This is a genomic window from Cupriavidus sp. GW821-FHT07C08 (assembly GCF_059419025.1).
Genome location: NZ_JBWKQZ010000024.1, coordinates 1 through 56,709, shown reverse-complemented (window position 1 = coordinate 56,709; position 56,709 = coordinate 1). Strand labels below are relative to the sequence as shown.

46 protein-coding genes and 1 tRNA gene (1 of these 47 only partly in view) are annotated in these 56,709 nt (G+C 68.2%); 26 read left to right on the top strand and 21 right to left on the bottom strand.

All coding sequences use genetic code 11. The features are described from left to right. From AC07UK_RS26225 to AC07UK_RS26215, 3 genes are all read left to right on the top strand, one after another. Positions 1 to 257: the 3' end of a chemotaxis protein CheW gene (locus AC07UK_RS26225; RefSeq protein WP_013955791.1), read on the top strand. Its footprint begins 301 nt before the window's first position; only the last 257 of its 558 coding nucleotides appear in the window; its start codon lies beyond the left edge, outside the window; the stop codon is at positions 255 to 257. Positions 258 to 362: 105 nt separating this feature from the next. Next, the gene (locus AC07UK_RS26220; protein WP_436223039.1) at positions 363 to 2,576 is read left to right on the top strand and encodes a methyl-accepting chemotaxis protein; all 2,214 of its coding nucleotides are present in this window, start codon (positions 363 to 365) and stop codon (positions 2,574 to 2,576) included. Between the two features lie 145 nt (positions 2,577 to 2,721). After that, positions 2,722 to 8,544, top strand: coding sequence for a hybrid sensor histidine kinase/response regulator (locus tag AC07UK_RS26215; protein WP_494686793.1), 5,823 nt, complete (start codon positions 2,722 to 2,724; stop codon positions 8,542 to 8,544). 133 nt (positions 8,545 to 8,677) lie between these two features. Here AC07UK_RS26215 and AC07UK_RS26210 read toward each other — a convergent pair whose 3' ends face one another. The 5 genes from AC07UK_RS26210 to AC07UK_RS26190 all read right to left on the bottom strand — a co-directional run bounded on the left by AC07UK_RS26210 (position 8,678) and on the right by AC07UK_RS26190 (position 13,579). After that, positions 8,678 to 9,061, bottom strand: a complete 384-nt coding sequence (locus AC07UK_RS26210; protein WP_436223040.1) for a hypothetical protein — start codon at positions 9,059 to 9,061, stop codon at positions 8,678 to 8,680. A gap of 638 nt (positions 9,062 to 9,699) precedes the next feature. Continuing rightward, positions 9,700 to 11,007 carry an MFS transporter gene (locus tag AC07UK_RS26205; RefSeq protein ID WP_436220998.1) on the bottom strand — a complete coding sequence of 436 codons (1,308 nt, stop codon included), beginning with the start codon at positions 11,005 to 11,007 and terminating at the stop codon, positions 9,700 to 9,702. A gap of 80 nt (positions 11,008 to 11,087) precedes the next feature. Then, positions 11,088 to 11,846: an SDR family oxidoreductase gene (locus AC07UK_RS26200; protein ID WP_153954861.1), complete on the bottom strand. Its 759-nt coding sequence runs from the start codon at positions 11,844 to 11,846 to the stop codon at positions 11,088 to 11,090. Positions 11,847 to 11,907: 61 nt separating this feature from the next. Further along, positions 11,908 to 12,150, bottom strand: a complete 243-nt coding sequence (locus tag AC07UK_RS26195; protein ID WP_013955797.1) for a hypothetical protein — start codon at positions 12,148 to 12,150, stop codon at positions 11,908 to 11,910. Beyond that, complete coding sequence (locus tag AC07UK_RS26190; protein ID WP_494686792.1) at positions 12,143 to 13,579, bottom strand: aldehyde dehydrogenase family protein; 1,437 nt, start codon at positions 13,577 to 13,579, stop codon at positions 12,143 to 12,145. Before AC07UK_RS26190 ends, AC07UK_RS26195 begins: the two co-directional genes overlap by 8 nt. A 202-nt stretch (positions 13,580 to 13,781) precedes the next feature. Here AC07UK_RS26190 and ppa point away from each other — a divergent pair, with 202 nt between their 5' ends. Both ppa and AC07UK_RS26180 read left to right on the top strand, forming a co-directional pair. Further along, positions 13,782 to 14,309 carry an inorganic diphosphatase gene (gene ppa / locus AC07UK_RS26185; protein ID WP_010813006.1) on the top strand — a complete coding sequence of 176 codons (528 nt, stop codon included), beginning with the start codon at positions 13,782 to 13,784 and terminating at the stop codon, positions 14,307 to 14,309. A gap of 124 nt (positions 14,310 to 14,433) precedes the next feature. After that, positions 14,434 to 15,006, top strand: a complete 573-nt coding sequence (locus AC07UK_RS26180; protein ID WP_494686791.1) for a cytochrome b — start codon at positions 14,434 to 14,436, stop codon at positions 15,004 to 15,006. A gap of 16 nt (positions 15,007 to 15,022) precedes the next feature. Here the strand turns inward: AC07UK_RS26180 and AC07UK_RS26175 are convergent, their stop codons facing one another. Then, positions 15,023 to 16,276 carry a GNAT family N-acetyltransferase gene (locus tag AC07UK_RS26175; RefSeq protein WP_436221001.1) on the bottom strand — a complete coding sequence of 418 codons (1,254 nt, stop codon included), beginning with the start codon at positions 16,274 to 16,276 and terminating at the stop codon, positions 15,023 to 15,025. A gap of 184 nt (positions 16,277 to 16,460) precedes the next feature. Here AC07UK_RS26175 and AC07UK_RS26170 point away from each other — a divergent pair, with 184 nt between their 5' ends. Beyond that, a complete protein-coding gene (locus tag AC07UK_RS26170) occupies positions 16,461 to 18,509 on the top strand; it encodes an NAD(+) synthase (protein ID WP_436221002.1) in 2,049 nt (682 codons plus the stop codon). Between the two features lie 67 nt (positions 18,510 to 18,576). Here AC07UK_RS26170 and AC07UK_RS26165 read toward each other — a convergent pair whose 3' ends face one another. Beyond that, the gene (locus AC07UK_RS26165) at positions 18,577 to 18,903 is read right to left on the bottom strand and encodes a DMT family transporter (RefSeq protein WP_436221003.1); all 327 of its coding nucleotides are present in this window, start codon (positions 18,901 to 18,903) and stop codon (positions 18,577 to 18,579) included. A gap of 3 nt (positions 18,904 to 18,906) precedes the next feature. Then, positions 18,907 to 19,896 carry an SLAC1 anion channel family protein gene (locus AC07UK_RS26160; protein WP_436221004.1) on the bottom strand — a complete coding sequence of 330 codons (990 nt, stop codon included), beginning with the start codon at positions 19,894 to 19,896 and terminating at the stop codon, positions 18,907 to 18,909. Positions 19,897 to 20,144: 248 nt separating this feature from the next. Here AC07UK_RS26160 and AC07UK_RS26155 point away from each other — a divergent pair, with 248 nt between their 5' ends. The 3 genes from AC07UK_RS26155 (at position 20,145) to glnK (ending at position 22,196) form a co-directional block, all read left to right on the top strand. Next, complete coding sequence (locus AC07UK_RS26155; protein WP_436221005.1) at positions 20,145 to 20,558, top strand: hypothetical protein; 414 nt, start codon at positions 20,145 to 20,147, stop codon at positions 20,556 to 20,558. Positions 20,559 to 20,650: 92 nt separating this feature from the next. Beyond that, positions 20,651 to 21,607: a GlxA family transcriptional regulator gene (locus tag AC07UK_RS26150; RefSeq protein ID WP_494686790.1), complete on the top strand. Its 957-nt coding sequence runs from the start codon at positions 20,651 to 20,653 to the stop codon at positions 21,605 to 21,607. 250 nt (positions 21,608 to 21,857) lie between these two features. After that, positions 21,858 to 22,196 carry a P-II family nitrogen regulator gene (glnK, locus tag AC07UK_RS26145; RefSeq protein ID WP_006162803.1) on the top strand — a complete coding sequence of 113 codons (339 nt, stop codon included), beginning with the start codon at positions 21,858 to 21,860 and terminating at the stop codon, positions 22,194 to 22,196. A gap of 63 nt (positions 22,197 to 22,259) precedes the next feature. Here glnK and AC07UK_RS26140 read toward each other — a convergent pair whose 3' ends face one another. The 3 genes from AC07UK_RS26140 to trxB all read right to left on the bottom strand — a co-directional run bounded on the left by AC07UK_RS26140 (position 22,260) and on the right by trxB (position 24,677). Continuing rightward, entirely contained in the window at positions 22,260 to 22,901 is a 642-nt protein-coding gene (locus AC07UK_RS26140; RefSeq protein ID WP_013955807.1) for a trimeric intracellular cation channel family protein, read from the bottom strand. A gap of 13 nt (positions 22,902 to 22,914) precedes the next feature. Continuing rightward, positions 22,915 to 23,589 (bottom strand): Smr/MutS family protein, encoded by a 675-nt coding sequence (locus AC07UK_RS26135; protein WP_436221007.1) that lies wholly within the window; start codon positions 23,587 to 23,589, stop codon positions 22,915 to 22,917. 122 nt (positions 23,590 to 23,711) lie between these two features. After that, positions 23,712 to 24,677 (bottom strand): thioredoxin-disulfide reductase, encoded by a 966-nt coding sequence (trxB, locus tag AC07UK_RS26130; RefSeq protein ID WP_436221008.1) that lies wholly within the window; start codon positions 24,675 to 24,677, stop codon positions 23,712 to 23,714. 234 nt (positions 24,678 to 24,911) lie between these two features. Here trxB and AC07UK_RS26125 point away from each other — a divergent pair, with 234 nt between their 5' ends. After that, positions 24,912 to 27,251 carry a DNA translocase FtsK gene (locus AC07UK_RS26125; protein ID WP_436221009.1) on the top strand — a complete coding sequence of 780 codons (2,340 nt, stop codon included), beginning with the start codon at positions 24,912 to 24,914 and terminating at the stop codon, positions 27,249 to 27,251. 54 nt (positions 27,252 to 27,305) lie between these two features. Here the strand turns inward: AC07UK_RS26125 and AC07UK_RS26120 are convergent, their stop codons facing one another. Next, the gene (locus AC07UK_RS26120) at positions 27,306 to 27,821 is read right to left on the bottom strand and encodes a hypothetical protein (RefSeq protein WP_494686789.1); all 516 of its coding nucleotides are present in this window, start codon (positions 27,819 to 27,821) and stop codon (positions 27,306 to 27,308) included. Between the two features lie 267 nt (positions 27,822 to 28,088). Between AC07UK_RS26120 and lolA the strand changes: the two genes are divergently transcribed. Both lolA and AC07UK_RS26110 read left to right on the top strand, forming a co-directional pair. Further along, complete coding sequence (gene lolA / locus AC07UK_RS26115; RefSeq protein ID WP_013955810.1) at positions 28,089 to 28,724, top strand: outer membrane lipoprotein chaperone LolA; 636 nt, start codon at positions 28,089 to 28,091, stop codon at positions 28,722 to 28,724. Between the two features lie 8 nt (positions 28,725 to 28,732). Beyond that, positions 28,733 to 29,170, top strand: a complete 438-nt coding sequence (locus tag AC07UK_RS26110; protein ID WP_436221012.1) for a hypothetical protein — start codon at positions 28,733 to 28,735, stop codon at positions 29,168 to 29,170. A 16-nt stretch (positions 29,171 to 29,186) separates the two neighbouring features. Here the strand turns inward: AC07UK_RS26110 and AC07UK_RS26105 are convergent, their stop codons facing one another. Beyond that, positions 29,187 to 30,287 carry an NAD(P)-dependent alcohol dehydrogenase gene (locus tag AC07UK_RS26105; protein WP_211980811.1) on the bottom strand — a complete coding sequence of 367 codons (1,101 nt, stop codon included), beginning with the start codon at positions 30,285 to 30,287 and terminating at the stop codon, positions 29,187 to 29,189. Between the two features lie 256 nt (positions 30,288 to 30,543). Here AC07UK_RS26105 and AC07UK_RS26100 point away from each other — a divergent pair, with 256 nt between their 5' ends. Both AC07UK_RS26100 and AC07UK_RS26095 read left to right on the top strand, forming a co-directional pair. Next, positions 30,544 to 30,882 carry a hypothetical protein gene (locus AC07UK_RS26100; RefSeq protein WP_436221014.1) on the top strand — a complete coding sequence of 113 codons (339 nt, stop codon included), beginning with the start codon at positions 30,544 to 30,546 and terminating at the stop codon, positions 30,880 to 30,882. 172 nt (positions 30,883 to 31,054) lie between these two features. Further along, a complete protein-coding gene (locus AC07UK_RS26095; RefSeq protein WP_436221015.1) occupies positions 31,055 to 32,092 on the top strand; it encodes a Fe(3+) ABC transporter substrate-binding protein in 1,038 nt (345 codons plus the stop codon). Positions 32,093 to 32,125: 33 nt separating this feature from the next. Here the strand turns inward: AC07UK_RS26095 and AC07UK_RS26090 are convergent, their stop codons facing one another. Together AC07UK_RS26090 and AC07UK_RS26085 are read right to left on the bottom strand one after the other, a co-directional pair. Then, positions 32,126 to 32,797, bottom strand: a complete 672-nt coding sequence (locus tag AC07UK_RS26090; protein WP_494686788.1) for a hypothetical protein — start codon at positions 32,795 to 32,797, stop codon at positions 32,126 to 32,128. A gap of 167 nt (positions 32,798 to 32,964) precedes the next feature. Beyond that, positions 32,965 to 34,608, bottom strand: a complete 1,644-nt coding sequence (locus tag AC07UK_RS26085) for an ABC transporter permease (protein ID WP_494686787.1) — start codon at positions 34,606 to 34,608, stop codon at positions 32,965 to 32,967. A gap of 121 nt (positions 34,609 to 34,729) precedes the next feature. On the opposite strand from AC07UK_RS26085, the gene AC07UK_RS26080 reads away from it, so the two are divergent. From AC07UK_RS26080 to AC07UK_RS26055, 6 genes are all read left to right on the top strand, one after another. Further along, a complete protein-coding gene (locus AC07UK_RS26080) occupies positions 34,730 to 35,863 on the top strand; it encodes an ABC transporter ATP-binding protein (protein WP_436221017.1) in 1,134 nt (377 codons plus the stop codon). A 69-nt stretch (positions 35,864 to 35,932) separates the two neighbouring features. Then, the gene (locus tag AC07UK_RS26075; RefSeq protein WP_436223041.1) at positions 35,933 to 37,300 is read left to right on the top strand and encodes a replication-associated recombination protein A; all 1,368 of its coding nucleotides are present in this window, start codon (positions 35,933 to 35,935) and stop codon (positions 37,298 to 37,300) included. 124 nt (positions 37,301 to 37,424) lie between these two features. Next, a complete protein-coding gene (gene serS / locus AC07UK_RS26070; RefSeq protein ID WP_494686786.1) occupies positions 37,425 to 38,729 on the top strand; it encodes a serine--tRNA ligase in 1,305 nt (434 codons plus the stop codon). Between the two features lie 90 nt (positions 38,730 to 38,819). Further along, a tRNA-Ser gene (locus tag AC07UK_RS26065) sits at positions 38,820 to 38,909 on the top strand. A gap of 176 nt (positions 38,910 to 39,085) precedes the next feature. Beyond that, positions 39,086 to 40,015, top strand: a complete 930-nt coding sequence (locus tag AC07UK_RS26060) for a DUF1653 domain-containing protein (protein WP_494686785.1) — start codon at positions 39,086 to 39,088, stop codon at positions 40,013 to 40,015. Then, on the top strand, positions 40,008 to 41,138 hold the full coding sequence (locus AC07UK_RS26055; RefSeq protein WP_494686811.1) for a phosphatase PAP2 family protein: 1,131 nt from the start codon (positions 40,008 to 40,010) through the stop codon (positions 41,136 to 41,138). The genes AC07UK_RS26060 and AC07UK_RS26055 overlap by 8 nt, the downstream gene beginning before the upstream one ends. Here AC07UK_RS26055 and paeA read toward each other — a convergent pair. Both paeA and AC07UK_RS26045 read right to left on the bottom strand, forming a co-directional pair. Then, positions 41,020 to 42,339, bottom strand: coding sequence for a polyamine export protein PaeA (paeA, locus tag AC07UK_RS26050; RefSeq protein WP_494686784.1), 1,320 nt, complete (start codon positions 42,337 to 42,339; stop codon positions 41,020 to 41,022). The two genes, AC07UK_RS26055 and paeA, sit on opposite strands and share 119 nt — an antisense overlap. 71 nt (positions 42,340 to 42,410) lie before the next feature. Further along, on the bottom strand, positions 42,411 to 43,391 hold the full coding sequence (locus tag AC07UK_RS26045) for a LysR family transcriptional regulator (RefSeq protein ID WP_436221021.1): 981 nt from the start codon (positions 43,389 to 43,391) through the stop codon (positions 42,411 to 42,413). A gap of 126 nt (positions 43,392 to 43,517) precedes the next feature. Between AC07UK_RS26045 and AC07UK_RS26040 the strand changes: the two genes are divergently transcribed. The 4 genes from AC07UK_RS26040 (at position 43,518) to AC07UK_RS26025 (ending at position 47,634) form a co-directional block, all read left to right on the top strand. After that, positions 43,518 to 44,801 carry a D-amino acid dehydrogenase gene (locus AC07UK_RS26040; protein ID WP_436223043.1) on the top strand — a complete coding sequence of 428 codons (1,284 nt, stop codon included), beginning with the start codon at positions 43,518 to 43,520 and terminating at the stop codon, positions 44,799 to 44,801. Positions 44,802 to 44,918: 117 nt separating this feature from the next. After that, a complete protein-coding gene (locus AC07UK_RS26035; protein ID WP_436221022.1) occupies positions 44,919 to 45,830 on the top strand; it encodes a glutamate/aspartate ABC transporter substrate-binding protein in 912 nt (303 codons plus the stop codon). Positions 45,831 to 46,030: 200 nt separating this feature from the next. Then, positions 46,031 to 46,852, top strand: a complete 822-nt coding sequence (locus AC07UK_RS26030; RefSeq protein WP_013955826.1) for a transporter substrate-binding domain-containing protein — start codon at positions 46,031 to 46,033, stop codon at positions 46,850 to 46,852. Positions 46,853 to 46,974: 122 nt separating this feature from the next. After that, entirely contained in the window at positions 46,975 to 47,634 is a 660-nt protein-coding gene (locus AC07UK_RS26025) for an amino acid ABC transporter permease (RefSeq protein WP_114131364.1), read from the top strand. Positions 47,635 to 47,694: 60 nt separating this feature from the next. On the opposite strand, the gene cphA (AC07UK_RS26020) is transcribed toward AC07UK_RS26025, so the two are convergent. Both cphA (AC07UK_RS26020) and cphA (AC07UK_RS26015) read right to left on the bottom strand, forming a co-directional pair. Next, positions 47,695 to 50,265 (bottom strand): cyanophycin synthetase, encoded by a 2,571-nt coding sequence (cphA, locus tag AC07UK_RS26020; protein WP_436221023.1) that lies wholly within the window; start codon positions 50,263 to 50,265, stop codon positions 47,695 to 47,697. 46 nt (positions 50,266 to 50,311) lie between these two features. Next, on the bottom strand, positions 50,312 to 52,945 hold the full coding sequence (gene cphA / locus AC07UK_RS26015; RefSeq protein ID WP_494686783.1) for a cyanophycin synthetase: 2,634 nt from the start codon (positions 52,943 to 52,945) through the stop codon (positions 50,312 to 50,314). A gap of 240 nt (positions 52,946 to 53,185) precedes the next feature. Between cphA (AC07UK_RS26015) and AC07UK_RS26010 the strand changes: the two genes are divergently transcribed. Both AC07UK_RS26010 and AC07UK_RS26005 read left to right on the top strand, forming a co-directional pair. Further along, positions 53,186 to 55,483, top strand: coding sequence for a cyanophycin metabolism-associated ABC transporter (locus tag AC07UK_RS26010; protein WP_494686782.1), 2,298 nt, complete (start codon positions 53,186 to 53,188; stop codon positions 55,481 to 55,483). Beyond that, the gene (locus AC07UK_RS26005; RefSeq protein ID WP_436221026.1) at positions 55,473 to 55,967 is read left to right on the top strand and encodes a cyanophycin metabolism-associated DUF1854 family protein; all 495 of its coding nucleotides are present in this window, start codon (positions 55,473 to 55,475) and stop codon (positions 55,965 to 55,967) included. The genes AC07UK_RS26010 and AC07UK_RS26005 overlap by 11 nt, the downstream gene beginning before the upstream one ends. A 57-nt stretch (positions 55,968 to 56,024) precedes the next feature. Here the strand turns inward: AC07UK_RS26005 and AC07UK_RS26000 are convergent, their stop codons facing one another. Both AC07UK_RS26000 and AC07UK_RS25995 read right to left on the bottom strand, forming a co-directional pair. After that, positions 56,025 to 56,426: a hypothetical protein gene (locus tag AC07UK_RS26000; protein ID WP_013955832.1), complete on the bottom strand. Its 402-nt coding sequence runs from the start codon at positions 56,424 to 56,426 to the stop codon at positions 56,025 to 56,027. Between the two features lie 64 nt (positions 56,427 to 56,490). After that, on the bottom strand, positions 56,491 to 56,652 hold the full coding sequence (locus tag AC07UK_RS25995) for a hypothetical protein (RefSeq protein ID WP_494686781.1): 162 nt from the start codon (positions 56,650 to 56,652) through the stop codon (positions 56,491 to 56,493). Positions 56,653 to 56,709 lie beyond the last annotated feature (57 nt).

Genomic DNA, 56,709 nt, shown 5'->3' with positions numbered 1-56,709 from the left:
TGCAGCCCGGCAGCAAGATCGTGGTGCTGTCGCGCCAGGTGGAGCGCGCCTGCGCAATCCTGGCCACGCGCGTGGCGGGTTTGCGCCATGCCGCCGACCTGAGCCTGCCGCACGGCGATGCGCCACCACCGGCCGGCACGCCGGCATGGGAAGGGCAACGCTTTGCCGACCGCGACGGGCGTGACTGGCAGGTGCTGGACGTGCGCGCGCTGCTGGACGCGCCGGCCTTCCTGCAGGTGGGACGGGTTGCGGCCTGAGGCCCGCCGCCAATTACAAGATACAAGAATGACGCGCAGGCCATGGCCTGCGGCACCCGGCACGAGCCGCCGGGCATGACAACGAAAAAAACGGAAGAGGGTGCCATGGGTTTCAAGAAATTCAGCCTGGGCCGGCGCACGCCGGCATCCGAAGCAGCCAGCGGCCTGGCGGGCGGGCCCGGCATGGCCTATGCCGGCGGCCCGGAACCCGCGCCGGCTCCCCCATCCGCCGACGGCCTGGGCGCCACGCCAATGGAGCATGTCACGCGCTGGCTTGGGCGCATGCCGTTCTCGTCGCAGCAGCGGCTGCTGACAGTGGGCGTGGTGGTGTCGCTGGTGGCACTGCTTGGCTCGGTGTACCTGGACAACCGCATCGCCAACAACGCCGCCGCGCAGATCGAGATCGCCGGCGACATGCTGATGCACTCGCAGCGCCTGGGCAAGGCGGTGCCGGTGGCGCTGCTGGGCAATGCGCAGGCCTTCACGCAGCTGCGCCAGTCGAAAGACGCGCTCGCAGGCGACCTGAAGGCGCTGCAGGAAGGCAGCGACGAGAAGCGCGTGCGCGCCACCAGCGGCGCGGCCGAACCGCTGCTCGAGACCGCGATGCAATCGTGGAAGCGCTCCGAGAAAAGCGCCGCCGACGTGCTGGCGCAGCAGCCGGTGCTGAACACCATTGGCCAGACGCTGCAGATCTTCAACGCCTCCAACCCTGAGCTGCTGGAATCCGCCGAACAGGTCGCGGCAATCAAGCTGCAGTCCGGCGCCAACGCGCGCGAGGTGGCGGCCTCGGCGCAGCTGGTGATGCTGACGCAGCGCCTGGGCAAGAACCTGAACGAGTTCCTGGCCGGCGAAGGCGTCAACCCCGAAACCGCGTTCCTGCTGGGCAAGGACACCAACACCTTCCGCGAAACGCTGGACGGCCTGCTCAACGGCAGCGAGGCGCTGCGCCTGTCGGCGGCCGCCGACGAAGAAACGCGCGGCTACCTGAAGCAGCTGTCGCAGCGCTTTGAAGCGGTGCAGAAGACCACGCAGACCATCCTGCAGAACCTGCCGGGCCTGATTGCCGCCAAGCGCGCGCAGCAGCAGATCTTCAACGACAACGAGGCGCTGCGCGGCGAGCTCTCGGCGCTGCAGCGCGCCTACGCGCAGTCGGCGCGCGTGCGCCCGGTGACGCTGGGCGCGACCGTGGTGTCGGCGGCCATGACGCTGCTGTGCCTGGTGGGCCTGGCGGCAATGTACCTGCGCGATTCACGCATGCGCGCGCTGGAAGCCGAGGCGCGCGAGCGCGAGGCCGAATCCCGCCGCCTGGACGAAAAGCGCAACAACGACAACACCCAGAAGGCGATTCTGCAGCTGATGAACGAGCTGCAGGACATCGCCGACGGCGACCTGACGCGCCAGGCCACGGTGACCGAGGACATCACCGGCGCCATTGCCGACTCGGTCAACTACACCGTGGAAGAACTGCGCGAGCTGGTCGGCCGGGTGCAGCAGACCGCCGGCGAGGTGACGCAGGCGTCGGGGCAGGTGCAGTCCACCTCGACCCAGCTGGTGTCGACCACCGAAGAGCAGTCGCGCCAGATCCGCCAGACCGGCGAATCGGTGGTGGACATGGCCGACCGCATCACGCAGGTGTCGCGCGGCGCGGCCGAGTCCGCCAACGTGGCGCGCGCCTCGCTGTCTGCCGCGGAGCAGGGCCAGCAGGCGGTGCAGAACGCCATCGCCGGCATGAACGACATCCGCGAGCAGATCCAGGAAACCTCCAAGCGCATCAAGCGCCTGGGCGAGTCGTCGCAGGAGATCGGTGAAATCGTCGAGCTGATCTCGGACATTACCGAGCAGACCAACGTGCTGGCACTGAACGCCGCCATCCAGGCCGCGTCCGCGGGCGAAGCCGGGCGCGGCTTCTCGGTGGTGGCCGAAGAAGTGCAGCGGCTGGCCGAACGCTCCGGCGAGGCCACCAAGCAGATCGGCGCGCTGATCCGCACCATCCAGACCGATACCCAGGACGCGGTGCACGCCATGGAGCGCAGCACGCAGGGCGTGGTGGAGGGGGCGCGGCTGTCGGACAACGCCGGTGCCGCACTTGTCGAGATCGGGCGCGTGTCGCGCCAGCTGGCCGAGCTGATCGAGCAGATCTCGCAGTCCACCTCGCACGAGGCTGACCTGGCCACCACCGTGGCCCGCCATATCGAGCGCATCCTGCAGGTCACCGAGCAGACCACCACCGGCACGCGCCAGACCGCGCAGTCGGTGCGCCAGCTGACGCTGCTGACCGAAGAGCTGCGCAACTCCGTGTCGCGATTCAAGATCGCCTGAGTGGCCGGATGACGCCTGCGACCGCTTCCGCGCACCGCGGCCTTACCAGGCTTAGCGGCCACGCGTTCCATGCCAACTCCGCGCCTGCCGCCTGTTGCGGCAGGTTGCCCGCGGCCGCCCTCCGGGCGCCGCACTGGAAGCCGTCATGTCCCTGAATTTCCCTGTCCCGCGCGATGGCGCCGCAGCCGGCGCACCGGCTGAAGCCAGCGCCGTGCCCGAGCCGGCTCCGGCGCCGCCGTCCGCCAGCGCGCCAGTTGTCCCCGATCCAGGCGCCCCCGCGCGCGACCTGTCCGGCCTGGCGTGGCTTGCGCCCAGCCTGCGCAGCGCGCTGGAAGACGCCGCCGCCGAGCTTGGCCACTATGTCGACGAGGTCCGCCAGGCGCCCGAAGCGCTGGGCGCGCGCGATACCACCTCACTGCGGCTGGCCGGCCAGCACCTGCACCAGGCCGCCGGCGCGGTGCATATCGTCGGGCTGCGCGGCACCGATCCGTATTGCCAGGCCCTGCGCCGCCTGCTCGAAGCCATCGACGCCGGCACCGTTGCCGCCGGCCCCGAGGCGCTGGCGGTATTCCGCGCCGGCGTGCAGGCGCTGGCCGAGTATGTCGACGACCTGATGGCCGGAGACGATGAAGCGCCGTTGCGCCTGTTCCAGCCCTATGCGGGCGTGCTGGCGCACCTGGGCGAAGAGCGCGTGCATCCGGCCGACCTGTGGCTCGATGAGCTGCAGATGCTGCCCGGCATGCTGCTGCCGGCGCGAGGTCCGGCGGCGGTCATGCGTGCGCGACAGCAGTTTGAGTCAGCCTTGCTCAAGGCATTGCGCCTGCCTGCGCCGTGCCCCGACGCGGCGCTGCTGCGCGAGGCCTGGCTGCCGCTGTGCGCGGCGCTGGACGAGGTGCGCGCCAATGAGCAGGAGGCGCGCCGCGCGGCGGATCATCCGGATCGCGGGGTCTGGCACGTGCTGGGGCTGGTGTTCCGCGCGCTGGGCCTTGGCCTGTTGCCTTCAGACCTGCTGGCCAAGCGCTTTGCCGGCCGCGCCAACCTGCTGCTGCGCCAGTACCTGCAGGGCCATGTGCGCGTGCCGCAGGCGCTGCTCAACGACGCGGTGTTCCTGCTGGTCTGCACTGGCCTGGCCCGCGACGGGGCCGGTGACGGCGAGGGCGTGGCTGCGCTGCGTGCTGATATTGCGCGCACGCTCGCGGCATTCCGCCTCGATCCCGCGCACGCGCTTGCCAATGCGGACTTCCGCCAGCGCTATTACGGCTGGCTCGACCCGATCGATACGCGCAACCTGCAGCAGGCCGCCGCCGGGTTGGAGCACGCCGCCGCCGGCGAACCCGCCGGCTGGGAAACCGCGCTGGCCGCGCTGGCCGAAGCCGCGCAGCCGCTTGGGCAGCCTGCGCTGCAGCGCTGCCTGGCACAGGCGGCCATGCACGGCGGGCAGCATCACCGTGGCGAGGCACTCGGCGCAGCCGGCATCGCGTTGTTCCTGGCGCGCGCGCTGGCATTGCCGTGGCGCGTGCACGGGCAATCCGCCCATCCGGCAGCGGCGCGTTTTACCGCGCAGTGCGAGGCGCTGGCGACGTGCCTGGCCGATCCCGCCGCGGGCGCGCCCGCGTGGCTTGCGCACATGGTCGACGAGGCGCGCGCCCAGGCGCTGCGCAGCGAGGCCGTGACGCAGCTGCGGGCGCAGCTGGACAGCGGCGAATCGTGGCTGGACAGCTTCGACCGCAACGCGGCCCGCGCCGAAGGCGCCGGCCACCTGCGCGATGCATGCCAGGCCTTTGTCGCGCTTGGCGCCACGCTGGCGCACTTGCAGTCGTCCGCCGCGCTGCCTGCGGCGCTGGTGGACGATGCCGCGCAGGCCGCCGCCGCGGTGCATTCCGTCAATGCGCGGCTGGCCGATCCGGGCGAACTCGCCGATGCCAGTGCGCGCGCCGCGCTGCTGGGCGAAGTTGCGGCAGAGCTGGGCGCGGTCCATGCCTTCGCCGATGCGCTGGAATTCGGCCGCGTGCGGCGGGCCGATACGCTTGCCGATGCCGGCGAGCCCGATGCGCCGCGCGCCGCGCAGCATCCGCTGGCCGCCGCGCGCGCCGCCGCGGCCGAGGCGATCCAGGCCGGCCCCGTGCCCGATGCGCCGCCAGTGCAGCGCCTGCGCGCCGCGCTGCAGGCGCTGGCCGACCAGGCCACCATCGACGACGATGCCGCGCTGCGCCGCCAGGCTGCCGAAGCCACCATGCAATGCAATGCCTGGCTGGCCGGCAGCGATGATGCCGCAGGCAGGCTGGCACTGGCACTGGCCGAGCCGGCGGGGGCTGCGGGGGCTGCGGCGGCCGCGCCGGCTGCGGCGCAAGGCCTCCCGGCTGCCGGTGACAAGGCGGCGCTGGACGCCGAACTGCTCGACATCTTCCTGAACGAAGCCGACGAGGTGCTGGGCGGCATCGCCGGCGACCTCGGCTCGGGCGTTGAGGCGCTGCACGATGCCGATACGCTCAGCCGCGTGCGGCGCGCCTTCCATACACTCAAGGGCTCCAGCCGCATGGTCGGCCTGCATCGCTATGGCGAAGCGGCCTGGGCGGTCGAGCAGGTCATGAACCTGTGGATTGCCGAAGCGCGCGAGCCGGTGCCCGCGCTGCTGTCGCTGCTGCGCCGCGCGCATGCCGAGCTGTCGGCGTGGGTGGCACAGCTGCACCGCGATGCGGCGACCTGGCACGACATCGCGCCGCTGGTGGCAGCCGCCGAGGCGGTGCGCGACCCGGCCGCCGCGCAGGCCGCGGACGAACTGCCAGTGTTGCCCGGAGCGGCTGCAGAAGCGCCACCCGAGGCGGCCGCCGAGGCCGTCGAGCACGGCGAAGACAATGTGATCCCGTTCCGCCTGTCCGGCGGCCTGTCAGACGAGGACGACCACTACAAGGTCATCGGGCCGGTGCGCATCGGGCTGGCGCTCTACAACGTCTACCTGCAGGAGGCCGACGACCTGTTGCGCCAGTTCGCCACCGACATCTCCGAATGGCGGCATGAAGGCCATCCGTGCCCGAGCGAACTGGGGCTGCGCGTCGCCCACACGCTGCAGGGCAGTGCGTCCACCGTCGGCCTGGAACCCGTGCGTGAGATCGCCGAGGCGCTGGAGGCCCTGCTGCTGCAGCTGGGCTCGCACCCGGTGGCGATGCACCCCGGCGATTTCCGCCTGCTGGAGCAGGCGGTCGAGCGCCTGCGCGGCATGCTGCACCAGTTTGCCGCGGGCGTCTGGCCGGAAGCCGATGCCGGTCTGCGCCGCAGCCTGGTTGAGTTTGGCGAGCGCGCGCTGCTGCGTCCGCGCGTGGCGGTGCCCGCGCCGCAGGCGCCGGCCGAGCCGGATGGCTCGGTGGCGCAGCTGCTGGGCCAGTTGCCGCCCGCGCAGGAAGACCAGCCGGAGCCGCCCGCATTGCCCGGACCGGAGGCCGCACAGCTGCCGGCCACACCGCATGACGCGGTCGTTATCGCGCTGCCGACCCCGCACCGGGCACCCGTTGCGCCGGTATCTGACGAGGGCGGCGCCCCGGATCCCGCCCTGGTCCAGATCTTCCTGGAAGAGGCACAAGGCACGCTGCCCGAGCTGGGCAAGTTGCTGCGCGGCTGGGAAGCAACGCCGGAAGATTCGCGCCACGGCGGCCTGGTGCTGCGCGCGCTGCATACGCTCAAGGGCAGTGCGCGCATGGCGGGTGCCATGGCGCTGGGCCAGGCCGCGCATGAAATGGAGACGCTGCTCGACGCCAGCCTGCGCGGGCAGGGGCAGCAGGCCGTCGGGCCGAAGCTGTTCGAGCGGCTCTATGCCTGGTACGACCGCATCCTGGCGCATGTCGAGGCGCTGCCGTCCGGCCGCCTGCTGCCCGCGGACGACCCGGACGTGGTCAACGGCCTGGCCGAGGTGCCGGAGGACGCGCAGGCCGATGCGCCGCTGCCGCAGGCAGATGCCGTGGTCGAGGCGGTGCCCGCCGCCAGCCTGCCCGCCATGCCGGGACCGGCAGACGTGATGGTGGCGATGCCGCCGGCCGTGCCCGCCGAGCCGCAACGCGCGCTGGTGCGTGTGCAGGCGCGCGCGCTCGACACGCTGATCAATGAAGCCGGCGAAGTCGGCGCCACGCGCGCACGCCTGGACAGCGAACTGGAGGCGATGCGCGCCTACCTGGGCGAACTGAACGACAACGTCGCGCGCCTGCGCGGGCAGTTGCGCGAAATCGAGATCCAGGCGGAATCGCAGATGGCGTCGCGCATTGCCGACGCGCAGCACAAGCAGGAATTCGATCCGCTCGAGTTCGACCGCTTCACGCGCTTCCAGGAGCTGACGCGGATGATGGCCGAGTCGGTCAACGACGTGGCCACCGTCGAGCAGAACCTGCAGCGCGGCTTTGACCGCGCCGCCGGCGACCTGGCCGCGCAGGCGCGCCTGACGCGCGGCATGCAGCGCGGGCTGATGCAGGCGCGCATGGTGCAGTTCGACGCGCTGGCCGAGCGCCTCTATCGCGTGGCACGCCAGGCCGCGGCTGAGACCGGCAAGGAAGTGCGCCTGCTGATCAAGGGCGGCACCGTGGAAATCGACCGCTCGGTGCTGGACCGCATGGCCGGCCCGATCGAGCACCTGATCCGCAATGCAGTGGTGCACGGCATCGAAGCCGCCGCGCCGCGCCGTGCCGCGGGCAAGGCCGCCACCGGCGCGCTGACGCTGGAGGTGCAGCAGGAAGGCAACGAGGTGGTGCTGCATTTCGTCGATGACGGCGGTGGGCTGGACCTGGCGCGCATCCGCGCGCGCGCGGTCGAGCGCCGCCTGCTGGCGCCGGACGACGAGGCCAGCGAAGCGCGCCTGACCGAGCTGATCTTTGCGCCGGGCTTCTCCACCGCCGACGCGGTGTCGGAGCTGGCCGGCCGCGGCGTGGGCATGGACGTGGTGCGCGCCGAGACCGTGGCGCTGGGCGGACGCATCACGCTGGAGTCGAAGCCCGGGCAGGGCACCACCTTCACCGTGCACCTGCCGCTGACCACGGCGATCACGCAGGTGCTGGTGATCTCGCTGGGCGCGCGGCGCTATGCCGTGCCTAGCGGCATGATCGACCAGGTGCAGCAACTGCGCGCCCCGGCGCTGCTGGATGCCTACAACCAGGGCCGCCTAACTGTGGCTGGCGCCGAGGTGCCGTTCTTCTACTTCGGCGCGCTGCTGGAAGAAGGCAACGCGGTCGCGGCCGGGCGCAAGTATTCGCCGGTGGTGCTGGTGCGCAGCGGCGCCGAGCGCGTGGCGGTGCATGTGGACGATGTGGTCGGCAACCGCGAAGTGGTGGTCAAGCATATCGGCCCGCACCTGGCACGGCTGGAAGGCATTGCCGGCGCGACCACGCTGGGCGATGGCGAGATCGTGCTGATCTACAACCCGGTGGTGCTGGCGCAGCGCTTTGTTCGCGAACGCGGCCAGCCGGTGCCGCAGACGCCGGCGCTACCTGCCGTGCAGGCGCAGATGGGCGCGGTCGCGGAACTGGCGAGCGACGGCACCACCGAGCCGGTGCGTGGCCTGGCCGTGCAGCCGACCGTGATGGTGGTGGATGACTCGCTGACCGTGCGCAAGGCCACCCAGCGCCTGCTGGGCCGCGCCGGCTACCAGGTGGTGCTGGCGCGCGACGGTGTGGATGCGCTCAAGCAACTGCAGGATGTCATGCCGGACGCCATGCTGGTCGACATCGAGATGCCGCACATGGACGGCTTCGACCTGACGCGCAACGTGCGCTCCGACGCGCGCACCGCGCATATGCCGCTGGTGATGATCACCTCGCGCACGGCCGACAAGCACCGCCGCTATGCCGAGGAGATCGGCGTCAACGTGTACCTGGGCAAGCCTTATAACGAGGATGAGCTGCTGGGCACGCTGCATCGGTTGCTGGGTGAGCGGGCGGCCGGTACGGCGGGGTCGGTGGCGCAGATGCTGGGGGACGGACCCACAGGCTGAGGAAGCACGCAGTCGGCATGCAAAGGGCAGTGGCTCTCTCAAGGGCCTGCCATGCAAAAGGCTCGGCATCGCAAGATGCCGAGCCTTTTTTCCTCCTCCACGGGCGCGCCGCACGGCGCGCCTTCCCAGCCGATTACCAGCGCATCTGCGCGTTCTTGCCGCCGGTGCTGACCGTCGCGGTCTTGGTCCGGCCCTGGTAAGTCGCCTGCACGTTGTACGTGCCCGACGGCGCCTTCAGCAAGCAGCGCGGACCGTCGGCGACAAAGCTGGCGACCTCCTTGCCGCCGCGCATCAGCTTGACGTCCACGTCGGATAGGTACTCGCCGCGCGCGCCCTGCGTGAACAGCAAGCTCATGTTGTACTTGCGCGCCTGCGATTGCAGCGCGACCTGCTCGTCTTCGGCGACACCGCCGCAGATATAGGCGACCGAGCCGGCCGTACGCTGCACCATGGCATCACGCGGCGGCGGCGGGGGCGGCGTGGTCAGCGGCGGGCGTGGCTGCGCGGGCGCTGCCATCGGCGCTGGCGCCGGCGCAGCTGGTGGCGTGCTGGTGGGCGCGGGTGCCGGGGATGCCATCGGCGGCGGTGCTGCCGTGGCAGGCGCCGCTATGCCCGGTGCGGGCTGTGTGGCAGGGGGCATGGTGTCGGCCGGCGGCGCGGCCGGCGTCGTGGCACCCGGGGTCGGGGCCATGGTGCTGCCCGGGGCAACTGGCGCCAGGGCGGCAGGCGCTGGGTTGGTGTCCACCACCGGCGCCTGCGCATGGCTGGCAGCCGGCATCAGGGCCAGCAGCGCGACCACGCCGGCGCCGAGCGCGATCACCAGGCGCTTGACACGCGAGCGGCGTGCCAGGCGCGCTTCGACAATTTCCAGCGAACGGGTAGGGGCAAACGGGGACAGTTGCGGCATCGTGGCCTCCTTGGGCGAGCTTCGGAATCAGATGCCCCGGAGGACCCCGTGGGATCACTCCGGGTGTCTCTTTTCCATCCTAGGGCTCAAGGGTGGGCGACAGTGCCGGGCTTGGTCCTACATCCGCGTCAGCCGACGGCGCATTGTGGCCCGCAGGCGGCGTGCAAGCGACTTCGCGGGTGCCGGAAGAACAACGGCCCGTCCCGCAGGGGAAGGGCCGTTGACGGCGCGTGATCCTGGCGGACGGGTTATTTCTGGCTCACCAGCCGCTTGGGCACCGACAGCGTCAGCGCCGCGCCCACCACCAGGCATGCGGCCAGCAGGTACATGCCCGAATCGGTACTGTGGGTCAGGTCCTTGAGCCAGCCCACCGCATAGGGGCTGAGGAAGCCCGCAAGATTGCCCAGCGAGTTGATCAGCGCGATCCCCGCGGCCGCGCCAGTACCGGCTAGAAAGGAAGTCGGCAGGCTCCAGAACAGCGGCAGCGTGGTCAGGATGCCGATGGTGGCCAGCGTCAGCGCCACCATTGCCAGCGTGGTGTCGTTATGCCATTGCACCGACAGCAGCAGGCCCAGCGAACCGGCCAGCGCGGGCAGCGCGATATGCCAGCGGCGCTCGCCGCTGCGGTCTGCGCTGTAGGCCACCAGCACCATGCCGACCACCGCGCAGCCATAGGGGATGGCGGTCAGCAGGCCGATATCGAGCGCGCCCTTGACGCCGGTCTGCTTGATGATGGTCGGCAGCCAGAAGCTGACGCCGTACAGGCCCATGACGAAGCAGAAGTAGATCGCGCTCATCAGCCAGACGCGCGGGCTGGACATCACGGTGCGGATCGGCGGGTCTTCCTTGTGCGCATCCTCGCTGGCGATATTGCGCTCCAGCAGCGCCTTCTCTTGCGGCGACAGCCACTTGGCGTGGGTGATGCGGTCGTCCAGGTAGGCCAGCACCCACAGGCCCACCAGGATCGACGGAATGCCCTCGAGCAGGAACATCCACTGCCAGCCGGACCAGCCGTTGTGGCCATGGAAGGACTGCATGACCCAGCCCGACAGCGGCCCGCCGATCACGCCCGAGAGTGCGATCGCGGTCATGAAGAAGGTGGTGGTGCGCCCGCGCCGGTTGGCCGGGTACCAGTAGGTCAGGTACAGGATGATGCCGGGGAAGAAGCCCGCCTCGGCAATGCCCAGCAGGAAGCGCAGCACGTAGAACATGGTCGGCGTGGTGACGAACATCATCGCCGCCGAGATCGCGCCCCAGGTGATCATGATGCGCGCGATCCAGATGCGCGCGCCCACCTTGTGCAGGATCACGTTGCTGGGTACTTCGAACAGGAAGTAGCCGATAAAGAAGATGCCGGCGCCCAAGCCATAGATGGTCTCGCTGAACTGCAGGTCGTTGAGCATCTGCAGCTTGGCAAAGCCCACGTTGACGCGGTCCAGGTAGGCCACCACGTAGCACAGCAAGAGGAAGGGCACCAGGCGCCAGCTGACCTTGCGGTAGGTGGCGTCTTCAAAGGCGGCGTCGCTGACGCCGGGGTTCACTGCGGTCGTTGTCATGCTGTCTCCTGAGGATATGGCGCTTCTGTGTGACGCGTTTTACAGCTACGGTACGACTAAGGGGGAAGGCCGGCACCGGCTCAGACGCAGCGGCCGCCGTCCACTTCGATGCAGGTACCGGTGATGAAGGCCGCTTCGTCCGAGGCCAGGTACAGGCAGGCGTTGGCCACGTCCTGCGGGGTCGACATGCGGCCCATCGGGATGGTGGCAAGGAACCTGGCGCGGTTCTCGGGCGTATCGGGCATGCCCATGAATTCTTCGAGCAGTGCGGTGGCGCCGATCACCGGGTTGACGCAGTTGACGCGGATATTGTCCTTGCCGAGTTCCGCGGCCATGGCCTTGCTGGCGGTGATCACCGCGCCCTTGCTGCCGTTGTACCAGACCAGGCCCGGGCGCGGCCGGATGCCGGCGGTGGAGGCGATATTGACGAACACGCCGCCGCCGCGCTGGCGGAAGTGCGGGATAAACGCGCGCGCCGACCAGTAGATGCTCTTGAGGTTGACGGCGTAGACACGGTCGAACTCTTCCTCGGTGACTTCGAGGATGGGCTTGTTGCGATGGGTCGTGCCGGCGTTGTTGACCACGATATGCACGTCGCCGAAGGTGGCCAGCGCGGCTTCGCGCATGGCCTCGGTGTCGGCTTCGCGCGAGACGTCGGCGCGCACCGCGCGGGCCCGGCCGCCGGCGTCGCGGATCGCGGCGGCGACGCGTTCGGCGGCTTCTTCGCGCAGGTCGGCCACCACCACGTTGGCGCCTTCGCGCGCAAAGGTGTGGGCAATGCCTTCGCCGAACCCGGAACCGCCGCCGGTGACGATCGCTACCTTGTTGGCCAGTCTCATGGCTTGTCTCCTGGAGTTGTGCTTATGTTCTGGTGATCCGTGCTGCGAGGGTGCTCAATGTCTAATGCGAGAACGGCCCCTGGCCGCGCAGTGCATTGGCAACCATCATCAGTGCCAGCAGGAAGGGCAGTGCCACATACAGGCACCAGTGCACGCGGTCGCCGACGACGTCGCCCCACTTGCGCTTGAAGACCTGCAGCCGCGGCATGCCGGAAGGATTGGTGGCGCGCTTGTTCCGCACATGCCACGCCATCCAGAAAAAGAAGATGGCAAAGGCGACGGACAGGAAATTGATGTTACCCATGTTGGATGGCGATGGTTTTCAGGGTGGTGAATCCGTACAGGGCCTCGAAGCCCTTCTCGCGGCCGTAGCCGGACTGGCCGGTGCCGCCGAAGGGCAGCTCCACGCCGCCGCCGGCACCGTAGTTGTTGATAAAGACCTGGCCCGCGCGCAGCTTGTGCGCCAGGCGCAGCTGGCGCCCGCCGTCGCGCGTCCAGACCCCGGCAACCAGCCCGTAGGGCGTGCCGTTGGCCAGTGCGATGGCTTCGGCCTCGGTGTCGAAGGGCATGGCAGCCAGCAGCGGGCCGAAAACTTCTTCCTGCGCCAGCCGGTGCGCGGGTGGCACGTCGCGGAACAGCATCGGCACCTGGTAGTAGCCGGCCTCCGGCGCCTCGGCCACGATCTGGCCCTGCGCCATCACCGACACGCCGGCGTGCTGCGCATCGGAAACGAAATCCCACACGCGCTGCTGCTGCTTGCGGCTGATCAGCGGGCCGCATTCCAGGTCCAGCTCCGAGGGGCCCACGCGCAGCGACTCGAACACCGACGCCAGCCGGTCGAGCAGCGCGTCGTAGACCGGGCGCTCCACCAGCAGGCGGCTGCCGGCCGAGCAGGTCTGGCCGGCATTCTGCACGATGCCGTTGACCACCACCGGCACCAGCGTATCCAGGTCGGCATCGGCAAAGACGATCTGCGGCGACTTGCCGCCCAGCTCCAGCGTGACCGGCACGTGGTTCTCGGCGGCGAGCTGGGCCACCTGCTTGCCGGTCTGGGGCGAGCCGGTGAACGAGATATGGTTGATGCCCGGGTGGCGCGCCAGCGCGGCGCCGGCTTCATGGCCGTAGCCGGTGATGATATTGAGCGCGCCTTCGGGCAGGCCGGCCTCGGCGGCGATCTCGGCCACGCGCAGCAGCGACAGGCAGGCGTCCTCGGCCGGCTTGACCACGCAGGCGTTGCCCGTGGCCAGCGCTGCGCCCACGCTGCGCCCGAAGATCTGCAGCGGGTAGTTCCACGGGATGATGTGGCCGGTCACGCCGTGCGGCTCGCGCACGGTCAGGACGGTGTAGCCGGGGTTGTAGGGGATGGTCTGGCCGTGCAGCTTGTCGACCGCGCCGGCGTAGAACTCGAAATAGCGGGCCACGGCGCGGGCATCCGCGCGCGCCTGGCGCAGCGGCTTGCCGGTGTCGCGGGCTTCGAGCGCGGCCAGTTCGTCCTCGTGGGCGATCAGCGCCACGGCGACACGGTTGAGCAGGCGCACCCGCTCGGCTGGCGCCATCTGGCCCCAGACGCCTTCGGCGGCCTGGCGGGCCGCATGGACGGCGACGTTGATATCGGTGGCGTTGCCGCGTGCGATCTCGGCGAACGGCTCGCCGTTGGACGGATCGAAGACCTTGATGCGCAGGCCGTTGTCGGGCGCGATCAGGCGGTTGGCGACGAAGTGCTGGGCGTGCATGGGTGGCTCCGGGGCAGCGGGTGCAACAGGGAGGCAGCGTGGCGGCTGCGCTTTTCAGTGACGGCTGAAGAATGCGCCATTATCGCCGACACTGGCCAGCGTGCAATGCGCCGTGCCTGGCCCAGCTGTCAGCCTGCGGTCAGGCATGAGCCGCTATAATGCCCGCCATCCAACAACACCGCGCAGGCATCTGGAGAACCGCATGAGCTTCAACCTCGTAACCCCGGGCAAGGACATCCCCAACGATTTCAACGTCATCATCGAGATCTCGGCCCAGAGCGATCCGGTGAAGTACGAGGCCGACAAGGAAACCGGCCTGCTGTTCGTCGACCGCTTTATCGGCACAGGCATGCGCTATCCGGCCAACTACGGCTATATCCCGCAGACGCTGTCGGGCGACGGCGACCCGGTGGACGTGCTGGTGCTGTCGCCGTTCCCGATCCTGGCGGGCGCCGTGGTGCGCTGCCGTGCACTCGGCATGCTGAAGATGACCGACGAGTCGGGCGTGGACGCCAAGCTGGTCGCCGTGCCGCTGGACAAGCTGTCGCCGGCCACTGCCTACATGAAGGGCCTGTCGGACGTGCCGCAGAACCAGCTGGACCAGATCAAGCACTTCTTTGAGCACTACAAGGCACTGGAAGCCGGCAAGTGGGTCAAGGTCGAAGGCTGGGCCGGCATCGAGGAAGCCCACAAGGAAATCACCGACGGCGTGGCCAACTACAAGAAGTAAGCTGAACCGCCGCTGAAGAAGCCCCGCTCCGGCGGGGTTTTTTGTTGCCGCGCGCTTGACGCACGGCAGTACCCGCACAAGTGCCTTGCGCTACGCTGTGCGGGTGCTGACAAGAGGAGTCCCCATGCATCCCATCACCGAAATCCACGCATCGCCGCGGGCCTTGTCGCCGTCGCGCCGCTATGACCGGCTGGCGGTGTGCTTCCACTGGGCGGTGTTCCTGCTGGTGGCGCTGGCCTATGCCGCGATCGAACTGAAGGGCAGTTTTGCCAAGGGCACGCCGCCACGCGCACTGGCGATGACGGTCCATGAATGGGCGGGCGCTCTGGTGCTGGTGCTGGCGGTGCCGCGCCTGCTGTGGCGCCTGGTGCGCGGTGCGCCCGCGCCGGAGCCGGGCGCGCGCTGGATGCAGCGGGCCGGCGAGGCCATGCACTGGGTGTTTTACCTGTATATCCTGGCCCAGCCGCTGCTGGGGCTGCTGGCGATGAACGCCGGCGGCCACCTGCTGGCGTTGCCTTCACTCGGGATAGAAGTGCCAGCGCTGGTGGCAGCCGACCCGGCACTGAAGGACACCGTCAAGGAGGTCCATGAGACCCTGGGCACCGCCTTCTACCTGGTGATCGGGCTGCATGCGATGGCGTCACTGTTCCACCACTACATGCTGGGCGACAACACGCTGCGGCGGATGTGGCGCTGAGCGCCGGCTTGCGTGTTCAGGTGCGGGCGAACGGGTTGCGTTCGCCCAGCTCGTCCAGGTAGGCGTCGATGCCCTGGCGCTCGCGCTCCAGGAAGCGCTCGACGGCATCGGCAAAGGCGGGATGCGCCAGCCAGTGGGCCGAGCGCGTGGCCACCGGCAGGAAGCCGCGCGCCATCTTGTGCTCGCCCTGGGCGCCGCCTTCGAAGGTGCGTATGCCTTGCTCGATGCAGAATTCCAGCGGCTGGTAGTACGCGGTTTCGAAGTGCAGGCAGGCGTGGTACTCCAGCGCGCCCCAGTAGCGCCCGTAGAGCGTGCTGACTTCAGGCGTATCGTCATAAACCAGCAGCGAGCTGGCGATGGGCTGGCCCTCGCGCTCGGCGATCACCAGCAGCAGGTGCTGCGGCATGGTGGCGCCGATGCGCCGGAAGAAATCCAGGTTCAGGTAGGGCGTGGAATGATGCTCGCGGTAGGTCTGGCGATAGCACCGGTTGAAGAACTTCCACGCGTCGTCGTCGATCTGCGCGCCACGCAGGCGCCGGAAAGTGATGCCGGCCTGCGCCACCTGGCGGCGCTCGGCGCGGATGTTCTTGCGCTTTTTCTGCGACAGCGTGGCGAGGAAGTCGTCGAAGCTGCCGTAGCCGTCGTTGGTCCAGTGGAACTGCACGCCATGCCGCATCAGCATGCCGGCCTGCTGCATCAGGGCGGCCTCGGCCTCGTCGGGGAACAGGATGTGCAGCGACGACATCTGGCTTTCGGCGGCCAGCGCCAGCGCCATCTGCAGCAGCAGGCGGCGCGCATGGGCGTCTTCGGCCAGCAGCCGCGCGCCGCGCACCGGCGTGAAGGGAATTGCCGCCAGCCATTTGGGGTAGTACTCGAGCCCGTTGCGGGCATAGGCGTCGGCCCAGGCCCAGTCGAAGACATACTCGCCATAGGAATGCGCCTTGGCGTAGAGCGGCATGGCCGCGGCCAGCCGTTCCGGGTGGCCGTCCTTGGCCGGCGCCCATAACGTCAGGTAGCGCGGGTTCCACCCGGTTTCGGCGCAGGCGCTGCCGCTGGTGTGCAGGGCGTGCAGGAACGCATGCTTCAGGAACGGCGTGGCATCGGCGTGGTGCGCCACCAGGGCGTCCCAGGCGGCGGCATCGATCTCGCCCAGGTCGGAGATGATCTCGGTACGGTATTCCTGCGCAGGGTCGCCTGCCGCCTTGCGCTTGTGCTGTGCCGGCTGGCGCTGGTCCTTGCCCTCGCCGGGCACGCATGATTCAGACTGCATTGCACCAGTTCCCGTCTGTGGATCGATCGAGTCTACCGGAAACGATGCGCCGTTGCTGCGCTGCGCGGCAGGCGCGGGGCGGCCGTCGTAAAATGGAGCATCCTCGTCACCAGTGCTTGCCGAGGCATCCCGGGATGCTTCAGGCGGCGGCATGGTCCGCATGGTTCGATAACCAAGGCCCGATATGAAGAACCCGTTTTTCAACCTGTATTCCCACGGCTTTGCGCGTGTCGCGGTGGGCGTGCCCGTCTGCCGGGTGGCCGACCCGGCCTTCAACGCCGCCGAGACCATTGCCCTGGCGGCGCAGGCGGCACAGCAGGGCGCCGTGCTGGTGGCGTTCCCGGAACTGGGCATCTCCGCCTATACCTGCGACGACCTGTTCCACCAGCGCGCGCTGCTGGACGCCTGCGAGGCGGCGCTGGCCACCATCGTCGAGGCCTCGCGCAAGCTGCCGGCGGCGCTGATCGTCGGCATGCCGCTGCGGGTCGAGCACCAGTTGTTCAACTGCGCCGTGGTGGTGGCGCGCGGGCGTATCCAGGGCGTGGTGCCCAAGTCCTACCTGCCGAACTACTGGGAGTTCTATGAGGCGCGCCAGTTCAGCGCCGCCGACAACGCCGCGGTCGAGTCCATTCAGCTGCTGGGCCAGGACGTGCCGTTCGGCGCCGGGCTGCTGTTCGATGTCGAGGACATCCCCGACTTCCGCTTCCACGCGGAAATCTGCGAAGACGTCTGGGTACCGATCCCGCCGTCGTCGTTCGCGGCGCTCGCCGGGGCCACGGTGCTGGTCAACCTGTCGGCCTCCAATATCGTGGTCGGCAAGGCCGGCTACCGGCACCAGCTGGTCTCGCAGCAGTCGGCGCGATGCCTGGCGGCCTACCTGTACACCTCGGCCGGCAAGGGCGAGTCCTCCACCGACCTGGCCTGGGACGGCCAGGCGCTGATCTGCGAGAACGGCGAGCTGCTGGCCGAATCCGAGCGCTTTGCCGATACCTCGCACCTGCTCTGCGCCGATATCGACGTCGAGCGGCTGTCGCGCGAGCGCATGCACCAGGTGACCTTCGGCCACTCGGTGCGGCGGCACAAGGCAGAAGTGGACAAGTTCCGCGTGGTGCGCTTCCCGCTCGACCTGACCCTGGAAAAGTCGCTGCCGCTGGCGCGCAACGTGGCGCGCTTCCCGTACGTGCCGGCCGATCCGCGCCAGCGCGACGAACGCTGCATGGAGGTCTACAACATCCAGGTGCAGGCGCTGGTGCAGCGCCTGTCGGCGAGCAAGATCAGCAAGGTGGTGATCGGCGTGTCGGGCGGGCTGGATTCCACCCACGCGCTGCTGGTCTGCGCCAAGGCGATGGACCGCCTGGGCCTGCCGCGCGCCAATATCCTGGCCTACACCATGCCGGGCTTTGCCACCAGCGACCGCACGCTGCTGCAGGCGCGCCAGCTGATGCAGGTGGTGGGCTGCACCGCGACCGAGATCGATATCCGCCCGTCGTGCCTGGCCATGCTGAAGGACCTGGGCCACCCGTACGCCGCCGGCGAGAAGGTCTATGACGTGACCTTCGAGAACGTGCAGGCCGGCGAGCGCACCAACCACCTGTTCCGGCTGGCCAACTTCCACCACGCCATCGTGATCGGCACCGGCGACCTGAGCGAACTGGCGCTGGGCTGGTGCACCTATGGCGTGGGCGACCATATGTCGCACTACAACGTCAACGCCAGCGTGCCCAAGACGCTGATCTCGCACCTGGTGCGCTGGGTGGCCGAGACCGGGCAGGTGGGCGAGGGCGGTTCCGACGTGCTGCTGGCCGTGCTCGACACCGACATCAGCCCCGAGCTGGTTCCGGGCGACAGCAACCACGGCCCCGAGCAGAAGACCGAGAGCACCATCGGCCCGTATGAGCTGCAGGACTTCAACCTCTACTACACGCTGCGCTTCGGCTTCACGCCGTCCAAGATTGCCTTCCTGTCGCTGCACGCCTGGGGCGACCGCGAGCGCGGCGTATGGCCCAACGGCCCGCATGTGGTGCGCAACCAGTACGGGCTGCCGGAGATCAAGCGCAACCTGGCGATTTTCCTGGACCGCTTCTTCCGCACCAGCCAGTTCAAGCGCTCATGCATCCCGAACGCGCCCAAGGTGGGCTCGGGCGGATCGCTGTCGCCGCGCGGTGACTGGCGTGCGCCGAGCGATTCAGAGTCGGTGGTGTGGCTGGCGGACCTGGAGAAGGTGCCGGATTGATGACCGTTTCTTGCCGATAAGAAAAATGGCCCGCATCGTGCGGGCCATTTTTCTGACTGCGTGATTGTCATGGCGCCGGGCCGGAGACCAGTTTCAGCCCCACCACGCCACCCAGGATCAGCGCGATGCAGCCCATGCGCGCCAGCGATGCGGGCTCGCCCAGCCAAAGCATCCCGAGCATCGCGGTGCCCGCCGCGCCGATACCGGTCCACACCGCATAGGCCGTGCCCACCGGCAGCACGCGCAGCGACATCGTCAGAAGCAGGATGCTGGCCATCCCGGTGGCGACCGCATAGACGCTGGGCCAGAACCGGCTGAAGCCGGCCGACCATTTCATGCCGAAGGCGAAGGCGATTTCAAGCAGGCCGGCAACGGCCAACAGGGTCCAGGACATCTCTCAGGCGGCCAGCAGGCGATGCGTGAACAGGCTGTGCAGCGTGCGCACGAACAGCACCACGATCGCGGCCGTCAGCACCAGCAGGATCAGTCCCGCCAGCCAGGCCAGCACGGCGGACTGCTCGTGCCCGGCGTACTTCAGCGCCGCGTTCGACAGCGCCGCCATCGGGAAGCTGATGGCCCACCACGACGGCGCGAACGGCGCCGGGCGGCGGAACACGCGCCACGACAACAGCAGGAACAGGAACAGGCCGAAGTAGAACAGCATGCCGGCGAACATGTCGACGCTGCCGGTCATATTGACGTAAGCCAGGAAGCCCACTTCGAACGGCGCGATCAGGATGATCAGCGACGGCACCATGCCGGCCGGTAGCGGATCGTGGTGGATCAGGCGCGAGATGATCATGGTGAAGAACACCAGCGCGATCACGGTGCCGACGCCGACGGCGAGCAGGTTGACTTCATGCGCCCAGGCCATCGGCATGGTGCCGCCGGCCACGGCGATGTCCAGCGTGGCCACGCCGGGGATCAGCCACGCCGGCACCACGTTCGCCGCCTCGGTCCGGCCGTGCAGCAGCCGCCCGGCGATGACAAAAGTCAGCCCCACGGTGATCACGGTGCCGAGCGTCCAGATCGTCTGGCCCAGAGTCTCGTGATGCGCGCCGACCACCGACGACAGCAGCAGGATCGCAATCGCGATGGTGCCGAAGAAGTTGCCGCCGACGGGGTGGCTGAACTCGGCCCTGACCGCGTCCGGGTAGCGCAGCCACTTGGCCAGGTAGCCGGCGGCCAGCGCCAGGAAGGCGAGCACCGCGACCACGCCAACCGCGTTGCCAATGACGGGGCTGACGCCGAATGCGGAGCCGGCGCCGCGCCATGCCATGGACAGGCCAGACAGGCCCATGACGGCGCCGAACAGGTTGACCGGAAGGTGTTTCACCGAGCTGCGCGGCGCCGGCAGGGTGGCCGCGGGATGGGCTGCAAGAGTCATAGGGGTGGATCTGCTTTTTAGTGGGGGCGCCGGCTTGGCGTGCCTGGCGGGTGGGTTGCCGGGGCCGCGCCCTGGATCGGACGGGGCCTGGTGAAAGGAATTATGGTTGCCGCTCTTGCTGGCCGAAAGGCGCTAGACGCGTCAAATCCAGCCAAACCAATCGCGATGTCTGCCAGTGCCCGCGCAGCGCCGGAATTCCTGCCTAGACTGCGCCCCGGTTCTGATCCGGAGTGAGAGGAAAGACAGGAATGACTAGACGCAACATGAAAAGAGCCAGCGTGGCTGGATTGCTGCTGGCGTGCTGCCTGGGCCTCGCGGCCTGCATCCAGGCGCCGATCCGGCGCCACGAAGGCGAACCCGTGCTGCGGCACGGGCAGGGCGGCGCACGCGAGCATGTCGACGGGGTCGATATCTGGATGCGCGGCGAACCGCCGCGGCCCTACGAGGTGCTGGCCTACACCAGCGTGGAAACGCCGGAAGGCTGGATCGGCGAACACTTCCTGCTGAAGCGGGTGGCCAGCCGCGTGCGCGAAGCGGGCGGCGATGCTGCGCTGCTCGGCGACCAGCGCAGCCGAGTGGTCGCGCTGCAGCGTGCCGGCAGTCACACCGCGCTGGCGGAGTCGCAGCGCATCGTCGAGATCACCATCGTGCGTTACCGCTGACCCTCCGCGCTGGCGGAATCTGCCTAGACTGCCAATATCAGCCACGCGCCAGCCAACCGCCAGCCACCGCCCCGGTCCCCTGCCTTGCTGCCATGAAGATTGCCGTCGTTGCCTTCCCCGGCTTCCAGATGCTGGACCTCGCCGGCCCCATTGACGTGTTCCACGAAGGTGCCCGCCAGGCCGGGCAGCCTGACGCCTACCAGTTCGAGATCATCGCGCCGGTCCCGGGCCTGCTGACTGCCTCCAACGGCATGCGCATCGAGCCGGACGCGACGCTCGATACTTGCAGTGACGATATCGACACGCTGCTGGTCGCAGGCGGCCCGGGGTTGCGGCAGCAGCAGGACGAGACCGTCAGCGCCTGGCTGGCACGGCAGGCCCGGACCGTGCGGCGGATGGGGTCGGTCTGCTCCGGCGCGATGGTGCTGGCGCATGCGGGCCTGCTTGACGGGCGCAGCGTCACCACGCACTGGAACACCACCGACCGCCTGGCGCGCTTGTTTCCGGGCGTCCAGGTCGAACCGGATCGGATCTATGTCAAGGACGGCAACCTGTACACCTCGGCCGGCGTGACCGCGGGCCTGGACCTGGCGCTGGCGCTGGTCGAGGAGGATTTCGGCCGCGCCGTGGCGCTGCGCGTGGCGCGCGAGCTGGTGATGTTCCTCAAGCGTCCGGGCGGGCAGTCGCAGTTCAGTGCCCACCTGGCGGCACAGACCGCCGAGCGCAACGCGATCCGCGAGGTGCAGGGCTGGGTGGTCGAGAACCTGGCGGGCAACCTGTCGGTGGAGGCGCTGGCAGCGCATGCCGGCATGAGCGCGCGCAATTTTGCCCGCATCTTCAAGCAGGAATGCAAGGTGACGCCGGCGGATTTTGTCGAGGCCGCGCGCATCGATGCCGCGCGTCGGCTGCTGGAGGGCTCGCGCCATCCGCTCAAGCGCGTGGCGGCGCTGGCCGGCTTCAGCGATCCGAACAACCTGCGCCGCGCCTTTTTGCGCCGGGTCGGGGTGGCACCGTCGGACTACCGGCGCCGCTTTCGCGGCGAGGCCTGAGCAAGTGCTGTGCACAGGGCTTGCACAGGCTTTGCACAGGTTTTCCGGTCTGGTATCCACAGGGTTGTCCACAGCCTTGGGCGCCGGCGGGCCGCCACGCGGTGCGCGCTGGCGAACGTTCTGGCCGCGCCGGGCGAGGGATAGCGGGGAATACGTGGCGCCAATGACTGGTAAAATGCCAGCCGGAGAGCGCCGCGACCGCGGCGATGCGCCGCCAGGCGTGTGAACAAACGATAAACAGGGGCCAGTCATGAAGCAGATTACCGCCATCATCAAACCGTTCAAGCTCGACGAGGTGCGTGAAGCCCTGGCCGACGTCGGCGTGACCGGGCTGACGGTGACCGAAGTGAAGGGATTTGGCCGCCAGAAAGGGCATACCGAGCTCTACCGTGGCGCCGAGTACGTGGTCGACTTCCTGCCCAAGATCAAGATCGAAGTGGTGGTGGCCGAGAACCAGCTGGACACCGTGCTGGACGCCATCGTCAAGGCCGCCCACACCGGCAAGATCGGCGACGGCAAGATCTTCGTCACCGAGATCGAGCGCGTGATCCGCATCCGCACCGGCGAGCAGGACGAAGCCGCGGTCTGAGCCACGGGCCAGGACAGAAAGACGCCGCCTTGCAAGGCGGCGTTTTTGTTGGCGGGGTGGCGTTCAGCTGGGCAGCTTCCACCCGTAGCGCACCGACACCAGCCGCATGGCGATGATCGCCACTGCCCCGGTCAGCAGCGCCGCTTCCTGCTGCACCGCCAGCCAGCTCATGCCGACATAGATCCAGCAGCCGATAAAGGAGCAGGTGGCGTAGGGCGAGCGGTCGCGCAGGATCATCGGCACCTCATTGCACAGCACGTCGCGCACCACGCCGCCGAATACGGCCGAGATGATGCCCATCATCACCGCCACGGTGGGCGTCATCTGCGCCACCAGCGCCAGCGAGGCGCCGGTCACCGAGAACAGCCCCAGCCCGATCGCGTCGGCCACGATCATGGCCCGGTCCGAGGCCACGCGGCTGACCACGCGCAGCACGAACGAGGCGCCGAACGACATCACGAAGATCAGCAGCACGTAGCCTTCGTGGTCGACCCAGTAGAACGGGCGCCGGTCCAGCAGCACGTCGCGCACGGTGCCGCCGCCAAAGGCGGTGGCAAACGCCACCACGAAGGTGCCGACCACGTCCAGGCGCTGCTTGCGCGCATCGACCACGCCCGAAACCGCGAAGGCGAGCACGCCGATCACCTCCATGATGTGGAGGATCAGGGGCAGCCGCCCCATCAGCAAATCAAGCGGAACGTGCATCCGTGGCGAGGCGTCAGGTGCGCGGCTGGCGCAGCAGCACCATCAGTGCGCCGGCGCCGCCTTCGGCCTCGCGCGCCTGCACGAAGGCGAGCACTTCTTCCTTCTGCACCAGCCAGCTGCGCACCTTGCCCTTGAGCACCGGCTGCTTGTAGGGCGAGCCCAGGCCCTTGCCGTGGATCACGCGCACGCAGCGCACGCCGTTGCGCACCGAGCGGCGCAGGAACTCGGCCAGCGCCTCGCGCGCCTCGTCGCTGCGCAGGCCGTGCAGGTCGACCTTGTCCTGCGGCACCCATTCGCCGCGGCGCAGCTTGCGGATCACGTCCATGCCGATGCCGGGCCGGCGGAACGACAGGGTCTCGTCGGTTTCCAGCAGGCTTTCCACGTCGAAATCATCGGACAGCGAGGCCGCCAGCACCGCTTCGTCGTTGCGGCGCGACTGCACCGGCACCGGGGCGGGCTTGCTGGCGGGCACGGGGGCGCGGTTGCGGTCGCGCAGCTGGCTGACCTGGCCCACGCTGGTGCGGAAGACTTCGGCCTCTTCGCGGGCGCGCTGGGCGGCCTGCTCGGCGGCCACGCGCTCGGCTTCGCGGCGCTCGGTATCGGCCTTGAGGGTGTCGCGCAGCCTGGCAAGGTCGTTCAGGCCGAAACGTTGGGGCGGTCGGTCGGGTTTGCGGGCGCCGTGCGTCATCGAGAATCTCCGGGGGCTCGGCGCCGATTATATCGACTGGCTGGGCGGCAGGAGGGCGGCACGAGGTGCCGGGGGGACGCGCCGGCGGGCCGTGGCGGCCCGGCCGGCGGAGGGAGCTGTGCTTACTTCAGGGCTTCGACAAAGCGCTGGGCGTCCAGCGCGGCCATGCAGCCCGTGCCGGCGCTGGTGATGGCCTGGCGGTAGACATGGTCCTGCACGTCGCCGGCGGCAAACACGCCCGGCACGCTGGTGGCGGTGGCATCGCCTTGCAGGCCCGACTTGGTCACCAGGTAGCCGTTTTCCATGGCCAGCTGGCCTTCGAACAGGTCGGTGTTGGGCTTGTGGCCGATGGCGATGAACACGCCGGCCAGCTTCAGGTCCTCGGCCTGGCCGGTCTTGGTGCCGCGGACGCGGATGCCGGTCACGCCGGATTCATCGCCCAGCACCTCGTCCAGCACGCTGTCGTAGCGGATCACCACGCGGCCTTCTTTTTCACGCTGCAGCAGGCGGTCGACCAGGATCGGCTCGGCGCGGAAGCTGTCGCGGCGGTGGATCACGGTGACCTTGCTGGCGATATGCGACAGGTACAGCGCCTCTTCCACGGCGGTGTTGCCGCCGCCGACCACGGCCACTTCCTGGTTCTTGTAGAAGAAGCCGTCGCAGGTGGCGCAGGCCGACACGCCGCGGCCCATGAAGGACTCTTCGGACGGCAGGCCCAGGTACTGCGCCGAGGCGCCGGTGGCGATGATCAGCGCGTCGCACGTATATTCACCGGCGTCGCCGATCAGGCGGAAGGGGCGGGCCGGCTGGCCGTTGTCGTCCACCAGCTTGGCGGTGTGGATGTGATCGAAGATGATTTCGGTCTTGAATTCCTCGGCGTGCGCCAGCATGCGCTGCATCAATTCAGGACCCTGGACGCCCTTGGCATCGCCCGGCCAGTTCTCGACGTCCGTGGTGGTCATCAGCTGGCCGCCCTGTGCCAGGCCGGTGATCAGCACCGGTTCCAGGTTGGCGCGGGCCGCGTAGACCGCGGCGGAATAGCCGGCGGGACCAGAACCGAGAATCAGCACTTTTGCGTGTTTTGCCATGATGCGTTCCTGTGGCCGGTGCGGCATGCTGCCCACCGGCATTGCTCGAAAACGACATTATAAGAGGAGCCGCATTTGCTCACTGTTGCAAATTCCAATGAGTGCGATAGTCTCGGGCCACGTTAAAATGGCCGCCACGATGACCGTCAGTCACCCGGTGAGTGACCACTGACCGATGTCGGCATCGGCCCGAAACGCATCCGGAATCACCTTACACGCGAGTCTTAACCAGGCATGGCCCGAGCTACCACGACCACCCGCACCGATCCCTCAGCCTTGCCATCCCGCATCGGCAAACTGCTGGGCGAGGTCCGCTGGTTCCTGCTGCTGGCCGTCACGCTGGGCTTCCTGTGCGTGCTGGCCAGCTACAGCAAGACCGATCCCGGCTGGTCACATGCCAACCAGGTTGCCGATATCCACAACCTGGGCGGCCGCGTCGGCGCCTGGGTGGCCGACGTGCTGTTCTTTATCTTCGGCTTTTCCGCCTACTGGCTGGCGGTGCTGCTGGTGCGCCGCTGCTGGCGCGGCTGGCGCACGCTGACCGCCGAGCTGCCCGAGCGCGCGGACCACAGCCTGCACCGCCAGGGCGTGACCGTCAGCTGGATCGGCTTCGGGCTGACCCTGTTCTCCAGCATGGGCCTGGAGGCGATCCGCATGTACCCGCTGCGCGCCGCGCTGCCGCGCGCGCCGGGCGGGGTGCTGGGCGACCTGCTGGGCGGCTGGCTGCAGGTGGCGCTGGGTTTCACCGGCGCGACCCTGCTGCTGTTGCTGCTGCTGGCGATCGGGCTGTCACTGTTCTTCCATTTCTCCTGGCTGACCGTGGCCGAGCACGTCGGCGGCTTTGTCGAGACCCTGTTCCTGGGCTTCAAGGCCCGCCGCGAGAGCAAGCAGGACCGCATCATCGGCGAGGCCGCCAAGACCGAGCGCAAGGAAACCGTCGAGGTGCAGCGCGTGCGCATCGAAGAAGCGGCGCCGGTGCAGATCGTGCGCCCGCAGGCGGTGCCCAAGCACGAGCGCGTCGAGCGCGAGAAGCAGCAGCCGCTGTTTGCCGATATCCAGGACTCGGACCTGCCGCCGCTGTCGCTGCTGGACCCGATCCCGCCGCACCAGGAAACCGTCAGTGCCGAGACCCTGGAATTCACCTCGCGCCTGATCGAGAAGAAGCTCAAGGACTTCGGCGTCGAGGTCAAGGTGGTGGCGGCTTATCCGGGCCCGGTCATCACGCGGTATGAGATCGAGCCGGCCACCGGCGTCAAGGGCAGCCAGGTGGTGAACCTGGCGCGCGACCTGGCGCGCTCGCTGTCGCTGGTGTCGATCCGTGTGGTCGAGACCATCCCGGGCAAGAACTACATGGGGCTGGAGCTGCCCAACCCGAAGCGCCAGACCGTGCGCCTGTCGGAAATCCTTGGCTCGCAGGTCTACAACGAGAGTTCGTCCAGCCTGACCATGGCGCTGGGCAAGGACATCGCCGGCAAGCCGATGGTGGCCGACCTGGCCCGCATGCCGCACTGCATGGTGGCCGGCACCACCGGCTCGGGCAAGTCGGTCGGCATCAACGCGATGATCCTGTCGCTGCTGTACAAGTCCAAGGCGGAAAGCGTACGCCTGATCCTGATCGACCCGAAGATGCTCGAAATGAGCGTCTACGAGGGCATCCCGCACCTGCTGTGCCCGGTGGTGACCGACATGCGCCAGGCCGGCAATGCCCTGAACTGGGCGGTCGGCGAGATGGAGCGCCGCTACAAGCTGATGAGCAAGCTGGGCGTGCGCAACCTGGCCGGCTACAACAAGAAGATCGACGAGGCCGCGGCCCGCGAAGAGAAGATTCCCAACCCGTTCAGCCTGACTCCGGACGCCCCGGAGCCGCTGGACCGGCTGCCCACCATCGTCATCGTCATCGACGAGCTGGCCGACCTGATGATGGTGGTCGGCAAGAAGGTGGAAGAGCTGATCGCCCGCATCGCGCAGAAGGCGCGCGCGGCCGGCCTGCACCTGGTGCTGGCCACGCAGCGCCCGTCGGTGGACGTGATCACGGGCCTGATCAAGGCCAACGTGCCGACCCGGATCGCGTTCCAGGTCAGCAGCAAGATCGACTCGCGCACCATCCTCGACCAGCAGGGTGCCGAAGCGCTGCTGGGCATGGGCGACATGCTCTACCTGGCGCCGGGCACCGGCCTGCCGGTGCGCGTGCACGGCGCCTTTGTCTCGGACGAGGAAGTCCACCGCGTGGTGGAAAAGCTTAAGGAATCCGGCGAGGCCAACTACATCGAGGGCATCCTCGAAGGCGGCCTGACCGATGACGCCGGCGGCGGCGACGGGTTTGGCGGCGGTGCCGGCATTGGCGGTGGCGGCGGCGAGGCCGATCCGCTTTACGACCAGGCGGTCGAGGTGGTGCTGAAGAACCGGCGCGCGTCGATTTCGCTGGTGCAGCGCCACCTGCGCATCGGCTACAACCGTGCCGCGCGGCTGCTGGAGGATATGGAGAAGGCCGGGCTGGTGTCGGCGATGTCGGGCAACGGCAATCGTGACATTCTGGCGCAGGGTGGTGGTGCGGCCGCGCGTGACGAGGACTGAGCGCTGCCAGCACTCATCCCAGCCGGCCTGGGATTGCCCGGCCTGTGATGTGTGCTAGCGGCGCTTGAGCAGCAGGTCGAGCTTCGTGTTGACGGTTTCAAATTGCTTGTCGACGCGCACTTCCAGGCGCTCAATGCGCGCGTCGACCGCATCAAGGCGATCCGTGAGGCGGCGGTCCATCTCGGTCATCCGGGTGGCGAGCGGCGCGGTGGCCTTGTCGACCTTGTCTTGCGTGGTCTCATTCAGCCATGTCATCACGGAAAAGACAAAGGCCACGCCCGCCAGGATGCCTGTGCCGACCATGGCGGGGCTAAGAGGCTTGGTAGCGGCAGTCTTTCCCCGTCGAGCTTCGAGTTCGATCCTGACCCTGCGCGCCGCGATCCTGTCGATCTCGTCGCGATCGAGGCGCCGGGAACCGTGCCGGAACGGCAGGCGGCCATCGGTACGCTTGTCCTCGGAGGCATTGGATGCGGTCGTTGTCATATTGCAGGCCCGGTCGGAATGGCCGCCTTGCAGTGAAGCAGCATGCATGAGGCGACGTGGCGATTGCTCTACGTACATGCCTTGCATTGTGACCCGCGGCGGGTAAGGAAGTGTTTCGCCTGGATACGAGATATCGCCACAGGCTGCTCTTTTCCGCCAATTCAGGGTTTTCGCCGCCGAACAGGCGCGGTTCCGTCGGTGTCTGCCGTAATATCCGGTTACCCGCGAGCGCGGGCCGTGTGGAATCCTCCGGCTGCCGCCTGCTCTAAACAGACAAGTTGCCCGTGCAGCGGCCTACAGCGTTGGGCGCAGCACATGCGGCAACGCTCCCTCATAACAACCAGGACCCGAACCATGCGAAACCGCATCCTCGTGTCGGCTTGCGCCGCGCTGGCGATGTTTGCCCTCCAGGCGCCGGCCCATGCCGCCGCCACCGACCAGTTGCAGAGTTTTGTCACCGGCGTGAAGAGCGCGCGCGGCGAGTTCACGCAGCGCCAGGTCAAGGGGCAGGGCGCCAACGGCAAGGTGACCGGCACCTCCAGCGGCACCTTTGTGTTCTCGCGCCCGGGCAAGTTCACCTGGCGCTATACCAAGCCTTACGACCAGCTGCTGCAGGCCGACGGCCAGACCCTGTATATCTACGACAAGGACCTGAACCAGGTCACCGAGCGCAAGCTCGACGGCGCGCTCGGCTCCAGCCCGGCGGCGATCCTGTTCGGCAGCAATGACCTGGAAAAGAACTTCGTGGTCAAGAACGGCCCGACGCGCGATGGCGTAGAGTGGCTGGAGCTGACGCCCAAGGCCAAGGACACGCAGTTCGAGCGCATCGGCATCGGCTTCAAGGCCGGCAATCTTGAGGCCATGGAGCTGCGCGACGCGTTCGGCAACACCACCCTGCTGACCTTCACGGGCATGCAGAAAAACCCGCCGCTGGCGGCCGATGCATTCCGGTTCACGGTGCCCAAGGGCGCCGATGTGATGAAGCAGTGAGGCCCGCCATGAACGATCCGCAGGAAGGTCCCGCAGTCACCATCCGTTCCCGGCGCCGCCAGCGCGCCATGCTGCTGGCCAGTGCCGGCGCGCTGCTGTTGGCGGCATGCGCCAGCAGCGGCGGCGGCGCCAGCAAGTTCGATGTCGATTCCTTCCTGCGCGCATCGGACTCGGCATTGCCCGAAGTACTGGGCAATGGGGCCTTCCTCAAGGCCACGCGCGTGCCTGCCACCGACTGCGCGGTGATGCTGCAATCGGCCAGCACCGGGGTACTGGAAGACCTGCCGCCGAGCAGCAGTGCGCGCGGCCCGGCCTGGCTGTTGCACCCGAAGGACAAGCCCGGCGAGGTATGGCTGGTGGTCAGCGAGTCCGGCGGCGAGCGTACCTGCCACGGCCCGTTGCCGGCCGACGCCATGCAGGCGCTGGCCGCCCGGGCCAAGGGCTGAACCTGAGGCGCCGCCGTCAGTGCGGCTTGATGGCGATCTTCAGCACGCCGTCGCGCTGGTTGGCGAACAGGTCGTAGGCCGCGACGATGTCGTCCAGCTTGTACTGGTGCGTCACCAGCGCGCCCAGGTCGACGCGGCCCGACTCGATCACATTGATCAGCCGCCGCATGCGTTCCTTGCCGCCGGGGCACAGCGCGGTATTGATCTTGTGGTCGCCCAGCCCCGCGGCGAAGGCCGACAGCGGAATGGTCAGGTCGCTTGAATAGACCCCCAGGCTGGACAGCGTGCCGCCGGGCTTGAGCACGCGCAGCGACTGCTCGAAGGTTGCCTGCGTGCCCAGCGCCTCGATCGAGGCATCCACGCCGCGCCCGCCGGTCAGCTTCATGACCTCATCCACCACGTCGCAGTTGCGGAAGTTCAGGACCACGTCCGCGCCCATCTTGCGCGCGATCTCCAGCCGGTGGTCGTTGCCGTCGATGGCGATGATGGTGGTGGCGCCGCACAGCCGCGCGCCGGCGGTCGCGCATAGCCCGATCGGGCCCTGCGCGAACACGGCCACGGTGTCGCCGATGCGGATATTGGCGTTTTCAGCGCCCTTGAAGCCGGTGGACATGATGTCAGGGCACATCAGCACCTGCTCGTCGGTGAGGCCATCGGGGATCGGTGCCAGGTTGGCCTGGGCGTCGGGCACCAGCACGTATTCCGCCTGGGTACCGTCGATCATGTTGCCGAAGCGCCAGCCGGCGGTCGCCTTGTAGCCGTGGCAGCCGCACTGCCCGCTGGCCATCAGGTAGCTGCCATCCTGCGAGGCCACGCCGTCCTGCGCTGCGTAGGAGTTGAAGTTGGGGCAGATTGCGCCGGCGATGACGCGCTGGCCTTCGCGGTATCCCGTCACCGCGCTGCCGAGCTTTTCGATGATGCCGACGGGTTCATGGCCCACGGTCAGGCCCTTTGCCACCGGGTACTCACCCTTGAGGATGTGCACGTCGGTGCCGCAGATGGTGGTGGTGGTGATACGCACCAGGGCATCGTTGGGGCCGATATCCGGGATGGGCTTGTCTGCCAGTTCGATCCGGCCAGGCTCGACAAAAACGGCGGCTTTCATCATTGCGGTCATGCGTTGCTCCCAGGGAAGGCGCAAGGGGATGCGCGGTGGGTGGGGTGGTGCGGGACGTTGCCGGCCCGCTTACTCACTGATAGCACGCATGGGTTATAGCCCGGTTTATCCAGATCAAGCCGAGGCCACGCGGAAGATGTGCACAATACATGGCAAGCCGGCAACAGCTTCATATCGGTGTGCAAGGAAGCTGAACGCCGCGGGGTGCCGCATGTCCCAGCATCCTCATACTCGCCATACCCATCAGGAGAACGACATGATTGCGATGCGAACTATCCTCTGCTGGACGCGCCAGGCCGCCACGCTGGTGGCGGGCGGGGCCCTGCTGGCAGCTTGCGCGGCGCAGCCGCCGGCGCCCGCGCCGACCGGCCCGCAAGGCGCGCGCGGCACGCCCGAGGGCTGTGCCGCCGACAAGCTGGCCGACGATGCCCTGGTCGGCAAGACCGAGGCCGAGGTCATCGGCCTGCTGCAGGGCTGCGCGTGGCGCCTGGGCGAGCGCGACGGCCAGCAGTTCCCCGGCACCATGGACTACAATCCGCAGCGCCGCACCCTGGGCGTCAAGACCGGCAAGGTAGTCTGGGTGCGCCGCGGCTGAGGCCGGGCGCGCTTCCTGCGGGCACTGATCTGTCAACGGCCGCCAACATGACGGAATTGTAATTTGACGGTCTGAACAAGAATCAATATTGTTTCCCGCTGACCGGAATCCAATAACCGGGCGGCCCCGGGGTGCCCGGCGGCTGCCCAAACCATGCTGGGGAGCCATCCGCGTGAAGACCACTATCCGAACCTTGCTGCCGCGCGCTGCGGCGCTGGCCATGCTGACCCTGCCGCTCGCCGCGGCGGCGCAGGAAAAGGTGCTCAACCTCTACACCGCGCGGCACTACCAGACGGACGAAGCGCTGTACACCAACTTCACCAAGCAGACCGGCATCAAGATCAACCGCATCGAAGGCCAGGAAGACCCGCTGCTGGAGCGCATCCGCAATGAAGGCGCCAACAGCCCGGCGGACGTGTTCATCACGGTGGATATCGGCCGCCTGTGGCGCGCCCAGCAGGCTGGCGTGTTTGCGCCGGTAAAGTCGAAGGTGCTGGAATCGCGCATCCCGGCGAACTACCGGGACGCCAATGGCGAATGGTTCGGCTTCTCGGCGCGCGGCCGCGTGATCGCCTACAACAAGACCGCGGTCAAGGCCGGCGATATCGCCAGCTATGAAGACCTGGCCGATCCCAAGTGGAAAGGCAAGGTCTGCACGCGTTCCAGCGGCCATGTCTACAACCTGTCGCTGGTTTCCAGCCTGATCGCCCACGATGGCGAGGCACGCACCGAGCAATGGGCGCGCGGCGTGGCCGCCAACCTGGCGCGCGTGCCCAAGGGCGGCGATACCGACCAGCTCAAGGCGGTTGCCGCCGGCGAATGCGACGTGGCCATTGCCAACACCTACTACATCGCGCGCCTGCTGAGGTCGACCAAGCCGGAAGACAAGGCCGTGGCCGACAAGCTGGGCGTGCTGTGGCCGAACCAGTCGAGCCAGGGCGTGCACATGAATGTCTCGGGCGGCGGCATGCTCAAGCATGCGCCCAACAAGGAAGCGGCGGTCAAGTTCCTGGAGTACCTGGCCAGCGACGAGGCCCAGCGCTACTTTGCCGACGGCAATAACGAATGGCCGGTGGTGCAGGGCGTGAAGGTCAGCAACCCGGCGCTGGAAGCGCTGGGCACGTTCAAGTCCGACACCATCAACGTGGCCGAACTGGGCAAGTACCAGCCGCAGGCACAGAAGCTGGTGGACCGCGCCGGCTTCAAGTAAGCCGCCACGGCCTTTGCAGCAGGGCGGTTCCTGCTACAGCAGGAACCGCTTGTTCCCCGTCACCTGCGTCGGCTCCAGCTTGCGGAACGTCAGCTTCACGCTGCTGTTGAGCCGCCGCCCCGCCTGGCGCCGCACCAGTGCCCGGTGCAGCAGGCCCTTGTGGCCGACCGTGCCTTCGGCATAGGGCTGGTCCGAGGTCCCGCCCAGCGCCATCGCGGCCAGTGCCTGGTTGCGTTCGGCCGCACTCTTTTCCAGCAGCTTGTCCAATGCCATGCGTGCGCGCACCTGCGCCGCCAGCGCGGTGTCGCCGGGATTGGCGCGGGCGCGCTCGGCATCCCACGGCAGCTGCACCTTGCCGGCAAGGCGGCGCAGCGCGGCGCGCAGTTCGGCGCCATCCATCCGGGTTTCCTGCACGATCCAGACGGCGTCATGGCGCAGCACCGCTTCGGCATCGGCCATGCGGCGCACCAGCGCGGGCTGCAGTTCGGGCGACGAGAACTGCCGCGCGCGGCGGATCGCGTTGAGCGCGATGCGGCGCACCTGCGGGTTGGCGTGATCGAACAGGTCAGTGATCACGCGCGCGGCCGTGTCGGCCGAATCGACCATCTCCGCCAGCTGGCCGGCCAGCGAGACTTCTTCCACGCCGCTCAGCTTGTTGCGGCTGAGCCGGTTCAACTTGAACAGCAGGATGTGATATCGCAGCATAGGTTCTTGCGCGGCAGGCATGCCGCTGTTCGCTCCCGGGCGAATGCCGGGCCATAAGAACCCGTTTCAGAATGAAAAAGGGGACCTTTTTCATTCTGAAACGGGTTCTTATGGCTATCGGCGCGCGGCGGCGCGACTTTAGCGCAGGAACGGCAAGGGGCGTAAGTTCAGTGCTGCGCTTCGCGCCGGATCGTGCGCGACAGCACGATCACCGGCAGCAGGCCCACGGCCACGATCACCAGCGAGGCGGTGGCGGCCTCGGCCAGGCGCTCATCGGCAGCGAGGTTGTAGGCCTGCACGGCCAGCGTGTCGAAATTGAACGGGCGCATCACGAAGGTGGCCGGCAACTCCTTCATCACGTCGACAAAGACGATCAGTGCCGCGGTCAGCAGGCTGCCGCGCAGCATCGGGAAATGCACACGCCGCAGCGTGGCGCCGGGGCCGTGGCCCAGGCTGCGCGCGGCGGCGTCCATGCTGGGCGTGATCTTGCCCAGGCCGGCATTGACGGTCTGCAGCGCCACGCCCAGGAAGCGCACCAGCAACGCATAGACCAGCGCGGCGATGCCGCCGGTCAGCAGCAGCCCCACCGAGAGCCCGAACTGCTGCTGCAGCCAGGCCGACAGCGCGTTGTCGAGCCGCGCCACCGGCACCAGCACGCCCACGGCAATGACCGAACCCGGCAGCGCATAACCCATGCCGCACAGCCGCGTCAGGCCGCGCATCAGCCAGCTGCGCTTGCCGTTGACCGCGCGCGCGGCATAGCCCACCGCCAGCGCGACCGCCACCGCGGCCAGCGCGGTGGCGCTGGCCAGCAGGAAGCTGTTGCGCACCAGCCCGACAAAGCGCGGGCCGAACTGCGCATCGCCGTCGGTGAAGGCCATGCGGCACAACATCAGCGCGGGAATCAGGAAGCCCAGCAGCACCGGCACCATGCATACGGCCAGCGCCAGCCAGCCGCGCGCGCCGTCCAGCGTCCAGGCCACGGCGCGGCGCTGGTTGCCGTAGACCTGCGCGCGGCCGCGGCTGGCGCGCTCCATCAGCAGGATGGCGGCGACGAACAGCAGCATGCATGCCGACAGCTGCGCCGCGGCGTTCTTGTCGCCAAGGGAAAACCAGGCGCGGAAGATGCCGGTGGAGAAAGTCGGGATGGCAAAGTAGGCGACGGTGCCGAAGTCGGCCAGCGTTTCCATCATCGCCAGCGCGGTGCCGGCAACGATGCCGGGGCGCGCCAGCGGCAGCACCACGCGCCAGAGCCGGCTCCAGGTGCCGTGGCCGAGCAGGCGCGCGGCCTCCAGCGTGTTCTGGGTCTGCTGCAGGAAGGCGGCGCGCGCGGTCAGGTAGACGTAGGGGTACAGCACCAGCGAGAACAGCGCGATGGCGCCGCCCAGCGAGCGGATATCGGGGAACCAGTACTCGCGCGCCTTCCAGCCGGTCAGCTCGCGCAGCCAGCCCTGCACCGGCCCGGCAAACTGCAGCGCATCGGTGTAGGCATAGGCGATGACGTAGGCGGGCATCGCCATCGGCAAGACCAGCGCCCATTCCATCACGGTGTGGCCCGGGAAACGGTAGGTCGATACCAGCCAGGCGGTGGTCACCCCCAGAAGCAATACCCCCACGGCGACGCCGCACAGCAGCCAGACGGTATTGAGCACGTATTCCGCCAGCACAGTGTCGATCAGGTGGCGCCAGGTGTCGCCGGCGGGCAGCAGCACGGCCGAGGCGATCACCAGCACCGGCACGGCGATCAGCAGCGCCATCACCAGGGTGGCCAGGGTCAGGGGATGGAAGCGGCGGCGGCTGGACAGGAGCATGCGTCGGAAAGTGGGCGGAAGTGCCGCGCACAGCGTGCGGGCTGCCGCATTCTAGCAATGGGGGCACGCTTTCGCCCCAAAAGGCGGTCCCGGCCCCCGGCTGCGTCTTTATAATGCGCACATGCGAACCGATTCCTATTCACGCTTGCCCGGCGCCCAGGCCCGCAGCCGGCCGGCGACCCGCGCAGGCGTTGCTGACGTCACTGGCGCCGGCGCGGCTGTCATCGAGGTGGACCATATCCGCCACGCCTTCGGCCGCCATGCGGTAGTCAAGGGACTGTCGTTCTCGGTGGCGCGCGGCAATATCGCCTGCCTGCTGGGGCCCAGCGGCTGCGGCAAGACCACGGTGCTGCGCGCCATCGCCGGTTTCGAGCCGCTGCAGGACGGCCGCATCGTGCTGGACGGGCAGATCGTGTCGTCTTCCGGGGCGATGCTGGCGCCGGAGCAGCGCCGCATCGGCATGGTGTTCCAGGACTATGCGCTGTTCCCGCACCTGGACGTGGCGGCCAACGTGGGTTTCGGCCTGGTGCGGGCCAGCCGCGCCGGGCGCGCGGCGCGCGTGGACGAGGTGCTGCAGCTGGTCGGCCTGGCCGGCGCGGGCCGCAAGTATCCGCATGAGCTGTCCGGCGGCCAGCAGCAGCGCGTGGCGCTGGCGCGCGCGCTGGCACCGCGCCCGGAACTGCTGCTGCTGGACGAGCCGTTCTCCAACCTCGACGTCGACCTGCGCGAACGCCTGAGCCTGGAGGTGCGCGCGATCCTGAAGGCGCAGGGCACCACCGCGATCCTGGTCACGCACGACCAGCACGAGGCCTTTGCCATGGCCGACGAGATCGGCGTCATGCACGACGGGGTGATCGAGCAGTGGGGCAGCGCGCACGACCTGTACCACCGGCCGACATCGCGCTTTGTCGCGGGCTTTATCGGGCAGGGCGTGCTGATGGCGGGACGGCTGCGCGGGACTGCTGAGATTGAACTGGAACTGGGCCTGCTGCGCCCCGCGGCGCCGCTGGCGCTGCCCGCGGGCGCCGCCGTCGACGTGCTGGTGCGCCCCGACGACATCATCCACGACGACGCCAGCCCGATGCGCGCCGAGGTGGTCCACAAGGCCTTCCGCGGCGCCGAGATCCTGTACACGCTGCGCCTGGCCAGCGGCGGCCGCGTGCTGGCGCTGGTGCCGTCCCACCACAACCATGCGGTGGGCGAGCGCATCGGCATCCGTGTCGAGATCGAGGACGTGGTCGCATTTGCCGCCTAGCGTGCCACGCAAGGGCAGGGCGCCGATGGTCTACACTGTGGCGTTCTGCATTCACAAGGCTTGAATACCGTGGCGGACACGCTGTTTTCCGATACTCCCGACCGTTCCCGGCAACCGCTGGCCGAGCGTCTGCGCCCGCGCACCATCGACGAGGTGATTGGGCAACAGCACCTGCTGGGTGCGGGCAAGCCGCTGCGCGTGGCGTTCGAGTCCGGCGAGCCACATTCGATGATCCTGTGGGGCCCGCCGGGCGTGGGCAAGACCACGCTGGCGCGGCTGATGGCCAGTGCCTTCGACGCCGAGTTCATCGCGCTGTCGGCGGTGCTGTCGGGGGTCAAGGACATCCGCGAGGCGGTCGAGCGCGCCGAGCAGTTCCGCGCGCACGGGCGGCGCACGCTGGTGTTCGTCGACGAAGTCCACCGCTTCAACAAGAGCCAGCAGGATGCCTTCCTGCCGCATGTGGAAAGCGGGCTCTTCACCTTTATCGGCGCCACCACCGAGAATCCCTCGTTCGAAGTCAACGGCGCCTTGCTGTCGCGCGCGGCGGTCTATGTGCTCAAGAGCCTGGACGATGCCGAGCTGACGCAGCTGGCGCTGCGCGCCAGCGAAGAACTCGGCGCACAGGCGGGCGGCCTGAGCTGGCAGGACGAAGCGCTGCAGCTGATCGTGGCCTCGGCCGATGGCGACGGGCGCAAGCTGCTGAACAATATCGAGATCGTGGCGCGCGCCGCGCGCACCGCCGGCGCCGCGCAGATCGATACCGCGCTGCTGGGCAGCGCGCTGTCGGAAAACCTGCGCCGCTTCGACAAGGGCGGCGACGCTTTCTACGACCAGATCAGCGCGCTGCACAAGTCCGTGCGCGGCTCGGACCCGGACGCGGCGCTGTACTGGTTCTGCCGCATGATCGACGGCGGTGCCGACCCGCGCTACCTGGCGCGGCGCATCGTGCGCATGGCGTGGGAGGATATCGGCCTGGCCGATCCCCGTGCCGCCCGCATCACGCTGGACGCGGCCGAGACCTATGAGCGCCTTGGCTCGCCCGAGGGCGAACTGGCGCTGGGCCAGGCCCTGATCTACCTGGCCGTGGCGCCCAAGTCCAACGCCGGCTACAACGCCTACAACGCGGCGCGCGCCTTCGTCGGCAAGGACAAGTCGCGCGCGGTGCCGGTGCATCTGCGCAACGCGCCGACCAAGCTGATGAAGGAGCTTGGCCACGGCCACGCCTACCGCTACGCGCACGACGAGCCCGAGGCCTACGCCGCCGGCGAGCACTACTTCCCGGACGACCTGAAGGCCCAGGGCTGGTACCAGCCGGTGCCGCGCGGGCTGGAGGGCAAGATCGCCGAGAAGCTGCGCCACCTGCGCGAGCTGGATGCCGCCTGGCATCGCGAGCAGCGCGTGGCCAAGGCAAAGGACGGCGGCAAGGGCGGGGAGTGAGCGGTGGCGTGAGCCGGTAACACCGCGGCGGCCTGGTATCGCCCGGTTCGCGCCGGACGGGGCCGGTGCAGTAAAATGGCGGGTCCGCCGGCATGTCGCTGGCCCTGCACTTCACCAAAGCAACATGCTCGACATCCAGCTGTTCCGCAAAGACATCGACGCCGTGGCGCAACGCCTTGCCACGCGCGGCTACCAACTCGACGTTGCGGCGTTCCAGGCACTTGAGGCCGAACGCAAGCAACTGCAGACCCAGACCGAGGAACTGCAGGCGCGCCGCAACAGCCTGTCCAAGCAGATCGGCATGCTCAAGGGCAAGGGCGAGGACGCCTCGGCCGTGATGGCGGAAGTGGGCGGCATCGGCGACACGCTCAAGGCCTCGGCCGCGCGGCTGGACGAGATCCAGGCGCACCTGGCTGAACTGATGCTGGCTATCCCCAACCTGCCGCATGAAAGCGTGCCGGTGGGCAATGACGAAACCCAGAACGTCGAAGTGCGCCGCGTGGGCGAGCCGCGCCAGTTCGACTTTGCCGTGCGCGACCACGTCGACGTGGGCGAGAAGCTGGGCCTGGACTTCGACACCGCGGTCAAGGTCACCGGTTCGCGCTTCTCAATGCTGCGCGGTGGCCTGGCGCGCATGAACCGCGCGCTGGTGCAGCTGATGCTCGACACCCATACGCAGGAACACGGCTACACCGAGATGTATGTGCCGTACATGGTCAACGCCGCCTCGATGCGCGGCACCGGCCAGCTGCCCAAGTTCGAGGAAGACCTGTTCAAGGTGCCGCGCAAGGTCGGCAGCGAGGAAGGCGAGCGCATCGAGAACTTCTACCTGATCCCGACCGCCGAGGTGCCGCTGACCAATATCGTGCGCGACGCCATCGTCGCGGGCGAGAAGTTGCCGCTGCGCTTTGTCGCGCATACGCCGTGCTTCCGCTCGGAAGCCGGCTCGTACGGCAAGGACACGCGCGGCATGATCCGCCAGCACCAGTTCGACAAGGTCGAGCTGGTGCAGGTGGTGCCGGCCGCGCAGTCGTTCGAGGCGCTGGAGCAACTGACCGGCCACGCCGAGGCGATCCTGAAGAAGCTCGAACTGCCGTTCCGCACCATCGTGCTGTGCACCGGCGACATGGGCTTCGGCAGCACCAAGACCTACGACCTGGAAGTGTGGATCCCCGCGCAGAACACCTACCGCGAGATCAGCTCGTGCTCGAACATGGGCGACTTCCAGGCGCGCCGCATGCAGGCGCGCATGCGCACGGGGCAGGGCAAGCCGGAGCTGGTGCACACCCTCAACGGCTCCGGCCTGGCCGTCGGCCGCACGCTGGTGGCGATCCTTGAGAACTATCAGAACGCTGACGGCTCGGTCACGGTGCCGGCCGCGCTGCAGCCGTACATGGGCGGCATCACCCGCCTGGACCCGGAGCTGTAAAGCGAACGGAAAAAATCCGCAGCCAGCCTCTTGCATCGGCTGGCTGGACATGGCTATAATCTCGGTTTCGCCACACGGCAACAAGTTACCGGAGAGGTGGCAGAGTGGTCGAATGTACCTGACTCGAAATCAGGCGTACCGGCGACGGTACCGTGGGTTCGAATCCCACCCTCTCCGCCAAAACAAGAAGCTGCCCGGCTCGACCACCGGACAGGCAAAAACAGTGTAGTAAAACTCAGGCCGACGCCCACGAAAGTGCGCGTCGGTTTTGTTTTTTTCCGCGGCCGGTTTTTCATGCGGCGGGCATGGGCCGCCGCACTGGCCCGCGTACCGGACGCGCTGCCGGGTGCACTATCATGGCGGTCCGCAACGCAGGATGCCGCACCATGACACAGCCACCCGCCAGCCAACCCCCAGCACCGGTCTTCCACGGCGATCCGGCCGAACTGCCGGCCGACCCCAACCTGGTCGCCGGCATGCCGTACCGGCACTACAAGGGCGGCGCCTACGCGGCAGTTGGCATCGGCCGCTTCGAGGCCGATCTCGCGCCCGTGGTGGTCTACCGCGCGATGCGCGATCCCTCATTGCTGTGGGTGCGCCGCGCCGATGTGTTCAGCGAACCGGTGGCCACGCCGCAGGGCGAGGTGCCGCGCTTTGCGCCCGCCTGGCCCGCGGCGCTGGCCTGCCTGGACTTCCTGCCGCGCCAGGCGGTGCTCGATGTGCTGGCGCTGCACGACACGCCTTACCGGCACTACCACGACCGCCGCCATATCCTGGAGATGTTCGAGACCGCCCACGCGCGCGGCATTGCGCTGGACCGCGCGCAGGCGCTGGCGGTGCTGTGCCACGACGCGGTCTATGTGGCGGGGTGCGAGCACAACGAAGCCGCATCAGCGGCGCTGATCGAAACGGTGGCGCCCGGCGAGGACCGCGCGGTGCTGGACCGTGCCGTGCAGATCGTGCTCGATACGCGCGGCCATGGCCCAAGCATTGCCGGCGCCGACACCGTGCTCGATCTCGACCTGCTCAGGCTGGCCGCGGCGCCGGAAATTTTCGATGCCCATAGCCTGGACGTATTCGCCGAGAACCGCGCCTTGCTGGCCGCGCGCACCGGTCTACAGGGCGAGGCGCTGGAGACGGAATTCATGCGCCGCCGCGCGGCGTTCCTGGGCAAGCTGGCGCAGCGCCCGCAACTTTTCCTGACCGACGCCTTTGCCGACTGCGAGGCGCCGGCGCGTGCCAATATCGCCCGCATCGTCGGCGCGGCGGGCGCGTCCCGTGATTGACGTGCCGGCACGCGCGAGCGCCTTCGCCGAGGCCTGGCTCACGCCGGGCACGGCGCTGGGGCTGCTGGCGCTGTTCACGCTGGTGACGGTGCTGCTGCTGAGCCTGGTGCCGCTGCTGGTCGCGCTGTTGCGGCCGGTGGTGCGCTGGCTGGACCGGTGGCGCGTGTGGGGGGCCGGCGCACTGTCCGGGCGCGTGGCCGCACAGCCGCGCCGGCTGAGCACGCTCACGCTGCGCGTGCTCGAGCGCGACATGGCCGAGCTGCTGGTGGTGCTGCTGGCCGGCGCCGTGCTGCTGGCCTGCGGCAGCGCCCTGTTCTGGCTGGCCGGCGAGGTCGCCGAAAGAGGGGGCGTGGTGCGCATCGACCAGATCGTGTTTGCTTGGCTGCGTGCCTTGCGCACCGACTGGCTCGATATCGCGATGGTGGCCGTGACCGAACTGGGCGGCGCGCGCATTTCCGTGGCGGTGGGCGTGGCGGTGTTCGCTTGGCTGTGCTGGCGCCGCGCCTGGACGGTGGCGCTGTACTGGGCCGCCGCGCTGCTGGGTGCGCGCGCCTGCGTGATGGCGCTCAAGCTGGGCATGGCGCGCGTGCGCCCGGCCAGCATCTACAGCGGCCTGGAATCGTATTCCTTCCCCAGCGGCCACGCCACCAGCAGCATGGTCACCTATGGCTTCCTGGCCTTCCTGATGTGCCTGCGCCAGCCGTGGCGCGTGCGCATCCCGGTGCTGGCGCTGACCGTGGTGGCGGTGGCGGCGATAGGGGTGTCGCGGCTGTACCTGGGCATGCACTGGCTGTCGGATGTCGCCGCAGGCTATGCGCTGGGGCTGGCATGGATCGCGCTGCTCGGCACGGCCTACCGCACGCTGCATGTGCCGGCGCCGAAGGAATCGGTGGCGCCATGGCGGCTGGGCGTGGTGGTGGCGGCAGCGGTGGTGGTGGCGTTCAGCTATGTGGCGTGGTTCCGGCTGCCGGATACGCTGGAGCGCTACCGCCAGGCCGTCACGCCTACGCCAGCGGCGCTGGCGCTTCAGTCTCCGGCACTTGTGGCAGGCGCGACACCAGCAGCTGGTCGATCTTGTGATGGTCGATGTCCAGCACTTCGAAGCGATAGCCCGCCACGGTGATCGACTCGGATTTCTTCGGGATGCGCTTGAGCGCGTAGATCACCAGCCCGGCCGCGGTGTCGACATAGTCCTCGCCGGGCAGGGTGTCGAGATCGAGCGCCTTCTTCAGGTCCACCAGCGGGGTGAGGCCGTCGACCAGCCAGGAGCAGTCGTCGCGCCGCACGATCTGCTCGTCCTCGCTGGAATACAGGATGTCTCCCATCAGCGCGCCGACGATATCGTCCAGCGTGACGATGCCCACCACCAGCCCGTACTCGTTCATCACCACGGCAAAGTTCTGGTGCATCTCGCGGAAGCGCGTGAGTGCCTCGGACAGGGTCAGCGTGTCGGGGATCACCAGCACGTTCTTGTCGTGATGGCGGCCGATATTGCCGATCGCGGCGGCGCTTTCATCGGCCAGCAGCAACTGCAGGATGTCCTTGGAATCGATATAGCCCTGCACGTCGTCGAGGTCGTGCCCGCACACCGGGTATTGCGCGTGCGGCTGGTTGACCAGCTTGCGGCGCACGCTGTCGGCGGGTTCGTCGAGACTCAGGTAGACCACGTCGTCGCGCGGCGTCATGATCGCGGTAATGCTCTTGAACTCGAGTTCGAACACATTCTCGATCAGGTGGAGTTCATGCTTGTGCAGCACGCCGGCTTCGGCGCCGGCATCGACCATCGCGGCGATGTCCTCGGTGGTGATCTGGTCGACCGGCTTGGTCGGCAGGCGCAGCAGCCGCAGCGTGGCATCGGCGGCGGCGTTGAAGATCCACACCAGCGGCTTGAGCACGCGCAGCAGCGTCAGCATCGGGTCGATCACCGCCACCGCGCACCGCTCGGGGAAGGTCATGGCGATACGCTTGGGGATCAGGTCAGCAAACTGGATAAACAGCAGCGTCACGATCAGGAACGAGCCGATATTGGCCGCGCGCTGGGCGTGGACCACCTGCATATAGGGCGATAGCGTCTCCAGCAGCAGGTCCGACACATGCTTCTCGCCGAGGATACCGGCCAGGATTGCCACGCTGTTGACACCGATCTGCACGATCGTGAAGAAATTCCCGGGCTCCTCCTTGAGCCGCAGCACGCGCGTGGCGCGGCCATCGCCGCGCTCCGACAAGACTTGCAGCTTGGTGCGGCGGGCGGCGGTCAGCGCGATCTCGGAGACCGAGAAAAAGGCGCTGACAAGGACAAGGGCGATCAGGATCAGGACGAACATAGGCGGTTTGGCGCATGCAGCTTGTGCCTGCAGGCGGCTTGATGATGGTGCAGGGCGCGCGCGGCTGTCAATCAGGCATCAGGCAGACCTCGATTGCGGCTCCGGGACACCGCGTCAAAGCTGGCGGCCGGCGCTTCCAGCCGCTGCGGCAGCGTTGCGGCCAGTTCCCCGGCGGTCAGCGCAAACTGCGCGCGCAGGTCGTCGGCCAGGCTGGAGCCGGCGCGGTGGCTCGCGCGCAGCATCTGGATCTCGAACGGCAGCACCGGCGCCACGTCATGCAGCGCGACCCGCTCCGGGCTGGCGCTGAGCGCGGTGTACTGGTCCAGCAGGGTCACGCCCAGCCCGGCATCGACCAAGGCCAGCGCCAGCGAATAGGTCTGCACCTCCAGCGTCGAGCGCGGCTCCAGCGCGTGCCGGGCCAGGGTCTGGCGCACCAGCAGCCCGAGCGAGCTGTTGTCGTCATAGCCGATGAAGGCGCGCTCCATCAGCCGCTGCATCGGCACCACCTGGCGGCGCCCGCCGGCAGGCAGCGGCTGGCCGCGCGGCACCGCCAGCAGCATGCGGCCGCTGGCCACCGGCTCGCAGGAGATGGCCTCGTGGCCCGGCGGCGCAAAGGCAAAGCCCAGGTCGATCTGGTTGGCCAGCAGCGCCCCGACGATCTCGTCGGTATGGTGGGTCAGCACCTGCACCTGCGTGTCCGGGTGGCGCGCGCAGAAGCGCCGCACCGCCGGCACCAGCAGCGGGTTGGCCAGGCTGGGGGTGGCGGCCACGCGCAGCCGCCCGGCGCCCTTGTGGCGCAGGCTTTCCGAGACCCGGCGCACGCGCTCGATCTCGCCATATAGCCTTTCGACATCGCCATAGAGCGCATTGGCCTCGGGCGTGGCCTGCAGCCGGCCGCGCACCCGTTCGAACAGGCGGAAGCCGAGCGAGGCCTCGGCATGCTGGAGCACACGGGTGACCACCGGCTGGGACACGTGCAGCAGGCGCGCGGCCTCGCTGACGGTGCCGGTCAGCATCACGGCGCGGAAGACTTCAATCTGGCGCAAGCGCATGGCAATCCGGGAAGCGGGCAGGCATCCATAGCCTGATGACATATTCTGGCACGTATTCGCATTGGGCAATCCGCGCCGCCTGCATTACGCTTTGCCGGATCGGGACAAAGCAATCAAGGGATGGCAATGCAGGTAGTGATCGTGGGCGCCGGCGTGGTCGGCATGACGACGGCATGGCGCCTGGCCGAGGACGGCCACCAGGTGACGGTGCTGGAGCGCCACGACGGGCCGGCCGAGGAGACCAGCTTTGCCAATGGCGGGCAGCTCAGCTACAGCTATGTGGCGCCGCTGGCCGGGCCGGGCGTGATGTCCAAGGTGCCGGGCTGGCTGCTGCGGCGCGATTCGCCGATGCGTTTCCGCCCCGCGGCAGATCCGGCGCAGTGGCGCTGGCTGGCGGCCTTCATGGGGGCGTGCAACACCACCACCAGCGAGGCCACCACGCGCAAGCTGCTGCGGCTGGGGTTCTATTCGCGCGACCTGATGCAGGCGTTTGTCGAACAGCATCATCATGACAACGGCGGCGCCGGCTTCGATTTTGCGCGGCGCGGCAAGCTGGTGGTGCACCGCGACGCGCAGGCATTCGCATCGGCCTGCCGCCTGCTCGATTACCAGGCCAGCCTGGGCTGCGAGCAGCAGGCGCTGGACCGCGATGCCTGCGTGGCGCTGGAGCCCGCGCTGGCCGGCATCCGCAACGAGATTGCCGGCGCCATCTACACGCCGAGCGAGGAGGTGGGCGACTGCCACCGCTTCTGCCTGTCGCTGGCACGGTTGCTGCAAGACGGGGCGCACGCCGGCGTGTCGATGCGCTTCGGCACCGTCGTGCAAGAGCTGGTGCAGCAGGGCGGGCGCGTGACCGGCGTGCGGACCGCCAGCGGCGTGGTGCCGGCCGACGTGGTGATCGTGGCCGGAGGCATCGGCAGCGTGCCGCTGCTGCGGCCGCTGGGCGTACGGCCGATGCTGTGGCCGCTCAAGGGCTACAGCATCACGGTGCCGATCGCAAGCGGCGCGCGCGCCCCGCATATCAGCGTGACCGATTTCGCCAACAAGATCGTCTATGCGCGCATCGGCAATACACTGCGGGTGGCGGGCATGGCCGACCTGGTGCGCGGCGGCACCCGTATCGACCCGGAGCGGGTCGGCACCCTGGTGGCGCAGACGCGCGCGTTGTTCGACGGCCTCGTGCCCGACCTGCCGCTGGCGCAGTTGCAGCCGTGGGCCGGCCTGCGCCCGGCCACGCCGGACGGCCTGCCGCTGGTCGGGCCGTCGCGGGTGTCCGGCCTTTGGCTGAACCTCGGCCACGGCGCGCTGGGCTTTACGCTGGCCATGGGCAGTGCCGGCCTGCTGGCCGACCGGCTGGCGGGCCGGCGTCCTGCCATCGACGCAGGGGATTTCGAGGCCGCGCGCGCCTAGGGCCGCCGGCATGCATCGGTTTTGCAGTACCCGTGAGTTTGCAACTCATGACGCAGTAAGCGAAGCAGTCCAGGAAACGAGCCTCAACCGAACAAGCCCCACTACAAGGAGCGCGACATGAAACCACTGCATACCCGACGACCCGCCACCCGCCGCACGCTCGCGGCCGCCGCCCTGTTGCTGGCTGCCGGCGCCGCCCAGGCCGCCGATGGCGACACGCTGAAGAAGATCAAGGACAGCGGCGTGATCTCGCTGGGCTATCGCGAATCTTCGATCCCGTTCTCGTACACCGACGGCAAGGAGGTGATGGGCTATTCGCACGAGATCCTGCTGCAGATTGTCGACAAGGTGAAGAGCGAACTCAAGATGCCCGGCCTGCAGGTGCGCCTGACCCCGATCACCTCGCAGAACCGCATCCCGCTGGTGCAGAACGGCACCATCGACATCGAATGCGGCAGCACCACCAACAACCTCGAGCGCCAGAAGCAGGTGGCGTTCTCCAACAGCCTGTTCGTCTACGGCATCAAGATGCTGACCAAAAAGGATTCGGGCGTGAGGGAGTTTACCGACCTGAAGGAGCGCAACGTGGTCACCACCGCCGGCACCACCGGCGAGCGCCTGCTGGTCAAGATGAACGGCGAGAAGGCCATGAACATGAACCTGATCAGCACCAAGGACCACGGCCAGTCCTTCCTGATCCTGGAGACCGGCCGCGCCGCTGCCTTCGTCATGGACGAGCCGCTGCTGTACGGCGAGCGCACCAAGGCCAAGAGCGCGGGCGACTGGGTGGTGGTCGGCGCGCCGCTGCAGACCGAGAACTACGCCTGCATGTTCCGCAAGGACGATCCCTCGTTCAAGAAGCTGGCCGACGGCGTGATCGCAGACCTGCAGACCAGCGGCCGTGCCGAGAAGCTGTACAACAAGTGGTTCATGTCGCCGATCCCGCCGCGCGGCATCAACATGAACTACCCGCTGTCGGCCGACATGAAGGCGCTGTTCGCGGCGCCCAACGACAAGGCTTACCAGTAAGGGCAGGGCGCCACCGCCGGGACGCATCAGGCCCGGCGGTTATTTAGCCATAATGAATCAATATTTAGCGTTCGATAGTGTTTGCGCTAGTGTTGAGCCCGATATAGGCTCATAGCAGCACAACTGGCCGGCGGCCCTCACAAGCGGCATCCGGCGCTGTCTGCCCCCCACACTGCTTTTCCGCATCCACTGGAGAACATATGCGATCGATTCGTACTGGCTGGCTCAAATCCCTGCTGGCTGCCTCGCTGCTTGCCGGCGCCGGGCTGGCGTCCACCGCGGCGCAGGCCGCCGACCTGCTCGATACCGTCAAGCAGGCCGGCGTGCTCAAGATCGGCCTGGAGGGCACGTATCCGCCGTTCGGCTTCCGCGGCGCGAAGAACGAGCTGGAAGGGTTTGACGTGGACGTGGCGCGTGCGGTGGCGGGCAAGCTGGGCGTGAAGCCGGAGTTCGTCACCACCGAGTGGAGCGGCATCATTGCCGGCCTGCAGGCGGGCAAGTTCGACGTGATCGTCAACCAGGTCAACGTCACGCCTCAGCGCCAGCAAGTGCTGGACTTCTCCACGCCCTACGTCTACTCGGATGCGCAGCTGATCCAGCGCAAGGACGACAACCGCCAGTTCAAGTCGCTGGAAGACCTGAAGGGCCACAAGCTCGGCGTCAGCCTGGGCAGCAATTTCAACGACCTGGCCAAGTCGGTGCCGGGCATCGACGTCAAGACCTATCCCGGCGCGCCTGAGTACCTGCGCGACCTGGCGGCACAGCGCGTCGACGCCGCGCTGAATGACCGGCTGATGGTCGCCTACCTGGTCAAGACCGCCAACCTGCCGCTGCGGCAGGGCGCAATCGTGGCCGGTGCCACCACGCAGGTGGCCATCCCGTTCCGCAAGGACAACCCCAAGTTCGCGCAGGCCATCAACCACGCGCTGGATGACCTGGCCAAGGACGGCACGCTTGGCAAGCTCTCGGTGAAGTGGTTCGGCACCGACGTGACCAGGCCCGCCGGTAAGCCAATCAAGTAAAACAGTGAGGAAAGCCAGTCAGGTAAGCCGGCCAGCAAGCCGGGCGGTATCATGTCGCGGCGCCGCGGCCTGCATGGCTGCCGCGCCGCTTTCTTTTTCATTCTTCTGCCGCCGCCACGCCCATGTCCGCTCTCCAGCTTGTCACCGATTCCCTGCCAGTGCTGCTGCAGGGCACGCTGCTGACCATCAAGTTCGCGTTATGGTCGATGGTGTTCGGGCTGATGCTGGGCACGGTGGTGGCGCTGATGGGCATCAGCCATAGCCGCGTGCTCAAGGCGGTGGCGCGCACCTACGTCAGCATCATGCGCGGCACGCCGCTGCTGGTGCAGATCTTTGTCGTCTACTACGGGCTGCCGGGCGTCGGCATCGCGCTGGAGCCCACGCCCGCGGGCGTGCTGACGCTGAGCCTGAACGTCGGCGCCTACCTGTCCGAGAGCATGCGCGGGGCCATCCTGGGCGTGTCGCGCGGCCAATGGCTGGCAGCCTACAGCCTGGGCCTGACGCCGGTGCAGGCACTGCGCTACGTGGTCGGCCCGCAGGCGCTGCGGCTGGCGGTGCCGAGCCTGTCCAACAGCCTGATCAGCCTGATCAAGGACACCTCGCTGGTATCGGTCATCACCGTGACCGAGCTGCTGCGCACGGCGCAGGAGGTGATCGCGGCCACCTACCAGCCGTTGCCGCTGTACCTGGCAGTGGCGGCAATCTACTGGGTGCTGAGCACGGGGCTGTCGGGCGTGCAGCATATGCTGGAGCGGCGCTTGTCGCTGCCCGGGCGCCACTGATCGGCGCCACAAAGTAAAAGGCCAGCTCCGCGGAGCTGGCCATTTTTATCGCCGGGCCGGTCAGCCCTGCGCGATGCGGCTGGCGATATGCCCCAGCGCCTCTTCCACCTGGTCCACCAGGACCAGGCACAGGTCGCCCGGCTGCAGGTGCGACAGCGCGGTATCGATGGCGAGGAACTCGCCCCGGATCTCCTCGACCTGGCCGGCGCGTTGCGCGCCCTGCAGGCCTTCGCGCAGCAGCGCCAGCACCTCGCCGTCGGCGCGGCCGCGCTGGCACTGGTCCTGGTACAGGATGACTTCATCGAACACGCCGCCCAGGATCTGGGTCTGGCGGCGGATGTCGTCGTCGCGGCGGTCGCCCGCGCCGCTGATCACCACCACGCGCCGTTTGGCGGGGATGGTCTCGACAGCGCTGCACAGTGCCAGGATGGCATCCGGGTTGTGGCCGTAGTCGGCGATCAGCGTGGCGCCGCGGTAGTCGAACACGTTGAAGCGTCCCGGGGCGGTCTGCGCGTCGTTGACGAAGGTGGCCAGGCCGCGGCGGATAGTCGACCAGTCGATGCCCAGCGCCCACGCGGCGGCGATCGACGACATCGCGTTATCGACCTGGAAGCCGATGGTGCCGTTGCGCGTCAGCGGGATCTCGGCCAGTGCGATGCGCACTTCGGTATCGCCTTCGGATACGACGATGTCGGCGCCGTCCACGAACACCACGCGCTTGCCCTGCGCGCGGTGCGTGGCCATGGCTGGCTGGTTGGGGTCGTGCGCGAAGAAGGTGACGCTGCCGGGGCAGGCGTCGGCCATGCGCACCACCATCGGGTCGGCCGCGTTCAGGACCGCCATGCCGTGCGGCGCGACGTTCTGCACGATCACGCTCTTGAGCACCGCCAGGTCTTCCACCGAGTTGATGAAGGACAGGCCCAGGTGGTCGCCTTCGCCCACGTTGGTCACCACCGCCACGTCGCAGCGGTCGAATGCCAGGCCTTCGCGCAGCAGGCCGCCGCGCGCGGTTTCAAACACGGCGGCGTCCACGTCCGGGTGCAGTAGCACGTTGCGCGCGCTGCGCGGGCCGCTGCAGTCGCCGGTGTCGATGCGCTCGCCCTGGACATACACGCCGTCGGTGCCGGTCATGCCCATGCGCAGGCCGCTGGTGGCCATGATGTGGGTGATCAGCCGGACCGTGGTGGTCTTGCCGTTGGTGCCGGACACGGCCACCACCGGGATGCGGCCATCGTCGCCATCGGAGAACATGGTCGAGACAATGGCTTCGCCGACCGCGCGGCCCTTGCCGTACGACGGCTGCAGGTGCATGCGCAGGCCCGGCGCGGCGTTGACCTCGACGATGCCGCCGGCCTGTTCCTCGAACGGCTTGAGCATGGTCTCGCACACGGCGTCGACGCCGGCGATGTCCAGGCCCACCATCTGCGCCGCCGCCACGGCACGCGCGGCGATGTCCGGGTGGACGTCGTCGGTCACGTCGGTGGCGCTGCCGCCGGTGGACAGGTTGGCGTTGTTACGCAACACCACGCGCGTGCCCTTGGCCGGCACGGATTCGGCGGTCAGGTTCTGCTTGGCCAGCACGGCCAGCGCGATATCGTCGAAGCGGATCTTGGTCAGCGAGGTCGCATGGCCTTCGCCGCGGCGCGGGTCGCGGTTCACTTCCTCGACCAGCTGGCGCACGGTATGCACGCCGTCGCCGATGACCTGCGGCGGATCGCGGCGCGCGGCCGCCACCAGCTGCTTGCCGACCACCAGCAGGCGGAAGTCGTGGCCCGGGATATAGCGCTCGACGATCACGTCCGAGCTGATGTCCGAGGCGACCTCATAGGCCGTCATCACTTCGTCGCGGGTGCGGATGCGTACCGCCACGCCCTTGCCCTGGTTGCCGTCGCGCGGCTTGACCACCACCGGGGCGTCGATTTCCTGCGCGGCGGCCCAGGCCTCTTCGGCGCTGCGCACCGAGCGGCCCAGCGGCACCGGCACGCCGGCGGCGTGCAGCAGGGTCTTGGTCAGGTCCTTGTCCTGCGCGATCGATTCGGCCACGGCGCTGGTGCGGTCGGTCTCGGCGGCCTGGATGCGGCGCTGCTTGCTGCCCCAGCCAAACTGCACCATCGAGCCCTGCGTCAGGCGCCGGTAGGGAATGCCGCGCGCCACGGCGGCGTAGACGATGGAGCCGGTGCTCGGCCCCAGGCGCACGTCCTCGTCCAGCTCGCGCAGGCGGTGCAGCGCGTCGGCGAGGTCGAACGGGGTGTCGTTGCGCGCGGCGCGGCACAGGGCCTCGGCCAGCTCGAACGCAAGCCGGCCGACTTCTTCCTCGCTGTATTGCACGATCACCTGGTAGGTGCCGGGCTCGACCGTCTGCGCGGTGCGGCTGAAGGTGACCGGGCAGCCGGCGGCGGCCTGCAGGCGCAGCGCCGTCACTTCCAGCACGTGGGCCAGCGACAGCTCGCCCGATTCCTCGTCCGGGCGCAGCGGCCCGATCTCAGGGAAACGGGCGCGCAGCCGGTCTTCAAAGCCGGGCAGCGCCGACAGCATGTTGGTGGCATCCTGGCAGGCCACGATCGCCTCGATGGCGGTGTGGCGGCACCACAGGTTCGGGCCCCGCAGGGCCCGGATACGTGAGACTTCCATAGAACGGTTTCCGTGTCTTCTATGCGCGGTTGAGCTTGGGGCCGCGTCAGGCGCGGCGCGCAGGCTGGCCCATCCAGTGGTGCACCAGGTCGACGGTGGCGCCGGTGGCGGCCTCGTCGCACTGCAGTACCAGCAGGTCGCCCGGCACCAGCTGGCTCAGGGCGGTTTCAATGGCGCTGGCACGCGTGCCTTCGTCGATGATCTTGGTCACGCGCCGGCCTTCGTACAGGCCCTGCTTGAGCAGCGCGCGCGCCTCGGCATCGGGCAGGGCGCGCTTGACGCTGCGGTCCTCGCACAGGAAGACGCGGTCGAAATGCTGGCCCAGCGCCATGCCCTGGCGCACCAGGTCTTCGTCGCGGCGCTGCACGCCGGCGCCGTAGACCACCATGCGGCGCTCGGCCGGGAAGCGCTCCAGCGCGGTCGCCAGCGCTTCCAGCGCGGGCGCGTTGTGGGCGTCGTCGACCACCACGGTGGCGCCGTTGCGCTCGAACAGCGTGAAGCGGCCCGGCACGTCGACCTGGCCGACATCGAAGGTCACCACGCCGGCGCGGATCAGGTCGTTGGAAATGCCCAGCGCCCAGCCCGCGGCCACGGCCGCCAGCACGTTCTCGACCTGGAACGCGACGCGTCCGGCGTAGGTCAGCGGCACCGCGGCCACGTCCACCAGCGCGGTCTCGCTGCTGCCGGTGGCCAGCACGATCTTGCCTTCGCGCAGGTACACCGCGCGCTTGCCGGCGGCGCGGTGCGACACGATCGCGGGCAGCTCCGGCGTCAGGCCGAAGAAGATCACGTCGCCGTCGCACAGCCCGGCCATCTCTACCAGGCGTTCGTCGCGCGCGTTGAGCACGGCCGCACCGGTCTCCAGCACCACGTCGACCTGCGTGCGCAGCACGTTGTACATGCGGTCCTCGTCCTCGACATAGTAGTCGCCGAGGTGGTCGGGCTGGTCGAAATTGGTGACCACGCCGACCTGGCAGCGGTCATAGACCAGGCCTTCGGAGAGGATGCTGCCGCTGTCGTTCTCGAACACGGCGGCCTCGACCGCGCGGTTCATCAGGATGCGATGGCCCGATTGCCAGTTGGCGCGGTCGCCGCTTTCCACCTGGCGGCGGTCCAGGAACAGCCCGTCGCTGCAGGCCAGGCCGGTATGCTTGCCCGACAGCTGCAGCAGGCGCGCCACCAGGCGCGCCACCACGGTCTTGCCGTTGGTGCCGGTCACGCCCACCACCGGGATGCGGCCCTGGTCGTCATCGGACTCGGGGAACAGGTGGTTGACGATGGCGCGGCCCACCGGGCGCGGCGTGCCTTCGGCCGGCTTGATATGCATCAGCAGGCCGGGGCCGGCGTTGACTTCGACGATGGCGCCGCGTTGCTCGGCCAGCGGGCGCGAGATGTCCTCGGCCACTAGGTCCACGCCGGCGATGTCCAGCCCGACCACGCGCGCGGCCAGCGCCGCATGCGCGGCGACGCTCGGGTGCACGCGGTCGGTGACGTCGAAGGCGACGTTGCCGTTGCGCTGGATCAGCACCGAGCGGCCTTCGGGCGGGACCGTGCTGGCGTCCATGCCCTGGCGCTTCAGTTCCAGGCGCGCGGCCGAGTCCAGCCGCACACGGTTCAGCGGATGGTCCTCGGTGGTGCCGCGGCGCGGATCGGAATTGATCTGCAGCTCGATCAGCTCGTCGATGGTGGACTTGCCGTCGCCGACCACGCTCGCGGTCTCGCCCATGGCGGCGGCCACCAGGCGGCCGCCCACCACCAGCAGGCGGTGCTCGTTGCCGGGGATGAAGCGCTCGACGATGACGCCGTTGCCTTCATCGATGGCCACGCCGTAGGCGGTCTCGACTTCCTCGCGGGTCATCAGGTTGGTGAACACGCCGCGGCCGTGGTTGCCGTCATAGGGCTTGACCACCACCGGCACGCCGATGTCTTCGGCGGCGTCCCAGGCGTCGGCCGGGGAATCGACCATGCGGCCCTCAGGGACCGGCACGCCGCAGGATTCCAGCAGGCTCTTGGTCAGGTCCTTGTCGCGCGAAATGCTTTCGCCGATGGCGCTGGTGCGGTCGGTCTCGGCGGTCCAGATGCGGCGCTGGCGCGCGCCGTAGCCGAGCTGCACCAGGTTGCCGTCCGACAGGCGGATCGCCGGGATGTCGCGGTCGTCCGCGGCATCGACGATGCAGGCGGTGCTGGGGCCCAGGCAATGCTCGTCCACCAGGCGGCGCAGGTTGTCCACGGCGGCAGGGACGTCGAAGGGACGGTCCTCGATCGCGGCCATGACCAGGTCGCGGGCGGTGAACAGGGCGACGCGGGTGACTTCCTCGTGCCAGGCGCGCACGATCACCTTGTAGACACCGCGCACCGGGGTCTCGCGCGCCTTGCCAAAGCCGCCGGGCATGCCTGCCAGGTTCTGCAGCTCAAGCGTCACGTGTTCCAGGATATGGCCGGGCCAGGTGCCTTCCTTCACGCGCTGCAGGAAGCCGCCGCGCTCGCCGATGCTGCAGCGATGCTCGACCAGCGACGGCAGCCAGGCCGACAGGCGCTCGTAGAACCCCGGAATCGTGTTGGAGGGAAAGTCCTCCAGTTCCCCGATATCGACCCATGCCTCCAGTACGGGCCGATATGTCCACATATTCGGGCCGCGCAGCGACATGACATCGAAAATCTCAATGTCCTTCTTTTTCATTGAATTAGCTTGAGGCAGTGGGCGGAACCGCCCGAGAAATGGAAGCCTAACCTTTCAGTAACGTTACAGCACAGAGCGGGTTGACTTTCTTCGTGTAAAAGTGATTGTGCAGTGCATCAGGAGTACCCGCGCGTTCGTCGTTATGTATACTGCGGGCGAATTCGCGGGCCGCCAGAGCGTGCCCGGCCTAAATTTGTTTCAAGTTATGTCCGTACCCCCTGGACGCACGCCGCGCCATCCATGACCCAGTCCTCCCTGTCTGTCCCTACCGCCCCTGCTGCCGACGAGCCCTGGCGGGCTGAATCCGGATCGTGGCTCCGACCCGGCGAGACCGTCCTGGCCGGACTGGCTCTGGACCTCGACGCGAAGCTGCATTTTACCCAAGGGTGGCTGGTTGTGACCGACCAGCGCATCGTTGCCCGGGCTCCGGGTGAAAAAAATGTGCGGGAATGGAACATCGCGCCCACCCTGCGCCTGTCGCACACCGACCACGCGGGCGTGGGCGCGCTGGAATTGAGCGGTCCGGAAGGCCGGCTGGCCAGCTGGCGATATACGCTTGGTTACAATCCGGCCGCGCTGCGGCTGGCTGACCAGTTCGAAGCGCAGCGCGACGCCGCCGGCGCGCGCCCGGCCGGCGAGGCGGGCGAGGTGCTGTGCCCGACCTGCAAGGCGCCGCTGCCCCCTGACGAGGAGCAGTGCCCTCAATGCAGCCGGGAGCTGGAAACCCCGCCCTCGACCTGGGCGCTGCTGCGCCTGTGGCGCTTTGCCCGGCCCTACCAGTGGCAACTGCTGGCGGGCTTCCTGCTGACGCTGCTGTCCACTGCGGCCACGCTGGTGCCGCCGTACCTGACCATGCCGCTGATGGACAAGGTGCTGATCCCGTTCCAGAACGGCGTGCCAATCGACTACGGCCTGGTGCGCCTGTACCTGGCCGGATTGCTGGGAGCAGCGCTGGTGGCCTGGTCGCTGGGATGGGCGCGGACCTACCTGCTGGCGCGCGTATCGGAGCGCATTGGTGCCGATCTGCGTACAACAACCTATGAACACCTGCTAAAGCTGTCGCTGGAATATTTCGGCGGCAAGCGCACTGGCGACCTGATGGCGCGCATCGGCTCGGAAAGTGACCGCATCTGCGTCTTCCTGTCGCTGCACCTGCTGGACTTTGCCACCGATGTGCTGATGATCGTCATGACGGCGGTGATCCTGGTGTCGATCAACCCGTGGTTGGCATTGGTCACACTGGTGCCGCTGCCGTTCATCGCCTGGATGATCCACCTGGTGCGCGACCGCCTGCGCCACGGATTCGAGAAGATCGACCGGATCTGGTCCGAGATCACCAATGTGCTGGCCGATACCATCCCCGGCATCCGCGTGGTCAAGGCATTTGCCCAGGAAAAGCGTGAGGTGTCGCGCTTCCGCGAGGCCAATAAGCACAACCTGGCGATCAACGACCGCGTCAACGCGGTATGGTCGCTGTTCACGCCTACGGTCACGCTGCTGACCGAGATCGGCCTGCTGATCGTGTGGGTGTTCGGCATCTGGCAGGTGTCGCACAGCGCCATCACGGTGGGCGTGCTGGTGGCGTTCCTGACCTATATCAGCCGCTTCTATACCCGGCTGGATTCGATGAGCCGGATCGTCTCGGTGACGCAGAAGGCCGCCGCCGGCGCCAAGCGCATCTTCGACATCCTCGACCATGTGTCGAGCGTGCCGGAGCCGGTGCGCCCGGCGAAGCTGGACAAGGTCGAAGGCGCCATCGACATGAGCGACCTGGGCTTCCGCTACGGCAACCGCGCGGTGATCCGCGGGCTGAACCTGTCGATCGAGCCGGGCGAGATGATTGGCCTGGTGGGGCACAGTGGCTCGGGCAAGAGCACGCTGGTCAACCTGATCTGCCGTTTCTACGATGTTTCCGAGGGCGCGATCCGCGTCGACGGCGTCGATATCCGCTCGCTGCCGGTGTCGGAGTACCGCCGCCATATCGGCCTGGTGCTGCAGGAGCCGTTCCTGTTCTTCGGCACGATTGCCGACAACATTGCCTACGGCAAGCCCGACGCCACGCGCGAAGAGATCATCGCCGCCGCGCGCGCCGCGCATGCGCACGAGTTCATCCTGCGCCTGCCGCACGGCTATGACTCCCTGGTCGGTGAACGTGGCCAGGCGCTGTCGGGCGGCGAGCGCCAGCGCATCTCGATCGCGCGCGCGCTGCTGATCAACCCGCGCATCCTGATCATGGACGAGGCCACCTCGTCGGTCGACACTGCCACCGAGAAGGAAATCCAGAAGGCGCTCGACAACCTGGTGCAGGGCCGCACCACCATCGCCATCGCGCACCGCCTGTCGACACTGCGCAAGGCCGACCGGCTGGTGGTGATGGACCGCGGCCAGATCGTCGAAGTCGGCAGCCACGATGAGCTGCTGTTGCGCGAAGGCGCGTACTACAAGCTGTACCAGGCGCAGGCGCGCAATGTCGACACCGAGGACGGTGACGGCGAAGACGAAGCGATCGAAACGCCGGAGGCCGCCAATGCCCAATGACATCCCCGCCACCACGCCGACGCCCATGTTTACGCTAGATCGCAATCCTTTCGGCCGCCTGGTCCTGATCGCCGGGGACGGCACCGTCCACGAAGGCGTGGTGCCGGTGCGCGCCTTCCCGATTTCCGCGCCGCAGGGCGGCATCGGCCTGATGAGCACCGACGGGCATGAGGTGGTGTGGGTTCCGCGGCTGGAGGATGTGCCGCAGGCAGAGCGCGACATGATCGAAGCGGAACTCGCCTCGCGCGAGTTCATGCCGGAGATCGAGCGTATTGTCAGCGTGTCGACCTATGCCACGCCCAGCGTGTGGACGGTGCAGACCGATCGCGGCCAGACCGAGCTGGTGCTGCGCGGCGAAGAGGCAATCCGGCGCCTGGCCGGCAGCACGCTGCTGATATCGGACACGCACGGCATCCACTACCTGATCCGCGACCTGATGGCGTTGGACAAGCACAGCCGCAAGATCCTCGACCGCTTCCTCTGAGGCGTCGCTGGCGACGCTGAAACCCGGGCCGGCGCTCTGCCGGCCCGGTTCCTGATCCTAGTGCAGCATCTCGGACGCGTCGTCTTCGTCGTCCCAGTCATCGTGCATGACCGGCACGTCAGGGGCCATGTCGAACACCATCGAGTGGTAGCGCACGCTGAACCACTCGCGGAACATCTGCAGCGACAGTTCCTCGGGCCACATCGAGTCGTCGAACCACTCGCCCAGCATGAATTCAAAGAATTCCTGCCAGCGCTTCTCGACCCAGCGCATGGCATTGTCGTGCGTATCGGCCAGTTCTTCCGGGAGCAGGAACACGCTCTGGTCCTCGCGCACCTGTTCGAGCGTGAGGCCGGCCACCGGCTGGGGATCGACCGCCTGGATCCAGTCCAGGAACGGCTGTTCCGGGACCAGGGCGACCATGGAACGGTTGATGGTGAAGCGGGGATGGTCAGACATGGCGAAAGCCTTCAAGGACTGCAACCGCCTATTGTAGTCCTTCGCCGTGCGGCTTCCGTGCGCGCTACTGATAATCCATGGTAAAGATCATCGCGCTTGATACCGTCCCCGGCGAGGGCGTGCCGCCCAGGCCGATGTAGCGCGCGCCAAAGCGGTATGTGGCGGGGACGTTGGCCGTGATGTTGCCCATCGCATTGCGCACCTGCAGGGGCTTGAACTGCCGCAAACGTAGTTGCGCATTCCTACGCAGTTATGCACAATTTGCGCATGTCACGCACGATGG

Excerpts from the sequence above, each read along its gene's own strand:
- AC07UK_RS26220 (WP_436223039.1), top strand. The coding sequence starts at position 363 with ATGGGTTTCAAGAAATTCAGCCTGGGCCGGCGCACGCCGGCATCCGAA.
- AC07UK_RS26215 (WP_494686793.1), top strand. The coding sequence starts at position 2,722 with ATGTCCCTGAATTTCCCTGTCCCGCGCGATGGCGCCGCAGCCGGCGCA.
- AC07UK_RS26210 (WP_436223040.1), bottom strand. The coding sequence starts at position 9,061 with ATGGCAGCGCCCGCGCAGCCACGCCCGCCGCTGACCACGCCGCCCCCG.
- AC07UK_RS26205 (WP_436220998.1), bottom strand. The coding sequence starts at position 11,007 with ATGACAACGACCGCAGTGAACCCCGGCGTCAGCGACGCCGCCTTTGAA.
- AC07UK_RS26200 (WP_153954861.1), bottom strand. The coding sequence starts at position 11,846 with ATGAGACTGGCCAACAAGGTAGCGATCGTCACCGGCGGCGGTTCCGGG.
- AC07UK_RS26195 (WP_013955797.1), bottom strand. The coding sequence starts at position 12,150 with ATGGGTAACATCAATTTCCTGTCCGTCGCCTTTGCCATCTTCTTTTTC.
- AC07UK_RS26190 (WP_494686792.1), bottom strand. The coding sequence starts at position 13,579 with ATGCACGCCCAGCACTTCGTCGCCAACCGCCTGATCGCGCCCGACAAC.
- ppa (WP_010813006.1), top strand. The coding sequence starts at position 13,782 with ATGAGCTTCAACCTCGTAACCCCGGGCAAGGACATCCCCAACGATTTC.
- AC07UK_RS26180 (WP_494686791.1), top strand. The coding sequence starts at position 14,434 with ATGCATCCCATCACCGAAATCCACGCATCGCCGCGGGCCTTGTCGCCG.
- AC07UK_RS26175 (WP_436221001.1), bottom strand. The coding sequence starts at position 16,276 with ATGCAGTCTGAATCATGCGTGCCCGGCGAGGGCAAGGACCAGCGCCAG.
- AC07UK_RS26170 (WP_436221002.1), top strand. The coding sequence starts at position 16,461 with ATGAAGAACCCGTTTTTCAACCTGTATTCCCACGGCTTTGCGCGTGTC.
- AC07UK_RS26165 (WP_436221003.1), bottom strand. The coding sequence starts at position 18,903 with ATGTCCTGGACCCTGTTGGCCGTTGCCGGCCTGCTTGAAATCGCCTTC.
- AC07UK_RS26160 (WP_436221004.1), bottom strand. The coding sequence starts at position 19,896 with ATGACTCTTGCAGCCCATCCCGCGGCCACCCTGCCGGCGCCGCGCAGC.
- AC07UK_RS26155 (WP_436221005.1), top strand. The coding sequence starts at position 20,145 with ATGACTAGACGCAACATGAAAAGAGCCAGCGTGGCTGGATTGCTGCTG.
- AC07UK_RS26150 (WP_494686790.1), top strand. The coding sequence starts at position 20,651 with ATGAAGATTGCCGTCGTTGCCTTCCCCGGCTTCCAGATGCTGGACCTC.
- glnK (WP_006162803.1), top strand. The coding sequence starts at position 21,858 with ATGAAGCAGATTACCGCCATCATCAAACCGTTCAAGCTCGACGAGGTG.
- AC07UK_RS26140 (WP_013955807.1), bottom strand. The coding sequence starts at position 22,901 with ATGCACGTTCCGCTTGATTTGCTGATGGGGCGGCTGCCCCTGATCCTC.
- AC07UK_RS26135 (WP_436221007.1), bottom strand. The coding sequence starts at position 23,589 with ATGACGCACGGCGCCCGCAAACCCGACCGACCGCCCCAACGTTTCGGC.
- trxB (WP_436221008.1), bottom strand. The coding sequence starts at position 24,677 with ATGGCAAAACACGCAAAAGTGCTGATTCTCGGTTCTGGTCCCGCCGGC.
- AC07UK_RS26125 (WP_436221009.1), top strand. The coding sequence starts at position 24,912 with ATGGCCCGAGCTACCACGACCACCCGCACCGATCCCTCAGCCTTGCCA.
- AC07UK_RS26120 (WP_494686789.1), bottom strand. The coding sequence starts at position 27,821 with ATGCAAGGCATGTACGTAGAGCAATCGCCACGTCGCCTCATGCATGCT.
- lolA (WP_013955810.1), top strand. The coding sequence starts at position 28,089 with ATGCGAAACCGCATCCTCGTGTCGGCTTGCGCCGCGCTGGCGATGTTT.
- AC07UK_RS26110 (WP_436221012.1), top strand. The coding sequence starts at position 28,733 with ATGAACGATCCGCAGGAAGGTCCCGCAGTCACCATCCGTTCCCGGCGC.
- AC07UK_RS26105 (WP_211980811.1), bottom strand. The coding sequence starts at position 30,287 with ATGACCGCAATGATGAAAGCCGCCGTTTTTGTCGAGCCTGGCCGGATC.
- AC07UK_RS26100 (WP_436221014.1), top strand. The coding sequence starts at position 30,544 with ATGATTGCGATGCGAACTATCCTCTGCTGGACGCGCCAGGCCGCCACG.
- AC07UK_RS26090 (WP_494686788.1), bottom strand. The coding sequence starts at position 32,797 with ATGCTGCGATATCACATCCTGCTGTTCAAGTTGAACCGGCTCAGCCGC.
- AC07UK_RS26085 (WP_494686787.1), bottom strand. The coding sequence starts at position 34,608 with ATGCTCCTGTCCAGCCGCCGCCGCTTCCATCCCCTGACCCTGGCCACC.
- AC07UK_RS26080 (WP_436221017.1), top strand. The coding sequence starts at position 34,730 with ATGCGAACCGATTCCTATTCACGCTTGCCCGGCGCCCAGGCCCGCAGC.
- serS (WP_494686786.1), top strand. The coding sequence starts at position 37,425 with ATGCTCGACATCCAGCTGTTCCGCAAAGACATCGACGCCGTGGCGCAA.
- AC07UK_RS26060 (WP_494686785.1), top strand. The coding sequence starts at position 39,086 with ATGGCGGTCCGCAACGCAGGATGCCGCACCATGACACAGCCACCCGCC.
- paeA (WP_494686784.1), bottom strand. The coding sequence starts at position 42,339 with ATGTTCGTCCTGATCCTGATCGCCCTTGTCCTTGTCAGCGCCTTTTTC.
- AC07UK_RS26045 (WP_436221021.1), bottom strand. The coding sequence starts at position 43,391 with ATGCGCTTGCGCCAGATTGAAGTCTTCCGCGCCGTGATGCTGACCGGC.
- AC07UK_RS26040 (WP_436223043.1), top strand. The coding sequence starts at position 43,518 with ATGCAGGTAGTGATCGTGGGCGCCGGCGTGGTCGGCATGACGACGGCA.
- AC07UK_RS26035 (WP_436221022.1), top strand. The coding sequence starts at position 44,919 with ATGAAACCACTGCATACCCGACGACCCGCCACCCGCCGCACGCTCGCG.
- AC07UK_RS26030 (WP_013955826.1), top strand. The coding sequence starts at position 46,031 with ATGCGATCGATTCGTACTGGCTGGCTCAAATCCCTGCTGGCTGCCTCG.
- AC07UK_RS26025 (WP_114131364.1), top strand. The coding sequence starts at position 46,975 with ATGTCCGCTCTCCAGCTTGTCACCGATTCCCTGCCAGTGCTGCTGCAG.
- cphA (WP_436221023.1), bottom strand. The coding sequence starts at position 50,265 with ATGGAAGTCTCACGTATCCGGGCCCTGCGGGGCCCGAACCTGTGGTGC.
- cphA (WP_494686783.1), bottom strand. The coding sequence starts at position 52,945 with ATGAAAAAGAAGGACATTGAGATTTTCGATGTCATGTCGCTGCGCGGC.
- AC07UK_RS26010 (WP_494686782.1), top strand. The coding sequence starts at position 53,186 with ATGACCCAGTCCTCCCTGTCTGTCCCTACCGCCCCTGCTGCCGACGAG.
- AC07UK_RS26005 (WP_436221026.1), top strand. The coding sequence starts at position 55,473 with ATGCCCAATGACATCCCCGCCACCACGCCGACGCCCATGTTTACGCTA.
- AC07UK_RS26000 (WP_013955832.1), bottom strand. The coding sequence starts at position 56,426 with ATGTCTGACCATCCCCGCTTCACCATCAACCGTTCCATGGTCGCCCTG.